The following is a 57,671-nucleotide window of genomic DNA, read 5'->3' on the forward strand; positions in this document are numbered from 1 at the left end:
ATTGGACATGCCCGGAATGTGGTGTTCATCAAGATCGGGACATCCATGCCGCCAAAAACATTCTGCAAGAAGGTTTAAGATTCATCGCCGTGGGGCCCACGGTTTGAGCTTGGTCTATTTCTCCCGGTTGCGGGAGATTACCCAAGAATCCCCTGCCTTTAGGCATGGGGAGCGGTCAAATCGGTCGAATCACGGTTATTCCCCTTTTTTCCAGCTCGCTCACGAAACGGGGATCTGTTTTGGCATCGGTGATGATCTCCGAAACCTGTTCGATGGGCGCAACGACGGATAAGGCCACTCTGCCGAATTTTGTATGATCGGCCACCACAATCGACCGTTTGGCCGACTGCATCATCGTGAGATCGGTGTACGCTTCCGACAGGTGGGTGGTGGTGAAACCGTGTTCGAGATCGATCCCGTCAACGCCGATAAAGGCGATGTCCGCTTTTAATTCCTTCAAGGTTCTCTCCGCAATATGTCCTACCATGGCATAGGATTTGGGGAGGACCGGCCCGCCGGCGATGACGAGCTGAATATGGGGCAACCCGGATAATTCGAATGCGATATTGATGCCGGTGGTTACGACGGTTAGCTCTTTTTTATCTTTCAATTCACGGGCAATATACATGGTCGTGCTGCCCGCGCTGAGCATGACCACCTGGCCGTCTTGCACGATCTCTTTGCATTTTTTGGCAATGCTCAATTTTTCTTCCTGTTGAAAGCGCTCTTTTTCCTGGAGCGAATTTTCCCCCGTCGGCTGGCGTAAAACGGCTCCTCCCGGAACTTTCGTCACCCATCCTTTGGCCTCCAGTTCGTCAAAATCCCTGCGGATCGTGATTTCACTGACTTGAAACTGTTTGCTGAGATCGGCAATCTTCAAAAAAGTCTCTGTTTTGAACATTTCCATGATCAATTCTTTGCGTTTTTGGTTGGATTTCATATGGATGCACCTATGGTCGGCTTAAGATTTTTTGTTGCGAGCCTTTCTTGATGACATCATCACTCATGAACTTCTCATAAAAAAGTCATGATGGTACTAATTATACACTTTTTTGGGTTGATAGGCTTGGATATGAAAATAAATGAACAAAAAAATGATCGAATGTGTGCATTTTTAGTGTATAAATCTTTACACTAAACAGAAAATATGATTAGATTAGATCAAAACCAGCATGAGAGGGGGAGGAAGAAATGGCCTTAGTGACAACCAGGGAGATGCTGGAGGATGCTTACCGGAATGGATATGCAGTCGGAGCGTTTGGCGTTCATCACTTAGAGGGAATCAGAGCGGTGATCGCCGGAGCAGAAGCGCTTGGTGCTCCGGTCATTCTGGCGACCACTCCGGGCACGATTCGCTATGTGGGCATCGAGTATCTGGCTTCGATGGCCAAATTGGCGGCGGAGCAGGCGAAAGTTCCGGTAGCCCTTCATCTGGATCACGGAAACAGCCTGGAAGTCGTGAAGCAATGTTTAAAAGCCGGTTATACGTCGATCATGATCGATGGTTCCCGGCTTCCGTTTGCCGAAAATGTGCGCTTGGTCCGGGAGGCGGTACAACTGGCGAAAGAATGTGGCGTGCCGGTCGAGGCGGAGCTCGGGACCATCGGCGGGACGGAAGACGATTTGCATGTGGAAGGTAGCAAGGCGATGTTTACCGATCCGGAGCTGGCCGCAGAATTTGTGAGGAAAACCGGAATTGATTTTTTGGCTCCGGCATTCGGAACAGCTCACGGCAAGTATAAAAAAGAGCCCAAATTGGATTTGCAACTCCTTGATGAAATTAACAGAAGAGTCGGAATCCCGCTGGTGATGCACGGCGCGTCCGGAGTTCCGGCAGAAAGCCTGCAAGCGTCTCTTTCATTCGGAATCAGCAAGGTCAACTTTTCGACAGAGCTCAAGGCCGCATTTGTGAAAGAATTGCGTAATTATCTCGTTCTTCACCCGGAGGAAGAAGACCCTCGGAAGTACTTTATCCCTGCGCGTCAAGCTGCAGAGCGGGTTGTGAAAGAAAAAATCAGCACCATTTCACGGAAAGGGGCAACGACCTGTTGATAACTACCGTGACACTCAATCCGGCCATCGATAAAACATACCGGATCAGAGAGCTGAAGTGCGGCCGGATCCACCGCGTTCAGCAGGTGACCGAGGCCCCGGGCGGCAAAGGGATTAACGTTGCCAAGGTGCTGCATCGCCTCGGGCAGCAGGTGGTAGCGACAGGATTGATCGGCGGCTATAACGGACAACGGATCTGTCACCTGTTGGATGAAATGCACATCAATCATGATTTCTGCCGGGTAAGCGGTGAATCACGCCTTTGCCTCAACATGATTGACGATCAAGGGGTCGGGACAGAAGTCCTTGAACCGGGTCCAGCCATTTCCCCTGCGGAGTGGAAGCGGATGAAAGACAAATGCGCGGACCTGGCCAAACAAAGTTCCTTTGTCGTTTTTTCGGGAAGTCTCCCCCTGGGGCTGGATCAGTCGGCTTATCAACAGCTGGTTCACCTCGTTCAGCAGTCCGGAGCCAAAGCGGTTTTGGATACGAGCGGGGCAGCCTTTCGGGCGGCGCTTGACGCATGCCCGTTCATGGTCAAACCCAATCTGGATGAAGTCAGGCAGATCCTGGGCGCAAACATGCTGACTCGGGAAGAAATCGGACAGGTGATCCAAGAGTGGCACCAACACGGAGTGGAGTGGATCGCTGTCTCTCTGGGAGCGGAAGGGGCGATCGTCTCCCGCCGGGATGCCGGAGCCTGGCTCGCGATCCCGCCGCAAATCGAAGCCGTCAATCCGGTGGGCAGCGGGGATTCCTTTGTGGCCGGCTTCGTGGCGGGGCTTGCGGAACATCGCAGCCTGGAAGAGTGTATACAATGGGCTGTTGCCTGCGGTGCGGCCAATGCGCTGGAAGAAAGAGCCGGGGAAATCGTTCCGGACCGGATTCGGGAATTTAACCCACAGGTGAAGTTGGTACGTCTGTCCATAACTTAATGAGGGAGAGTGAAGAGGTTGGTAGCAAGTCATACTTATGACGAAATCATCAGTCAGCCGGACGCACTGAAGCAAACCCTGCAAATGGTCAAGGAGCAGAGATTTCATGAAAAAGATCCTGATCTGACTGTCTTTTCCGGTTGCGGAACCTCCTATTATCTGGCTGTCTCGGCCGCCCGCTTTTTCCAGGAAGTGACCGGAAAGCCGGCACTGGCAGTTCCCGCTTCAGAAGTGATTCTCCATCCTGAACAAGTGTTTGCCAAAGGCCTGAAATACCAACTGGTGATCATCTCCCGGTCCGGAACCACCTCAGAAGCGGTTGCCGCATGTAAAACGATTGCCGGCCGCAAAGAGATCGGGGTGATGGCTGTCACTTGCCATGCCGGTTCTGCATTGGCCCGCCTGGCGGCGGAGAGCATCGTGCTGGATCATATCAAGGAAAAAAGTGTGGTGATGACCCAATCCTTCACCAATATGCTGTATGCGCTTCAGCTCTACTCGGCTAAAACAAGCCAAAACGATCGGATATGGAACGAGTTGACCCGATTGCCGGAGCAAATGGATCAAGTAATCGGCCAATTACCGCAAATTCGGGAGCTGGCGGAGAATTTACAATACCGCCGTTTCATTTTCCTCGGTTCCGGTGTATTAACCGGGATTGCCCGCGAAGCGACGCTAAAGCTGAAGGAAATGACACAAACCGAATGCGAAAGCTACTCCACTCTGGAATTCAGGCATGGACCGATTTCCATCGTCGATGACCGGACGGCGGTTATTCTCTTCACTTCTGAAAAAACGAAAGAATTGGATGCCCCGCTGATGGAGGAAATTCGCTCTTTCGGGGGGCATGCGGTTGCAGTTGGCCATTGCGCAGATCAGGTTTCAGCCGATACCGCATTGGTGATTGAGACCGATCTTTCCGGCTCTTGCCAGGCCATCCTGCTCCTTCCCCATTTTCAAATGCTGGCTTACTGCCGGGCTGTCAAGCTGGGCTTAAATCCGGATCAACCCAGGAATTTAAATCAAGTGGTGAAAATCTCCATCGGAGAGTGACGTCATGACAAACTATGCGCTGGCTTTAGACATTGGAGGAACGAAAATTGCCGGTGCGCTGGTCGACCGGTCAGGGAACTGTTCGTTTCGGAGCGAGTTGAAAAGTATCCCTCAGGAACGGGAAGCCATGTTTGGCCAAGTGGTTTCCTGCATTCGTCAAGTGCTGGCACAGGCGGACATCCAAGTGCAAGATATCGCCGGAATGGGTGTCGGAGTGCCGGGAAAGGTGGATCGGGAGAAAGGAATCGCGGTATATCAAAACAATCTTCCCTGGGACCATTTCCCTGTCGTGCGGAGGCTGCGGGAGATCTTTTCTGTTCCGGTGATTCTGGATAACGATGTTTGCATGGCCGCTTACGGTGAATGGTCCATGGCGGGGAAATCGGCAAACGAAACCTTTGTTTATCTCACTGTCAGCACCGGCATTGCCTGCAGTATCATTCATCAGGGATCTTTTGTGCGAGGTGCGGGTTTTGCCGGCGAATTGGGATTGCTCAAGATTCAGGAAGGTGCGGGTCTGGAAGGCAGCTTGGAAGCCATTGCGTCCGGTCCCGCGATTGAACGCCGGATGCAGGCGGAACAGGATCGGCAACCAGGATATACAACCCGGGAAGTGATCCGGGCTTACCGTCAAGGGCATCCTGTGGCAACTCAAGTGGTACGCGAGGCGGTCAGCTGCCTGGCACGGGGATTGCACACAGTCATCAGTCTGCTTGATCCCCATCGGATTGTGCTGGGCGGCGGCGTCATGCAAAATCACCCCGAACTCCTCACGGATTTAAAACGGGAGCTGCAGCCTCTCTTGATCCCGGAGCAACACGCAGCCCTGGACCGGATTCGGGTCACCACCCTCCGGGGAGATGCCGGTTTGATCGGTGCGGGACTTCGGGTGTTTTAGCTTGTCCGATTCATCACACCACGGAAATCGCTGGGATGAAGATCGGATTGAACTGACGGATCAGCCAGCATATTTGAAAAGCCATCGTTTGTGGATGTAAAGCAGGATGAACATTGTGGCCGCCTTTGAATTTCGGAAGCAGGCTTTTCTTGCCATGGAACGGGTTTGCCGGGGAATGACGCGGCGCACACGTTGCCGGTATCACGGGCAGTTCGGGTACGCATCGCTTTCCGTCAGGGGTTCTCAATCGCGACCGCCCCTGGTTTTAAAGTGAAATCAACCGGGTTAGGAATATTGGACGTTCCGGGTGAATACTCTACGGTACCACCATCGTGTCGGGGAGGTATCGTCTATGATACCCATGTATCCGTACTACGGTTTCCAAACGATTTGCAAACAAATTCCCTTGACCTTTCCGCCACAGCACCAGGAACAACAACCCGGTTTGGAATACTTGATGAACCCCCTGCCGATCTCTGACAATCCATATGTTAAAGGAAGTGGTAAATTAAAGGACAAGGTTGCGATTATCACCGGCGGTGATAGTGGCATCGGTCGGGCGGTTGCCATCGGATTTGCAAAGGAAGGTGCAGACGTGGCGATCGCTTATCTATATGAACATGAAGATGCGAACGAAACGAAGAGAATGGTTGAACATTACGGTCGCAGTTGTTTGATGATCCCGGGTGACCTGCGGGAAGAATCCGTTTGTTATAAAGTCGTAGCCAAGACCATCAAGTATTTTGGAAAATTGGATATCCTGGTGTTGAATCAGGCGGTACAGTTCCCGCAAAAGAGTATTTTAAACATTACGAGGGAGCAGTTGGAAAATACATTTCAAACGAATATTTATCCGCATTTTTTTCTTACCCGGGCGGCTTTGCCCTACCTGCGGAGGGGAAGTTCGATCATCAGTACGACCTCCGTGACAGCTTATGCCGGTCATCCTCTGCTCGTTGATTATTCGTCAACGAAAGGAGCCATTGTCTCATTTACCCGTTCGTTGTCATTCCAGTTGGTGAAAAAAGGGATTCGAGTAAATGCCGTGGCTCCGGGACCGATCTGGACTCCCTTAATTGTATCGAGCTTTTCGGCTGAATTTGTAAAAACTTTTGGAACAGAAACTCCCATGAAACGTGCCGGGCAACCGTTCGAACTGGCTCCGACATACGTTTATTTGGCATCCGATGATGCCTCCTATGTTACCGGACAAGTGTTGCATGTGAATGGGGGAGTGATCACCGAATCATAAGTCGTTCATACAGTTTCAGGAGAAAGTAGCAATGGTCTGGTCATCTCTTGATGCACGATCGAAAGTGACGATAAAATTAAATAAAAATAATAAGAAATATATGTAATCTCTCCTTGTTTTTATAGTATTATGAAATGGGGAGGGATTTTTATTGGATTGGATTTTAAATTCTATTCGGCGTATTCGTTCTTGGTGGGGCTCGGTTAAAAAGATATATCGGCGTATGCGCCGCAAGTACATTGAATTCAAACACTCGGCAAAGAAAAAGTTGCGAATTTTGCTATATCCATTTCTGGCGATCCGGTTCATCATTGAACAGATTGCGTGGAGGCATTTCCCGGTCCTGGATAAAAACATGTTTCTGACGGACAGCATCTTGGAACGTTGGTTATATTATGATATCCGGAGTGCATACAAGGGAAAGATCATCCCCCAGTATCCCATCGGCCCCTATTGGGCGGATTTTGCCCTCCCTGACTATAAACTGGTGATTGAGCTGGACGGCCGTAAGTATCATAAAGACCGAACAGAGCATGATCGGCGGCGCGATGCCTACATGCACCGGTTGGGGTGGAAAGTGATGCGTTTTTCGTACCAGGACGTGAAGAAGCGAAGAGCACAAACAATTGAGAAAATCCTGGATTACACATATAAACTGGATCAACAGCGAAAGAAAGAGGATCACTCCTGATTCGGAGACCCTCTTTCTTTTTGCGAAGGATTCAAATAGCTCCGAAATCGGATGCTCCTACTTGCCAAACGTGAACATAGACGGGATCCCAAGCACCAAATTCTAATTCAATTACAGAATGTCTTGATCAAGAAGGTATGGAATGGAAAAAAGAGCAAGATGGGAGTATCCATATTCATGAAAAAGATGGAGATAACGCGATGATGAAATGTGCTTAAACCCGCGTTGCGGGTGGAAAGCAGGACCTTGTCGCGCGAAACAGGTCACTGAAGGGATTCAGCGCTCTTGTTAAAAGGGCGTTTTTTGTTGAATGGTCAGAAGTAAAAATATCCAATCAACCCCTTGCTTTATGAATGTAACAATGTTACGATGATGGTAACGTAACATTGTTACATTCATAAGGATGTGGATGTAGATGAAAGAAGAATTGATTTCCAAAAAAGAACTGTTGGCACTGACAGGGATCTCCTATGGGCAACTGTACCGATGGAAGAGGCTGAAATTGATCCCGGAGTCCTGGTTTATTAAACAAGCGACGACGACCGGACAAGAGACCTTTTTTATAAAGGATAAGATTCTGAAAAGGGTCGCTTTTATCCTGGACAACAAGGATAAATATTCACTCGAAGAACTGGCCTCCATTTTGTCTCCGGTGTTTACCAACAAATTGTTTCGAAGCGGGGAGTTAAAGAAGAATCGCTGGCTGGACCCTTCGATCCTGCAGCAATGTGAAGAGTGCTTTTCCAAAAAAACATTTACTTTTACGGAAGTCCTTTTCATGACAATCATGAGCAAATGGAAAGAAGAATGGAAGCTGGAGGAAAGCGCGATCACTGAATGGATCTCCAGCGTGAAGAGCTGGTTGCCGCAGCTGAAAAACAACTCCTACCGGTTGATCATGTGCGAAAAAGGGGAGAAAAAGCTTTATCTGCTTACCGAGCAAGGCAAATCCTTTTTCCTGGATTCCGGGACCCGGCAACTGGAAGCAGCCGATTTGGAAGAGTGGGCCAAAGACTTGCATCGGCGTTTGTCGGAACATGATTATGTAAACTTGTTGGAGGGTGACCGCTGATGGAGGCTTTACACGACATGAATATTTCCGGATACAGCGAACAGAGCGGGGGGATATTTAATCAAGTGAAGATTACCGGCAAAGGGATCATCAACGGGGAAGTGAAAGCGAAGCAAATTCAAGTGGATGGGGCCGGAACCTTCCGCAGAGATGTAAATGCGGAAGAAATGAGCGTGAACGGAATCTGTTCGATTGACGGAACGGTACAATTCACCCGGTTTAGGGTACATGGCAGCTGCGATGTAAAGGGATCCGCGGTGTTGGAAGAATTGACGAATAAAGGAAAATGTTTGTTTGACGGAAATGTGAAGTCTGACAAGATTCATTCTGTGGGCAAACTCGTGGTGAACGGAGAACTGGAAGCTGAAGAATTTACCTCCAAGGGAGGGTTTGAAGTCAAAGGGCTGCTCAATGCGCAACTGATCGACATTCGAATCGGGTGGGATTGTTATGCGGAAGAAATCGGTGGTGAGGAAATCCGGGTCAAACACGAACCGCTCCATTTATTGACGAAGGCAAATGAGTGGGTGAACCAATTGCCGTTTGTCAAAAATTCAAGCAAAGATAAAATCTGGTTCGGAATCGGGGCCGGCATTTCACGCGATTGGAAATGGTTGAACAGCCATCTGTCCAAAACGCTGAAAGCCAAAACGATCGAGGGAACAACGGTAAATCTGGAATATACCCATGCGGACGTGGTGCGCGGAAATCACGTGGTCATCGGACCGGGATGCAAGATTGAAAAGGTGGAGTACATCGATTCATTAGAGGTTAGCCCTGAGGCGACGGTATTGGAGAAAATCAAACTATAAGAGAAAGCCCCTTCAGAGACGTATGCATCACTGAAGGGTCTTTTTTTGCGTACAAACGCCGCATCATCCCGATTTGATATAATGTTGAGTAGAGGTATACCACATGAACCAGGCTTGATTTCACGCCTGTTCTTAGCGGGTGAGCACATGAGAAGCGTCGGTTTTAACTATGGAACCTTAAAACTCCTCCCCGATGAGATCCATTGGGAGATACCTTTACGAAATGTGTTGGCTCGTACGCCGGAGGAGTTGGAACCCGTTTTTGAGCACCCGGACATTCATTTTCCCGTCACCATTGTGTTCTCGGAAGAGACAGAATCATTCATATACAAGGTTCAGTTGGACCCGAAATTTATTCCGTTCGAAAACATGCGCCGAAAGAAAACCGGGTTGATAGTTAAGCTGAATGCCACGGAGAACTTGGCCAAGATCGGCGAATTTTTTGAAGGTCACGACCAACTTGTGACGGTGTTTAAGCCTGTCAACTTCTTCGTCGATCCCGATGGTGGGGTAAAAGTGTTCTATTGTGGCGTCAAAGGGCTTCTTCCTGCAGAAGGTTACGAAGAAGAATCTCTCTTTGAGCAAGTGAAACGCTTAATTCTTCTGATATATTGCCGGGCGGGATTCGATGAATTGAAAGAATACGGATGCAGGTACGCGATTCGAAAAACACCCCGTAAATATCAATGGCTGGTCAGGCAACTCATCAAGGCCAAAACATACCGGGATCTATATTTCATCGTGCGGTCGGAAATTGAAGAACTGGTGGAACAGGAGGACTTGAAAAGACAGCGGCGACTTTATTCTGCAATCGTTCAAGGAAGTAAATGGGTAAAAACAGCCTGGCTCCTGGCCGCCATCAGTCTTGCAATTGCCGGAGGCGCTGTCTATCAGAAAATGACCGTTCCCCCGGCCCGTTCAGCAAAAGAAGTGAAAGAAAACGAACGACAGCGCAAGCCGGCCGCTTTAACCAGAGGACTCCATTATGCTTCCATGAAGCAATATGAAAAAGCCGCAAGAGAATTTGCACAGCTCGATTTTGACCAACTGGGGCCGGACGAGAAAAAAGAGGTGTTATATACGTACATGTACGCCGGTCAGGCAGAGAAAGCCATTGATCTGATGCCTGATTTTGCAGAAGTCGTAGTCGCTTATTACCTGTCCTCCCATAACATGGAGGGGATCAGGCGGTTAAAGTCCGACGAGCCGCCCGTCCGTTTTGAACAGGCCGTATTGACGAAAGATTTCGATGCGATCCTTCAGTTGCGCAATCAGGTGAAACTGGATCCCCGAAGACAAAAAATCATCGTGGACGCCTATATTCAAAAAAAGGACTACAAAGCAGCCAACACGTTTGCCCGGAGCACCGGAGACGCCGATTTGCTGCACTATTCCCTGATCAAGACGAATGAGGCTATAAGCAGGTAAGTTCAGGCTGTGAGGAGAAGTCAACGACCGGTTCATCCATCATCCTCTGGATGCCAATCAACAGATACAAGGAGTTGCTGGCTAAGCAGCTCTTTTTTATTTAAAATATATCCTATTATTAGAAAATAATAAATTATAATAGAGATAGAAATAAATAGCAGAAAGGACGATCGCATGGAAAACAAAAAGAATTTATTGTTGTACGGTATGATCGCATTGATCGGCTTGCTATTATTCTTTGGAATTTTTGTATTGCCCTATTTTCCGCAACTGATCAACAAAAATGCCAGCGAGGATCATATAGCCAATGTCATGACTTACATGAACTATTTTTTGACCATTTTAGCCACGCTGGGAACCATCAGCGGATTGGCTTTTACCATTTTTGGTTATTATCAGACGACAAAAGTTCCGCAAATGGTACAGGAAGAGATCGAGAAACGGATGCAGAAAATCATTCCCGAGCAAGAGTTGGCCAAGCAGCAAATTGAAGAGCTAAACCTGAAGACGAGCGACGCCATCAAATCCCTTCAACTTATGTTTGAGCCCAGTTTCCTCGGGGATCATGTGGATAACACGGAAAAAATGAAAAGCATCGAAAATGCAGTCAAGATCTATCCGGATCTGTGGCGTGCCAAATATTACAAGGCAAAAATCTATTGGAACGAGTATCAATTGCGCAAAAAAGTAAAATTCAGGGAAATGGCCCTGGATTTAATGAACCAACATGTAACCCGTCATCCGGAACATGATGAAGCATGGATTGAGCTGATCAACTGGCTGATGAAAGAGGATCAGCAGACCCGGGCCTTGACCAACCTGGAAAAGATGCTGGAACATAACCCCCATTTGGTAAAAGACGTCAATAGTCAGATTGATTGGGGCAATCTGAATACCGATGAACAGAAAAAATATAAGGACGATATTTTAAAGCAGTTTGAATTGAGGTTTAAAGGAGACGGAGAAGCCGGCAATAAGTTAATGAATTTATTTGAGCAAATATTTAACCGGAATAAAAAGGAGTAAATATTCCGCGACACCATCTCAGCATCATCGCCATATGAGGATCGATGGCAACTCAACAAACGGGAAGTAAATAAGTCTGACGGTAGGGCTTCCTGACTTTAATTCAACGAAATATAGGGCATCATCTGATGGAAGACTGTCTCCTGACGATAGATCCTGGCAAAAGCGGCATTATTCCTCGCTTCTGATCAATCCAAGTTTATGATGGGTTCGGCTTTCTATATCGACAGGGGAGTTACCTTTGGGAAAATGGCTTAGTTTTGGACAAAAGGGGAGAAACAGATGAAACTGCTTACCTATCGCTCAGAGGAGCAATTGCGGACAGGGCTCCTCACCGAAAAAGGAATTTTGCCGCTTCCTCATTCGATGGATGAAATCATACAGGGTGGAACATCGCTGCTTGATGAATTAAAACATATGGCCGCAAGCGGAACCATACAAGATCTGTTACAAGAACAAGAGATACGATTTGGCCCCTGTGTACCCCGGCCGGGCAAGATCATCTGTGTTGGCCTGAATTACCGGAAGCATGCGGAAGAGTCCAAGATGCCGATCCCTGAGTATCCGGTTTTGTTCAATAAGTTTGATAATACCGTTGCTGCCCATCAAGACGAGATTTTGCTGCCTGCCCACTCCAAACAAGTGGACTATGAAGCAGAATTGGCCATTGTGATCGGTAAAACCGCCAAAAATGTGGACAAAGAAGAGGCACTTGACTACGTTTTCGGCTATTGCGCCGCTAACGACCTGTCTGCCAGAGATCTTCAATTTCGCACAAATCAATGGTTGCTGGGGAAGTGCTGTGATGGATTTTGTCCATTGGGACCCTATCTGGTGACAGCGGATGAGGTAGGCAATCCCAATGAGCTGGGCATTCGTTCCTACGTGAACGGGGAACTGCGCCAAAATTCCAATACGGCCGATATGATCTTTGCCTGTGATGAGATCGTCAGCTATCTTTCTCAGCATATGACGTTACATCCGGGGGATGTGATTTTAACCGGCACGCCGGAGGGTGTGATTCTGGGATATCCCGAGGAAAAGCGCGTCTGGTTGAGAGAAGGGGATGAAGTAACGATTGAAATCGATCGGCTGGGACGGCTCTCCAACCGCATGAAACAAGAAATGTAAGAGAGCTGTGTCCGGCGGAGGAGCTTCAGCGGAGAATCGCTATCCCCGGATTTCATCCGATCCGTAAATGGATGGTATAAAAAAGAAACAAATCAAAGGGCTTGGAATCACCAAGTCCCTTTTTTATACATAAATGGCCAGACCCACATGATCATCCGTGGTGGTGGACATCAGGTCTGGGGTTCGCTGTGAAAGTGTGCTGGTTAAGGGTGTTTCTCTGGTTGTGCTTCCGGGCGGTCGTCCGTGTCGGTCTCCGTGCTCTTGAGGCTGGCAAGGATGCAAGAACTGGCCGCTCCGGCCCCTCTCTTCGGGCGCGGATCAAACTCGCTGTCGCTCAGACAGGTGATCCGCTTCCTCCCTTCGTTCGGGGCCTCCGCTGGGGACGGCCTCAAAGGCACTTCGTCCAATCACGCCCTCCCTGCACGAATTTATATTCATCTCTAGGTTACCATTCATGGATGATTTCGAGAAACTGGCTGAACGCTATGAGCGGAGGAATTTGTTTTCCGGCGGAGCGACTCTGCCACTGCAGCGGAGCGGAGACGGAAAACAAATTCCGGAGAGGGCTTTCTTCATGGGTTGTGTCAAGCTGTCATGGACTGCATTCTTTGCAACCTCCATAAACAGAACCAGCGGAGAAATCTGTTTGGCGACGAGTGACTCTGCCACTGCATCGGAACGGAGTCGCCAAACAGATTTCGGAGCGGAATCGAAACAGAGAGACTTCCATTCCCGGATCGTGAGAAGCTCATGTCTGATTTTATTGCTTCAGAGTAAGTTGTTCGGCTGCATGTGTGGGTTGAGAGAGAACGATGAGTTGATGAAATGATGCTTTTTATTTTTCTCTCTCGCAAAGATATAATGAAATAGAATGATAGAATCGCTTGTCATCCAACAGGTCAAGGTACCTTTTTCCAACAGGAGGCTTCCCATGTCGAAATATCTCCCCATTTCCATGCTGATCATGGTAATTGTGCTGATTGTGATTGCCAAGCTGATCAAAATTGGCATGCTGGCGGCCGGCTGTCTGATCATCCTGCTGATTGGATGGATGCTCTTCACGCGACGGCGCCGCCAAAGATGAACAGGGGGGGCTTTGAACTGTTCGTCTGCTGCCTGGAAAAACATAGAAACTATTAAATCACGCTAAAATAGATTTATACTTGAATATGAAAGCGCTTCCGAAACGGAAGGGAGAAGGTTGAGCGGAGATTGAAAAGATTAGCTTTAGCGATTCGGTCTGAAGATCTAATTGATTTTTATAGCGGAGGGATGGATCATGACGGAAAAAAAGCTGTTTAATAAAGAGAATCTTGTACCTGAACAAGAAATTTATACAGACTTTCAAAACAAAATGACTTATGGCGAGTATCTGCAGTTAGACCGGCTGCTCAACAGCCAGACTCTCCTGTCCGGCCATCATGATGAAATGCTTTTCATTATTATTCATCAAACCAGCGAGTTGTGGATGAAACTGATCCTGCACGAATTGAAAGCAGCCATCGCCCACATTCGGCAGGAGAAACTTTCTGCCGCTTTTAAGATGTTGGCGCGCGTCTCCAAGATTCAATCGCAAATCATCCAATCCTGGGATGTGCTTTCCACCTTGACTCCGTCAGAATATATGGAGTTTCGCGGCAAGCTGGGACAGGCTTCCGGCTTTCAATCGTACCAATATCGAATGATTGAATTTAGCTTGGGAAACAAGAGCAGGCATATATTGGAAATTTATAAAAAAGATCGGGAATTGCACGACTGTTTACAGAAAGCGCTCCATGAACCGAGTCTGTATGATGTATCGATTCAGGCGCTGGCGAAAGCCGGATTCCCCATTCATCCCGGTCAATTGGAGCGGGATTGGAGCCAGCCGTATCAGCCGCATCCCTCGGTGGAAGAGGCCTGGCTGTCTGTCTACCGGAATGTGGACAAATATTGGGATTTATACGAGCTGGCCGAAAAGCTGGTTGACCTGGAAGATTGGCTGCAGCAGTGGCGTTTCCGACACATGAAAACCGTTGAAAGGGTGATCGGCTTTAAGCGTGGGACCGGCGGCTCCTCAGGTGTTCCTTATTTGAAAAATGTGTTGGATCACCGTTTCTTCCCAGAATTGTGGGATATTCGCACGAAGTTGTAAAGACACAAACCAAAGGTTGAACGCCAAGGATGAATCTCACAAACTAAAAAACGTTCGGAGGTTGTATTCCATGTTGCAAGATTTTCAGCCGACTGAATCTTACGCCCGGCAATTGGACGGGCAGGATCCACTGTACGCTTTCCGTGAGGAATTTTACATCCCGGAAGGAACGATCTATCTGGATGGCAATTCGCTCGGATTATGTTCCCGACGGGCGGAGCAATCTCTCCTTTTGATGCTCGAATCCTGGAAACAGCATGCCATTGATGGCTGGACGGAAGGAAAGTACCCGTGGTTTTATTTGTCCGAAGAACTGGGGGCCAGGATGGCGGCCCTTGTGGGGGCGAAAAAGGAAGAAGTCGTTGTAACCGGGTCCACGACGGTCAACCTGCACCAACTGGTGTCCACCTTTTTTCGGCCTGAAGGAAAGCGAACGAAAATTGTCGCGGATGAATTGAATTTTCCGTCAGACATTTATGCTCTTCAGAGCCAGTTGCGACTTCACGGACTCAATCCCGCCGACCATCTGATCCGGGTAAGGAGCAGGGATGGAAGGCTCCTGGACGAAGACGATCTCATTCACGCGATGACGGAAGAAGTGCAGATGGTCATCCTGCCGACGGTCTTGTATCGCAGCGGGCAATTATTAGACATGGAGAGGCTGGTGAAAGCCGCCCATGAGCGCGGGATTTTGATCGGCTTTGACGCTTGCCACTCAATTGGAGCCATCCCCCACCGTTTCAGTGAATGGGGCGTCGATTTCGCCTTCTGGTGCACGTATAAGTATCTCAACAGCGGTCCGGGGGGAGTGGCAGCTCTTTATGTCAACGAAAAGCACCATGGACGGGTCCCCGGGCTTGCCGGTTGGTTCAGCTCCCGCAAGGATAAGCAGTTTGATATGAAACATGAGCTCGAACACGCAGAGAATGCAGGCGCTTTTCAGATCGGAACCCCGCATGTGTTCAGCACCGCGCCGTTAATCGGTTCGCTGGAAATATTTGCCGAGGCGGGTATCGATCGGATTCGCGAAAAATCCCTTCGCTTAACCCGGTATCTGATGTTGCTGATTGAGAGTGAACTGGCCGAATGGGGATTTTCCATCGGCAATCCGTTGGAAGATGATCGCCGCGGCGGGCATGTATGCCTGGAGCACGACGAAGCGGTACGCATCTGCAAAGCGTTGAAAGCGGAGAAAGTGGTGCCGGATTTCCGCGCCCCCCATGTAATCCGGCTGGCCCCGGTCGCTTTGTACACGTCTTACCATGAAGTCTGGGAAGCCGTCCAGCGATTGAAAACGATCATGGTGGAGAAGAAATACGAACAATATGAGAAAGTAAGAGGAGTGGTGGCCTGATGCGCTTGATTGACATCAGCCGTCCGCTATATGTCGGCATGCCTGTCTGGCCGGGAGATACCGAGTACCGGTTTCAGCTGGCCTGGACCAAGGAAGAAAGCGGATCGGTCAATGTGGGTCAAATCCTGCTCAGCACCCATACGGGAACCCATATTGATGCCCCTTACCATTTTGATGAGAACGGCAAAAAGGTGCACGAACTGGACTTATCTCTCTATGTGGGAACCGTCCGGGTGGTTCACTTGCCCCGTCGGGAGAGCATCGGAGCTTCTGATTTCCAGGGAATCGACCTGGAGGGGGTCAAGCGCTTGCTGATTCGTACCGATTCCTGGACGGACCCCGCACGGTTTCCGCAATCCGTCACTTTTTTGAGGGAAGACCTGGCTCCGTTTCTGGGGGAAAAAGGGGTAAAATTGCTCGGTTTGGACGTCCCTTCCGTCGACCGGCTCGACAGCAAAGAGCTGCCCGTCCACCATGCCTTGCACAAAGAGGGGATTCACATTTTGGAAGGGGCCTGTTTATCCGATGTGGAGGAAGGGGATTATGAACTGATCGCTTTGCCCCTCAAGCTGGAAGGAGCCGATGGCAGTCCGGTCCGGGCCGTGTTGCGACAGTGGTAGCAGAGAGCGCGAACGGTTGGACAGAAATTTTTTGTGTAAACGAAAGAAGCGCCCGCCTACCAGGCACTTCTTTCGTTTACAGTTGACTTTACTTTTTCCGCAAACCGGCCTGACCCGCCATCCATAACCCGCATTTTTCGATTAAGACATGATTTTGCGGAACCAGTCGGCAACGGGCTTGACTATTTCCTTGTACACCAGTTGAAGGACGGGGTAGATCATATTCAGCCAGATCCAGCGGACCGGGTAGTAAATCAGATGAAGAATGATCCAGCGGAGCGGATGCCAGATGATATGAAGCCAGACCCACCAGATGCCTTTCAGGATGAACTTGGCAATGATTTCGCACCAGCGCAGAACGAACAGGATCACTTCTTTATAAAGCCAGTACAACACGTATTTCCATACAAGGTATAAAGGATAGTAAATCAGATAATAGAGAACGGGATAAATGATCCACAACCATAAAAACTTGCAAAATGGAATCAACATGTAAATCGCGATGAACCGGAAGAAGGGGTACAGGATTTGCATCCACAGCCAACGGAATGGATGATAGATCAAATACATCCAAACGGGAACCGCGAAGTACTGCCAGATGAAGCGAAGAACCGGGGAAACCGCCTTTTCCCACACCCACGCGAGCGGCACAATAATCAAATAAGTGTAGAAAAGCTCAACGATCCGGAACAGCAAGTAGAATGGGAAATAAATGGCAAACCCGATTCCCCGAAACATATACTTGAGACCAGTTTCAAGCCAGTTCATTGACGCCACCTTATCTTATTGACATAGAAAAACACACAGCAAGATTGCCAACGGATTGCATGGGAATCACCACTCCCCTCTTCCCCGCCGGAGGGGAGTGGCATGTTTTCCTATTAAAAATTCTCATTCACCAGTGTCACTTTGCCAATGGCCTGTCCTGATTCCAGGCGTTTGTGGGCGAGAGACGCTTCGGAAAACTTGTAGGATTTGGAATCGAGCAAGGGACGCAATGTTCCTTCATCGACCCACTGAGCAATCTGCTTGAGAATCTGACCGTGATGGGATACATCCTCTCCCGTCAGGATTGGCAGGATCATAAAAACGGCATGCAGAGTGAGCCCCTTATTGTGCATCGGTGTCAAATCGTGGGTGGAGCGGGTGGCAATCGTAACCACCGTCCCTTTCACTTTGGCGGCTTCAAACGAACGGTCGATGTTGGCGCCTCCGACTGTATCGAACACGACGTCAAAACCCTGGCCGTCCGTATATTGATCCACGTATTCCCGGACAGACTGCCGGCGATAGTTGATCGCCACATCCGCACCGAGATCGCGGGCAATTTTTAGCTTTTCTTCAGAGGAAGCGGTGGTGTACACTTGCGCCCCTTTCGCTTTGGCGATCTGAATCGCCACGTGCCCCACTCCGCCTGCGGCCCCATGAATTAATACTTTTTGTCCCGGTTGAATCTGCGCGCGGTCAATCAGCGCTTCCCATGCCGTTATGGAGACGAGCGGCAGTGCAGCCGCTTCGCGGAATGAGAGGGATTTGGGCTTATGTGCCACTAATCGGGCGTCCGCCAGCATATAGTCGGCCAGCGCGCCGCCGGGAGTATTTTTAAAGCCGCCTGCACAGGCGTATACTTCATCACCGGGTTGAAACGATGTTACTCCTTCGCCGGTTTCTTCAATGACGCCGGCCACATCCCCGTGCAATACGGCAGGAAAAGCAGGGGCGAGCGCGGGAACAAATCCGCTGCGGATTTTCATGTCGATCGGGTTTACACTGGAAGCGGCGACACGGATTAAGACATGGCCGGGCAATACTTTCGGACGGTCTGTTTCCATGCTTTGAAACACTTCCGGGCCGCCGAATTGAGTGATGGCTTGAACTCGCAAATTTTCTCACTCCTTATAAAAATATGTATATCTGTATTTTATCATTTTGGAATGAAAAAAAGAGGCGAAGAATCGTCTCGCCTCTAAATGTGCAAAATGATCTGAGCGGTGGTAAAGTAAATCATCAAACCGGTCCCGTCGACCAGGGTTGTAATCAGTGGACCTGATACGACAGCCGGGTCGATCCTCAGCCGATGGAGTAAAAGCGGCAATACCGCGGAGATGAGGGAAGACCACAAAACGATAAAGAATGCGGACACCGCCACCACATACCCGATATTGATCTCGACGTCCATTAGATATGCGCGAAGGTAAGCGACCACGCCAAGCGACAAACCCAGAATCAACCCGGTAATAAGCTCTTTGCGGATCACGCGCAAGACATCGTTAAATTTAACTTCCCCGACGCCCAGGGCACGCACCAGTGTGCTGACGATCTGCGAACCCGTATTTCCGCCGGTTCCGATCAAGAGCGGGATAAAGAAGGAGAGGGCAACCACTTTATCGAGGGCTCCTTGGTAACTTTCCAGAACATTGGAGGTATAGGCTCCGCCGATGAAAAGGACGAGCAGCCAGATGATCCGCTTGCTGAACAGGTCCCAAATGGACGTCTTAAAGTAGGGTTCTGACAGCGGCTGGCTTCCTCCTAATTTTTGGAAGTCTTCCGTCGCCTCTTCCTGAATCACCTCGACGACATCATCATACGTGATGATCCCGATGAGCCGGTTTTGGCTGTCAACCACAGGCAAGGCGTAAAAGCTGTAGCGTGACAAGATGTTGGCCACTTCCTCCTGTTCCATTTCGGCAGGAACCGAGATGACATCGGTGGTGGCGATGTCGGCAAGGCGGGTGCCGGGGCTCGCCAATATCACTTCTTTCAGGGAAACGACTCCGACCAACTCCCCGCGTGTACTGGTTACATAGATATAGGAGATGATCTCCGCCTCATGTCCGACTTTGCGGATGTGCTGCAAGCTTTTTTCCCCGGACCAGTAGGACCGCGCCGAGATGTAGTCTACCGTCATCAGGCTTCCCGCTGTATATTCGGGGTAAGTCATTAAGTTGTTAATTTTATTCCGATAATCTTCCGGCAGTAACCGGAGCATTTTTTCTGCTTGCAAGGGATGAATCGCGAGCAACATGTCAACCACTGTGTCGCTGGACATCTGTTTCAACAGAGGGGAAGCGACAGAATCATGCAGATGGTGCAAGATCTGATACTGCACCTCCGGTTCGAGATATTCCAGCGCCTCAGCTGCATCGGTCAGCGGTAAGTTTGCAATCAGCTCCACTCGTTCTCGTTCGTCCATCCCTCGCAGAATTTCGGATAAGTCATAGGGTTGCAACTGCTGAAGAAGATCATACAGCTGATCGTTCTTGCTAGTGTCTGAAATTTTGAGTGCAGATTCAATTTGTTGTTGAACCAAAGCATAATTCATCCGTTTCCCCTCCTTTTTTTCTAAGCATTAAAAAAACCCACTCTGAAACAGAGAGGGATTCATAGCCAAATAAGCCCATATGATGGGCGCTGAACTATCCCCCTCGATTGAGCTTTGGCACTGAACGGCATAGGTCGACCGACCAGCTACATTAGAAAAGACCTTCCTTCCGATCTTTCCTGCTGACCCATTGGCGTCTCTCGACATTTTTGGGCAGTAGCGTCTCTCCGAACAGGAACCTCACCTAACAGAGATAGTAAAAAATATGGACTTTGGATAGGGCAAGTATAACCTCTGTGTAAGGTATTGTCAATTTAATTTTTTGTAAATGAGGGCGTAAAGATGTTGATCTGTTTGTATAATATGAATAAAACAAAAAAATGGATACAGTGGATGGAATCGTTGCGGGTCGATCTTGATGCCCGGGAGCAGGATGCCTGACCGGAGTGAGGGCTTGATTTTTGAAAGAAAATTCTGTATAATTATACTAACCCCTTTTTTCATTTTTGTATCTCCATGTGGAAAATATGCCGGTTCAATGGATGATCAGCACTTACTTTTTTTTGAAGCGATGCATTTAATAGTTGTATAGAAAGCATCATTGAAAAGAAGGGGGTCAAGCGATCGGAACGCTTGACGATCTAGTCCTTTCTGCTGCCTTGGGTGTCAACCATCCAGGTTCTCTGACACGGATCGGAAGAGTTTCACGCGCCAGCTTTCACCGACCTGAGACATCTCAAACCCAAGGGAAAAAAATTCCGGGCGAGGAAGGGATGTCAAATGAATAATGATGAATTAAAAGCGTTGGAACGCGCTATTGATGAAATAACGGAAGTCGCGAAGGGGTTTGGCCTCGATTTTTACCCGATGCGCTACGAGATCTGTCCGGCCGACATCATTTATACGTTTGGCGCCTACGGGATGCCGACACGCTTTTCGCATTGGAGTTTCGGGAAAGCCTTTCATAAAATGAAGCTGCAATATGATCTCAACCTGAGCAAAATCTATGAGCTGGTGATCAACTCCAATCCATGTTACGCCTTTCTGTTAAAAGGAAACAGTTTGATACAAAACAAATTGATTGTAGCCCATGTGTTGGCCCATTGCGACTTCTTTAAAAACAATGTGCGTTTTTCCAACACTTCACGCGACATGGTCGAGAGTATGGCGGCCAGTGCCGAAAGGATCCGGGGGTATGAAATCGAGTACGGAAAAGAGGTTGTCGAAACGTTTCTGGATCATGCGCTTGCGGTTCAGGAGCATATCAACCCCAGCCTGATTGATCTCAGAAATCGTTATAAATCCAAACCCGTTCCTGCCGTAAAAAAACGACGGGTAACTCCTTATGATGATTTGTGGAGCCTGGATGAACGCAAAGAAAAGGAAGAAGTACGGGAAAAGCCGGAGAGGCGCCGCTTCCCGGAAGAACCGGAAAAAGATTTGCTGTTGTTTATCATGCAGCACAGCCGGGTGCTCGACGATTGGCATCAGGACATTTTAACCATCATCCGCGACGAGATGCTCTATTTTTGGCCGCAGCTGGAAACGAAGATCATGAATGAGGGATGGGCTTCCTACTGGCATATCCGCATTATGAGGGAACTGGATTTGACGGATGCGGAAACCATTGAATTTGCCAAGCTGAATGCCTCCGTTCTTCAGCCGTCGACCACATCCATCAATCCTTATTATCTGGGATTAAAGATTTTTGAGGATATTGAACGCAGGTGGGATCATCCCACAGAACAAGAGATGAAAGAATTGGGACGTAAACCCGGTCAAGGCAGGCGGAAAATTTTTGAGGTGCGGGAAATGGACTCGGATATATCCTTTATTCGCAATTATTTGACCAAGGAATTGGTAGAAGAGATGGACATGTATGTTTTCGCCCGACAGGGGAATGATTGGACGATCACGGATAAGAGTTGGGAGCAGGTCCGGGACCAGCTGGTGGCAAGCAGGGTCAACGGGGGTCATCCGGTAATTCTGGTTAAAGATGGAGATTATCTGCAAAATGGAGAACTGTACCTGGTACACCAATTCGAGGGTGTGGAATTGGATCTGAAATACTTGGAAAGAACCCTCCCGCACGTGTACGCCTTGTGGGGACGATCGGTCTATTTGGAAACGGTGATTGAAAACCGTCCAGTCGTGTTTTGCTATAATGGAAAAAAATGTACACGAAGATTTCTATAGGTGAAAAAAAGGCTCCGGGAAAGTTAACCCGGAGCCTCTATCAATCCCACCAGTTCATCAGATCATCATGATTGGATTCATTTTTATTGGCAGTCCCGGGTTCCTCGCAGGAAGGGCCGGCTCCGGACTTCTCATGACGGTGGTCTGCCCTGGAGGAGCAGCACTCATTCAACTCTTCATCCTTTTTAATGTCAGAAGTCGCGATCCGGGATTCTGTCGGTTCTTCAGCTCGAACTGCCGGTTCATCCGGTTTCGTTTTGCCAGGGGATACGGAGTGGATATTGGCGACCTCTTTTTCCCCGGACTCCTCAGCAAATGCATCCATATGAGGGAACCCTGTCGTTAGCGGGAAGTTGGCGATCCAGAAAATGTTCCCTTGAACGGAATGGGTTGGTTGACCTGCTCTTTGCACCCTCAGGGTGAATCCGCTCTTTGACCGATTGACCAGGCTGGCAAAGCAGAAAGGCTGATCCGTCATGGCTACCACGACATAAGGGGACGTTGGGCTGTTGGGCAACGGAATTTCCAGCAATTGATTATTTTCTCCATCTTCTAAATGAAAGTCCTGCGCACCTGACAAGACCATTGGTTGGAGCGGAAGCGGATTGAAGTTCAGTTTCTCGATTCCGATCGAGCCGTCTGCGATTTTTTCTCCCGTAATGGAGTTGTCTCGCAGATGAAAATCATGGATCTGTTTTTCTTGAATATGGCGGGCTTCCACGGCCCCGTCGGCCAGTTTGGAAGCAACGACGGATTGGTCTGCCAAATGCCGCTCGGTGATTTGTTCTTCTTGAATATGGAAAGAAAGCACGGAATGTTTGGCCAGATGATCACTTTGAATGGATTTCTCCGCTAATTTTTTCGAGGTAACGGATCGGTCTTTCAAATGGCGTTCCTCGATTTGTTCATGTTGGATATGTTGCGAAAGAACGGCGTTACCGTCTAACTTAGCGGAGGACACGGCTTTGTCCGCGAGATGTTGTTCTTCGATCTGTTCATGTTGGATGTGACGGGCAAGCACGGCCTGATCGGCAAGATGCTCACTGTGAACGGCGTTACCTGCCAACTTGGCGGAGGACACGGCTTTGTCCGTGAGATGTTGTTCTCCGATCTGTTCATGTTGGATGTGACGGGCAAGCACGGCCTGATCGCCAAGATGTTCACTGTGAACGGCGTTACCTGCCAACTTGGCGGAGGACACGGCCTTGTCCGCGAGATGTTGTTCTTCGATCTGTTCATGCTGGATGTGACGGGCAAGCACAGCCTGGTCGGCAAGATGTTCAGAGTGAACGGCGTTACCTGCCAACTTGGCGGAGGACACGGCCTTGTCCGCGAGATGTTGTTCTTCGATCTGTTCATGCTGGATGTGACGGGCAAGCACAGCCTGGTCGGCAAGATGTTCAGAGTGAACGGCGTTACCTGCCAACTTGGCGGAGGACACGGCTTTGTCTGCGAGATGTTGTTCTTCGATCTGTTTATGCTGGATGTGACGGGCAAGCACGGCCTGATCGGCAAGATGCTCACTGTGAACGGATTGGATTGACAATTTGCCGGAGGTTACGGATTGATCCATGAGATGCCGGGTATCGACGGAATCATCGGCTAAATGGTGGAAGGTTACTGAACCGTCGGCCAAATGGCGTGCTTCAATTTGTTTGTCGGAGATGTGGCGGGACAGGATGACATCATCTTGGAGATGTTCGCTCTGAACAGACTCTTCAGCCAATTTGCCGGAAGTTACAGATCCGTCTGCCAGATGCCGGTGTTCGATTTGTTCATCCATGAGATGTCGGGAGCTGACAGACTGATCGGCGAGATGCCGGCCGTCAACGGCTTCGCTGGCCAACTGCTTGGAGGTTACGCAACCTTCAGCCAAATGCCAAGTCTGTATCTGTTCTGCGTCAATGTGTCTGGATGAGATGATTCCTTCATTGAGATGTTTATCCAGAACACTGTGAGGAGCTAATTTGCTTGAGGAGACGGACCCTTCAGCCAATTTGTCGGCAGTGATGGAATAATTAATGATCTTGTCGGTGGAGATGGATTCGGGTGAAAGTTTGGAAGTCGTGATGGAACGGTCCACCAGTTTGGAACCCGGGATGGAGTTGTTGGCGATGTGCTGCTCACAGATACTCTCATCCTGGATATGGAATTTGTTGATGCTTTGTTCTTGCAGATGCTGTTCTTGGATGGATCTGGGACTTAAGTGTTTGGCCTCTACGGCTTGATCCTGGATCATATCCGATTGGATGGACTGAGGGGCGATTTTCGATGCAGTCACAGAGCGATCAGAGATATGATCCTCTTGAATGATATTTTTCCCCAGATGCCTGTTTGAGATCGCGTATTCTTCTATATGTTCGCTTCCAACGGAATGCGGTGAAATCTTTTTGGAAGTGATGATCTCATCGGCCAAATGATGGGATTGGACGGCCTCCTCTGACAGATGGCAGGCACGGACCGAAGCAGGCGCGATTTTGTCCGGGGTGACGGCTTCCTTGGCCAATTTCTCCTGGGTAATCGACTCATTTTTTATTTTTTGGCCACTGATGGATTGATCGCGCAGATGTTCATTTGAGATGGAGTCCGAAGCGATTTTTTGAGCGGTGACAGAGCGGTCCGCCAGTTTGGAGCCCGGAACGGAATTGTCGGAAATATGCTCTTCACCGATACTTCCCTCTTGAATGTGCGACTTGCCCACAGATCTGTCATCAAGGTGGTTGCTTTGTATGATCTTGGACTGGAGATGATGGGTTTGGACCGTTTGATCCTTAATCATGATCGAATCAATGGATTGAGGTGCGATCTTTTCAGAGGTTACTGAATACGGAGCCAGTTGTTCTTCATGGATAATCTGTTTCCCCAGGTGTTTCGTTTGGATGGATGCTTCTTGAAGATGGCTGCTTCCCACCGATTGGGCGGCTAGTTTGCTTGAAGTGATGATGCCGTTTTGCAGGTGAAGGGTCTGGATCGCATCATTCGATATATGGCGGGATTGAATGGACTGGGGAGATAATTTTCCGCTCGTTACGGCTTCTTTGGACAGTTTTTCTTCGGTAACGGCCTCATCCTGAATCTTGGCTGTGGAGACGGATAAATCCGCCAGTTTCGCGTTGTTGATGACATGATTTGCCAGGTGGATGGTCTCGACGGAACTGCTTTTCAATTTGGCTCCGCTGATGGACTGATCCGCCAAGTGCTCGCCCTGAATATGGCCGACTCCCAAATGGTGGCCGAAAATCGTCCGTTCTTTGAGTTTGGTTCCGTCAATACTGTGATCCATCAACCGGTCACCGGGAATTCCGTTTTCTTTGATGTGCTTGCCCTGGATGGCTTCCCTTGCGATTTTCTCACCGGTGATACAATCTGCATCCAGATGGAATTCTTTAATGGAGCGGCGCGCAATTTTGGAAGATGTAACGGCTTCCCCCGCTAACTTGGATTCGCTGATGATTTCGTTTTCCAAATGATCTCTGGCGATTACGCCTTTTTTTATTTTTGAGCCATCCACAGCTTGATTGGCGAGTTTTTCTGTTGTAATAAGAGCGTCAGCCAAATCATCCGTATAGATGACAGGTTGGTTGGTGTTGCCTGGGTTGCGGACTTTTTTAACCGTCGCCAGCCGGTGTTCAGCCTCTTGTTTTGCCGGCTCTTTTTTCGCAGGCTGCTCAGACACGGCGCGCTTTATTTCCGAAGCAGACGGTGTGTCGGACGATGGGGCTTGCTTGGCTGCCTTTTTCTCCAGCTCTTTCTTTTCGAGTTCTTTCTTTTCCAGCTTGATTAACTCTTCTAAGATGATCTCGTCCTGCATATGACTGTAAGATCTTTTTTTGCGAGAAGAGTGGGATCTGCTTTTCTTCACGAAGCCTCATCCTTTCTCGGCGTACTCATTTATATTTAGGTATATTCATCAAAGGCAAACGTGGAAACCATCTATGCAAAAATTGGATGGATGCCCGGTGATCGGGTCAGCTAGGAGCCGTGGGGGATGCTCTCCATCTCCATTTACAAAAAACCAAACCCTTTGCTTGACTAGGCAAAGGGTTTGGTTTTCTTTGCTGCGGGAACGACCTCTTCGGGATTCCATTCTCCGCCGCCCAACCATAAAGTCGGCTTGCCGGTAGGTCCTTTGATCAGCCGAAATGCGGCCAGCCCGCAGGTGAAACAGAGCTTGAGACTGGCAATATTATCACAAGCGACGCGCGTATACACTTTTTTTAACTTCTCTATGGAGTATCTTAATAGAGCTTCCCCCACTCCTTGCTTACGATAGGCGGGATGAACGGCGACAAATGATTCGTCTAATCCGAAATTTCCAAATACGATGACTCCCGTCACTTTCTTTCCGTCCAATGCAGCTGCCACCAATGTCCCTTCTTTGCATCCTTCCGGTTTCAGGCGTTGAAACCACCGGATGGCATGATGAGTTATCCGGCCATCTCCGTATTTGCGCATAAACCGGACGATCGCAGGACGAACGCGCTCCAATTCGGCAGGCGAAATGCTTCGGATGTTCATGAGCTGACTCCCCTCAGCACCGGCTTGTATCCGCTGAGATAAAGGCTGTATTCGATCAGCTTGCGCAGTGAACGGGCGCGAATCTCCGGCTCATCAAATTTCATCGGTTTGGCGTTCGCTTCAAAGAACCACATCTTCCCGTTCGGTTCCACCCCGAGGTCGATGGACATTTCACCCAGTTGGGAGGGTTGTTTTGATTCGATAAACTTGGCGATCCGCAGTCCGATCTCTTCGATTCGCCGGTAAACCGCTTCTTGATTCATGCCGAATACCGCTTTCAATACAGTATGAATATTTTCGATTCTCCCGCCCATGGGAACATGCGTGGAAATCGCGGTGTCTCCCGCAACCCGGACACCCGCTCCGGTTAAGCCCCAACGCCCGGTTCCGTCCTTCTGCAGCAGCATGCGAACGTCAAACGGCCTGCCGTGGTAAGTGGCGAGCGGAATGCCTTGTTGCAGGACATACGGCCGTTTTTGACACAATTTTTGAATGATCGACCACAGTGAGTCCGGTGACGAGGGGAAATATTTTTTCTTGCTGCGCATGGATTGATGGATGATCTCATATCTTTGTTGTTGAGCCGATATCCGCATGATTCCGATCCCCGCTTTGCCGTCAACCGGTTTGAGATAAAGAAAGGGATACCGGGCGAGCATCTGTTTCAACGCCTTCGGGGATTGGAACCGGACCGATTCAGGAACAAATGATTTCAACTCTTCCGACTCAAGCAGATGTTGATACAGCGTCCATTTGTTAAAAAAGCCGGGATTGAAAAAGTGCACCCTGAGATGGTGTTTCAACTTGTGAATGGCTGCCTGCACGGTTTTTGACTGTTCCGATTTCCGGCTGGGAATCCGGTTGTAGACAACATCAGGAATAGGGAGTCTGGCGGGCAACCAACGGATATTGCCGGAACGGTGGTCCAGCAGATAGCCGGGGATCGTGGATTCATTGGACTGAAGGCTTTTGGGTGTCAGAACAAAAACGGTGACACCCATGGTTCTGCCCATTCGTATAAGATCGGCAAAATTATTGTGATTTCCGCCAAACGGCTTCCCCTCATCCGTGGTTAAAATTCCGATGAAAGGTCCTATCTGATATTTCTTTTCTGCCACTTGCTTGACCCTGGCCGGCGTGTACAGCGGTGAATCGTTGTTGAATGGCGAATGCCGGACGGCGATCTGAGCCGGGGTCCGGCTTCCGAGAATCACAGGGAGCATATCGGGATACGTACGATTTTGATAGCGCTTCAGAGGAACGAAAACAAGGGGTTGTTGGTTGTGGCCGAGAGATAACCAGCCCGCTTCGGGTATTTTCACTTGAATGCCCCCTTTAAATAAAATTGGCTAATTTTAAGCTGTAATCGGTAATGAATTTGGCCGATTGCCAACCTGCTTCCCTCAGGCTGGGATGCAAAAAGATGTGGCGGCCCGGTTTGGAATTGATTTCGAACAGCCAAACGCGTCCGTTTCGGTCGACTCCCATATCCATTCCCAGTTCCCCGAGCGGAGCGTTTACCTGCTGTTCCAAAACTTGGGCGATGAGAATAGCCGTATTTTTGATGGATGCTTCAACCTCTTTTGCCGATTTCTTAAACACCCGATGTAACAGATCATCAGTGGAGAGGACAGATCCTCCCGTCCGGATATGGGTCGTAACGGAGCCCGGTCCTGCGGCCTTGGAGCCGATGGCAACGACCCGCCACTGGCCGGTTCTGTCTTTATGCATATGCACGCGAAAATCCACGGGGCGGTTCTGATATTTGATCAGCCGAATTCCTTGTTGTACGAGATACTTTTTAAATCGTCCCGATCTGCTGCTGCCAAAATAGTGCTGGATCAGTTTTTCCAATGAATGGAAGCGATGGAGCACATTTTTCTCTCCCTGGTGGAAGCGGCAGAAGTAACCTTCCTTGGGATGGCGGGTGATGCGAAAAATACCGAGTCCCAAACTTCCGCCGCTGGGTTTGAGATACACCATCTGGTGTTTTTCCAACATGTTATGCAGGGTTTGGATGGAAGGGGATAAATAGGTTTCCGGTATAAATTCGGCCGTGCTCGGATGATTGTTGAGCCATACGTGGATCGACCATTTATTGAAGAAACCCTGGTTAAAAATTTTACATTGCCCTGACTCCTTCAGTCTGATCAAGCAAGATTGAACATGGGGCAGGGATTCTGCTTTCCGGTTGGGAACGCGTTCATAAATCACATCCGGAAAGGGAGAGGTTCGCTGAACCCAGCGCATGTTTCCTTTGGAATCTTTGATGAAATACCACCCGGAAATCGTTCTATTTTGCCAATCCACCATTTGTGGGGTAAACACATAGATAAATGGCCTCTCACTCATTCCGGCCTGAATAAAGCTGCGAAACAGCAGGGAGCGGGCACCGAACGGTTGAGCTGGATTTCCCGTGTAACCCGTGGTCAAAATTCCGATGACGGGGCCCAATTTCAAACGCTTATTGAAAAAAGTGGCTCTGGTCAGTCCGGTATAGGGGAGATAGAGCTGACGGGTAACATTCGGAGATAAGATGATTTTATTTCCTGTGCTCTTCATCCTCGCTACGCGTGCAATCATTGACTTATTGCCGATTTCTACTTTGATGGACTGTCCGTTCGCGCAACCCCATTCATCCATGAGAGATTGACTGAGAACGATCGCTTTAGACGGAGTTTGAGTGTGTAGAAGTGTTTGACATATGATTGAACTCATACTTACCCTCCTAGGTGCCCATGAGCAGGGATCTTGCATACAAGATTGGAAGCCGGACCGCACGACGGCGGATTTCCAGTTCTCCTGTTTTCAAAAAAACGGATCGTCCTGGTTTTGAATTTACTTCCAGCAGCCATACATGACCTTGTCGATCAATTCCCAGATCCAATCCCAGTTCGACCAAGGGCCCGTGGTGTTTTTCTATATAAGGAGGCACAACCGAACTTACCGTTTCGATTTTTTTCAAAATGTCGGGAACCAGATTCCTCGGATAATTTTGATCCAAAAAAGGACGAAGAGAAGCGGCTTGGCCTCCTCCGTGCAGATTGGATGTAATCGAGTCTACCCTACCGATCCGCAGCGCCATTCCGGTGGTTTCCCATTCTTTGCGCTCATTTTTTTGCACCAGAATCCGAAGGTCAAACGGGCGTTGGTCGGGAGTGTGAAGCTTCAGGAAAGGCTGGATAATATAGCGGGTGTCTTGGATGAATGTTTGAACCCAGTGCTTCAACTGATCCTCATTTTTGATTACAACCTGAAACGCTTGATTGGATTTCGAACGTCCGCGCACTTCGAATCCGCGGGCCAGTCGGGTAATGGCCACCACCCCCCGTCCGTGGCTCCCCCCATTCGGTTTGATCAGCACAGAGGAATGTTCATGTAAAAAGCGAATCACATCTTGCGGCGATTGATAGCGGATGGTCACGGGCAAGAAGGGTTGAATCTCCGCGCTTTTTTTGAGAATTTCATAGGTTTGGTGCTTCCCCCCCAGCGCCCTTCCCAAGAGGCGGATCCGGGGATCTTGGATAATGCGCTGGACATAAGGTTTATAGGAAAGGTAAACGCGGCTGTCCAGATAATAACAACGATCATAAATGAGGGAGGGAAGAGGCTGAACACTGCGATGCCACCGGCCGTCGGCCCCTATAGACCAGCCGGGTACCGTGCGTGTTTTCCAGTTGATCTCTTTGGGACTGAAAACGGATACGGAGATTCCGAATGGTTTTCCTTCTTCGGTTAACTGCCTGAAATAAGATGCTTCCGGAAAGGGGGGGGTTTTGGTTTTTTGTGTGTAGCAGACAATGATTCCCAATGCTTTGTTCATCGTTTATTTCCTCCTTCGGGTGGGTCGTGATTTAACTGGTGGCGAAGGAGGAGAATGATTTTTCTTTTGCTGTAGACCTGTCAGAAAGAAAATATAATCGATCAGCCTGGTAACTGAAGGCCGTGTGGGAAGGGTCGGGTTGGTGACGGTGTCATCCGATTTGGAAGGTTTGGAATTGATCTCGATCAGCCAGACCTTTCCATTTTGGTCAATGGCGAGATCAATCCCGAGTTCGGCAAAATGTCCGTCAGCCAATCTCTCAAAGGTATTGCATATTTCCAGTGCGATGTTGCGAAGTCCGGTCACAGTGGGTTTATTGGGAATACGGCCCAGATCGGCCAGCACATCGGCAGCTTTGAGCAATGTGCCCCCCCGGGCCACATTGGACACGATGTGCTGGTTATTGGCAATCCGCCCGACAATGGATGTAATCTGCCATTGGCCAAGTCTGTTCTTTTGCGCAAGAACCCGGAAATCCACTTGCCGGCTTCCCAATTTGACCAGGGTTAAGCCTTGTTGGACCAGGTAAGGCTGGCGGCCGATACGCCTGGTCAGGATCTTCGTCATTTCTGTCAATGTATTGGTCGTGCGCGTGAGCGTTCCGTTGGGCGTGGCGGACTGGTAAATCCATTTTCCGTCTCCTTTCAGGACGCGGATGATCCCGGAACCCAGGCTGCCGTTGTTCGGTTTTAAGTATAATACCGGATGCCTCCTGAACATCTCTCTCAGCCGGTTGGCATGAAAGGGGTAGGTTTCCGGCAGCATTTGACAGATCTGAGGATCACGTATGAGAATCTGATGCACTTGATATTTATTGAGGAATTTTTCATTAAAAATCGGAATCCGGTAATGGTTTCTCAAGCGCTCGAGCTTTTGCTGCAATTTTTCTTGCTGTTCCACTCTTCTTGAGGTGATTCGGTTATATATCACATCTGGGAAAGGTAAATGGGTATGGAGCCATTTCCCCTTTTCCCGGATCCATCCATGGATCGTTTTACTATCCATCTGGATTTGTTCGGGAGCAAAAACTGCCACCCGGAGCCCCCGTGATTGCCCGGCGATTGCGCATTCATCCAAAAATTTGGTGATGACGCCAAAGACTTGCTCTTGATTTACTTGCGGATGGGCATTGATCAGGATCCCAAGCAAAGGACCAAATCGCAAGCGGAGAGAATGGGGGTCAAATTGGGCATTGATCAAAGATTGATTGGTCATCCGCAACTCTGACGCCAGCCTGGAGCTCATCCGGATGAGATTGCTGTTGGTCGAGTTCAATGCGATCGATCCGGTACCGGCAGCCGAACCAAAGGTTACCCAGAACGGTTGCGTGTGAATTTCCAGTTTTTTTGCTAAAACCCGACTCATAACCATGTTGATGTTTCTAGGAAATTGGCTTTCGGGTATAACTTGAATTTGTACTCTTGAAAGCCCCATGACAATCCCCTTCCGCCTTAAATAACTAATGTATGGTATGTAGGCATGTATATTAGGGTGAAAAAAAAAGGCTTGGCATCACTTCATCCGTTGGCAGAGGAACGGAGTTTATGATAATTAAAAAGATGGGGGATGGTTAGGGAGGTGAAACGATGGTAAATCCTTATGACCGAGCCCATGAACTGGCCCGCAGCATCCGTGCATCGGATGTTTACCAGGAGTTGAAGAAGGCAAAAGAAGAAGTGAACAGCAATCCCAAATTCGCGGAGATGCTGGAAACATTCCGGAAAAAGCAACAGGAAGTGCAGCTTCTTCATATGCAGGGAAAGCAACCGTCACCTGAACTGAACGATGAGCTGAACATGCTGGTGACAGCCATTCAAGGTGTCCCCGCTTTGACCAGCTATTTACAGGCGGAAGAAAGGTTTGCCATTCTGCTGAGCGATCTCCAGAAAATCATCATGGAGCCGGTGGAAGAATTGCTCGGCAAGCCTGAAAAGACATCTACATAAGAGGGAGGAAAATCTCTTGAAGATCACGTTTCACGGCCATTCCTGCTTTGAAATCGAGCACGAAAAGCACCGTTTGATCATCGATCCGTTCCTCACCGGCAACCCGGTCGCCAAAGCGAAGCCGGAGGATATCCGGGCAGACTATATTTTGCTCACCCACGGACATGGAGACCATGTGGGGGATACGGTAACCATCGCCAAAAATAACAATGCCACGGTGATTGCTCCGTTTGAGTTGGCAACCTGGCTCGGCTGGCAAGGGGTAAACACACACGGAATGCAGCACGGAGGCGGCTTCAATTTTGAGTTTGGCCGCGTGAAGATGACCCTGGCCTTCCACGGCAGTGCATATATCACTGAGAATAAAGAGATCATCTATCTGGGCAATCCGGCCGGCTTCCTTTTGACGCTTGGAGGCAAAACGATTTACCATGCCGGGGATACCAGTCTCTTCTCCGACATGAAGCTGATCGGCATGAACAAAAAGATCGATCTGGCCATGCTTCCGATCGGGGACAATTTCACCATGGGTCCGGAAGATGCTTTGATCGCCGCCGAGTGGGTCAACGCCGAACATGTCATTCCGATGCATTACAATACCTGGCCGCCGATTGAACAAGACGGCGAGGCTTTTGTCAAAGCGCTTGAGAAAAAAGGGATCAAAGGAACGGCATTAGCGGTGGGAGAGAGCATTTCGATATAAGATATGTATTTGTAAATTTTCTGTAACCCGATTGTAATGTACATCCTCTAAAATATAACCAGGATGAAAACCCCCTTTGGTAGAGACGGCCCCGGAAAACCGTCTCTTTTTTTTGTGTGTGAAAGCATGATAACCTTAGAGGTTTTACGGAAAAGGAACTAAAAAAGCTATTCAGCGATATAGACACGCGCTCATATAGCGGTTAACGAGACAAAGTTATTATGCTGTTAATGTTAGATACCGGAGAATAAAAGAAGTAGCTAACATTTAAATACAGCATCTTGACCAGAAACGAATAGTAATTTCCGCTCCGGCAGAAATCACAAAGAATCGTAGTAAAAAAGACGGTAACGCGTGGTACGTTACCGTCTTCTGTGTTATACGTAATTAAATGTAACTTCCGCCGGTTGTATCATCGTCGCCCATTTTAGCAATAATGAAGGTCATAAAGCTCATCCTCACTTTGCAGATTTAATTCCTCTGTTATTAAGCGTAATTTCCCTACTCGGTAGTATCATCGTCGCCCATTTTAGCAATTACGAAGGTCATAAAGTTCATCCTCACTTTGCAGATTTAGTTCCCGTTGAATGTTAAGAAGTTTTCTCATAGACATTTCAAAATCGCTTTTTAATGCCATCTTATCAAAACAGTACGCCAACTGCAATAAAGCGGAATATTGCCTCTGTTTGTACCCGCTTTTTTCAGTGAGTTGCACAGCTTCCTGATAATAAATCACCGCTTCTTTATATTTCTCTTGCTCCGCAAAGATGTTCCCGCATACAATCAACGCTTTGGACAATCGGAAATGTTGTGAAACGTCCCGGGCGATTTCCAACGCACTTCTTATGTTTTCTTCCGCTTCTGTCCAGTTGTTTTCATACGTTTCAGTAATTGCCAAGTAAGTTAAGGCATCAATTCGGCTTCGGGGAAAGTTACCCTGAGAATCGTATCTAAGTACGAGTTTAAATAGTCGTTTAGCCTTCTCAATCTGCTTTTGATATAAATAAATACTTCCTAAGACGGTAACCAAGTCTAAATAACGGTTTTGAATGCGGTTACGGCGGGCAATATCAATCCCTTCTTTACATACGTCAATGGCATCAGCGTAACGTTTCATTTTCCGCAATATGATTGATTTAAAACGGTAAAGGTTAAGTACAATTCCTATATTGTCTATTTGCGAAATTGACGACCAAGCTTCATCTAACACCTGTTTAGCGGGTTCGTATTGCGATAAGTTGATTAAATACAAAATTTTATTTCCAATCAAATGATATTTGATATCCTTTCCGCCTTTGTCTTCGTCAAATTCTGATAGTCCTTCATCAGTATAGTATAGCGCTTCTTCTAAGTTATTTTGTCTGTAATTAAGAATGCCCAACCCGTTGTAACACGTGGCGGCAATGTTATGCCTGTAACACAGATTGTACTGCTTATGCAATCGGATTGCGAGCTTGTAACTTTGTTCAGCTTTATTAAAATAATTCTTTTCTCTGTAAAACCGTCCTTCTAAATAAGTGTAATAGGGAGCCAACGGGTGATAACGATCCAGCTGAATTTCTTTTAACATTTTTTCCGCTTCTTCAAGTTTATTGTTGTCCAGCATGGATTCGACGGTTTCCAGATAAATGGTTACATCGTTGATTCTTTCTTTCTCTATGTTAACTAACTGTTTTAACCTTTTTTCAGTGAGCCCTAACTTGCCTAAATACTTGTAGATGGTTTGCTCGTCAACATGCCCGACACCACGTTCAATATTGCTTATTGTTCCATAGGACATGTTTTTGTCTGATAAATCATCCTGCCTTAATTTCTTTTCCTTTCTAATCTTTCGGACAACATACCGTGTAATGCTAGGGTCTAGTCCGAAAATCATCGGTTTTCACCTCGTTCAGCGATTTGATATTATTTCATTCTCGTTGTATTGATATTTCATTTATACACAATAGTCCGAACAGAGGGTACAAAAGATCTATTTTGTACTTTTAAGTTATGAATAACTCCATCGAAATAGATAAGCTTTGGCGTAGAAGATGTATAACAAATACAAGTAATAGATATTAAATTAAATTTGTATTGTGTAACTATATGGAATTATATTACAATTTATTTGTCAAATCCAGTCTTGACAAAAGTTTTACCAACTTTAACAGAAGGAGGAATTTTTATGCTAACCGTTTTGGTAGGTGGGAAAACGAACAATGTCAAGCCGTTTATTGTCGATTTAAAACAACGCCCGCAAAATGAAGTCATTGAAACAGAAACTTTTCAAAACGAGGACGGAACGGTTTGGGTTAAATGCAACGTCAATTACCATCCGTCGCGCAGACTTTCATATGTTCACCTGGTGGACGTTCATGGTGAGGTGCTCTCCATTCCCATGCTTGACTTGATTTATGTGGAGATTGAGAAAGGAACAAAGATTCTAACAGGACGCACTCAAGACATTTTCGCCTAAAAAGAAAAAAGAGCCATACAATATGGCTCCAGAAAAAATATTTTGACGCAACTTTATTATAGCAATTCAGAAAGTCAAATGAAAATGTGATTGGATGGGAGTGGAACGCTTAAAAACCAGTTCCGATTCAACAGGAGTGAATAATAATGGAACAAAGGGAAGTCTTAATCAAGTGTTTACGTCATTTACCGGGGAAAAGGCTACACGATAGAGGAAGTCAACGGGGATGAAATTGTACTTGAAAACAATTTTGACTATAAATGTGTGAGTTTAAGCGAAATAAAGCGGGCGAATTCCGGTTCCGCCCGCGATGAGGAATAAATAACGTCAGTAACGTCCTGTCTATTGCCGTGCGCTTTAGGCGGGACGTTTTAGGTGAATAAACCTAAAGTGAAGAGATTATTTTTTCTTTAAACCCCCTGTAAAAGTACCCTAAATGCATATGCAAGGCAGAACAGGATTTTTCTTCAGAGAGTTAAACCCGGAATAGGCGCAACGCTAACCTTCGAATACGTAATCATACCGAACCATAACACGAAACGATTTTGCTTAGATCTCTGGAGGTTATTCATAGGTGTTTTAAGTGAGCGGAGGAATTTGTTTTCAGGTGGAGCGACTCTGACGTTGCATATTGGAGCGGAAACGAAACACAAAATCAGGAGCGGGCTTTCATCCAGGGATGTGACTTTGCGTCCTGAGATCACATCTGAAAAAAACCAGCCCAATCGGTCGCATAGGCTGGCCATTCTCTGGATGGGATCACAGGTGTTTTAAAAAATGACAAATCCGACAAAGAAACCAAATGGAAAGAAGATGAACGGAACGAACAATTTAGACCGAACCTCACTAGCCGGAATAAATATAATGCCATTGCTGCGTATTTCTTTTATCGTTCCATAAAGTACTTTCCCGTTCTTTAAAAGAAGCTTTGTAGGTTTTCCTAAATGTTTTGCGCTTAATTGTTGTGGAGGAAGATATTTGGTTTTGCTCATGGTAGGCCTCCTTTCTAACATTCACTATCAATCTATGCATGGGAATATTGAGCTGGAAGAGTCAATTGTACTAAAAATAAATAAATGGACGTTGTTCACTTAGATCAAGCGATCGGTATTCATAGACGAAAGAATTTAATTCGTTCAGGGTGCTCATCGGTTCCATGAAGTGATAGTCGTTCCAAAATTTTTTATGTTTGTTGTACAGGAGCATAATGTGAGAGCAGCACCATATTGAAATGAGTGAAATGACTCAAATCAGCACCCAAAGAATGATACTTTTTCTATTTGAACTAAAATCATTGGCAAGTGCTTTTTTTGATGTTGATATCCCGATCGGACCCGGTCTGTCGCAGACAATCAACGGAAAATACAAAAAAAGTCCCGCCCAAAGCAATTGAGCCGTCGGGGGGACGTCTGACAGAAGAATTTTTTTGGCAAGTCATGATTTTCATAAAGCATCCGGGCCGTGTGCGCCAACATCGAGGGCTTCTTCCGTTTGTAATCTGACCATTCCAAACGCTTCGATACAGTCTTCGCATGCCGGCATATCAATGTTCCTGGAAAGACATGCTAACATAGGTTGTCATTCCATCGGGCTACAGCTATCTTTATATTGGGAATATATCGGACAATAAACCACTTGGTCCCTGCTGTTATGCCTTTTCCAACCGGATGGGCAAGCTTTTCAGCGACTGGCCCGTCGCAGAATCGGTCAAATGTCCGGTAACCTCGAACCCCTCGACAGGCTGAATATCGGCAAACCGTTTCACAAAGGCGGTCAAAGCAATGTTTGCTTCCATGCGGGCCAGCGGAGCACCCAGACAGAAATGCGGACCCGATCCAAAAGTCAGGTGCTGTTGGTTGTTGCGGCGATGGATATCAAAGTCTTCTGCATGGGCAAACTGGGATTCATCACGGTTCGCTGCACCCACCCATGCAATAACCATTTGCCCTTTCTTCATCTTGTGACCGAAGACGGTGGTATCCTGAGCGACCTTGCGGTCCATGGCAACCGGAAAACGGAAGCGCAACACTTCTTCAACCAGCTTGGGAACCGATGTCAAATCGGTCCGCAACTCCTGATAAATGCCCGGTTGGTCGAACAACATGGAGTAAAACATGTTGGAGATAAGCATCGTCGTGGTTTCATTTCCTGCACCCAACAATCCGATCCCGGATCTGACCACTTCTTCATCCGTTAATCGTTCACCCTCAAGCTCGGCTTTGGTTAAGTCGGAGAGGATGTCATCTTGAGGATGTTTCCGTTTCTCCAGCACGATGGGATACAAGTATTCATAAAACTCCTTCATGGCCCGCTCTTTTTGCTCGGCGATGTCATCATACGTTTCTTTCGCATACGGGTAAAAGAGAATATCTGACCAGTACTTAATCTGCTCCCGGTCTTTGGAAGGGACACCCAGCAACTCCGCAATGACCGTAACCGGCAGGGAAACGGCCAGCTTTTGCACAATATCGACGGTCGTCTCGCTGTCGATGTCACTGATCAATTCGTCTACAATGGCTTGGATTCGGGGTTTCCACTCCTCAAGACTTCGAGGGGTGAACGCGTGGGCAAGAATGGCCCGTCGTTTTCTGTGCTCCGGCGGATCGCAAAAATTGACATTGCTTCGGTTATCGACTCTGGGAACGGGAATAAGGCTCCGCTCTTTTTTGTTGGAGAATAACTGGTGATCAAAAAGCACACGCTTGACATGGTCATATAAAAACACATTCCAGGCATCCTGCTCGTCATCATAAAATACGGGGCTGTTTTCCCTCATCTCTTTATACCAGGCAAAAGGTTCCCATTGCGCCTGCTTCGATTTGAGCTTCGAAATTTCGTGCAAAAGGATGGTTTGATTCATGGAACTCATCCCAACCTCTCCTTAGTTATAATAACATATGTTAAAATAACATATGTTATATATGTTATTTTAACATATATAAGCAGGTGGCGAAAATGTTTTCACAAAAATTTCGACAACGGTGATGCCTATGTATGCGGAGATTTTAATATTGGGGCAACTCCTGTCAGGTCCCAAACACGGTTATGAAATAAAGAAAAACATTCAAGAGGCGCTCGGAGAGGAATTTGAAATCAATAATAACCTGTTGTACCCTGCTTTGCGCCGTTTCCTGGAGATGGGCGCCATCTCGAAGGAAGTCGTCAAGTCTGAAGGCAAACCCGCCCGGCACGTCTACCTGTTGACGGATACAGGGGAAGAGATATTTCATGACATGATTCGCGATTTCCCGAGCAAATTGGCCGCCAACCAATCTGAATTTCTGGTACGGGTGGCATTGTTTGACCGATTGGAACCCGACATGCGGCGGGAGATTCTGCAAAAGAGGCAGGAAGTGTTGCAAGAAAAACTGAAATTTTACCGCCGGATTGAGAACACCCATGCTCAAAATCCTTTTGTGGTCGAGGTTATTCGTTTTCAAAAGGCGCAGGTTGAACATGAATTGGCTTGGATTGAGGATTTGAAACAAAAAATGACTTGAGGCCAAGTGGTCAAAATCCAGCAGCTGACCATTGAAGAACAGGAATATTCGGTTGCCGGTGTTTCAGGAGTTTTTGTTGGCATGAAAATGGCCTGCGATCGAGGAGCAGATTTGTTTTTTTAGGTCTTGGAAATTGAACGAAACGGTTTGTAATGAGTTGATTTCCTTGTTGAAATTCGATCCGGCAGTTGGATTGGGGACAAGCTGGAAAAGTTTCCGGACGGAACTAGATTGAAGTTTGTGGTGAAATGAGGAAAAGAAAAAAGCTGAGTTTCCTTTTTTAAGGAAGTTCAGCTTATCTTGTTCGAATCAAAATAGACTTGTGCGTAGTTACTCTTTTGGCTTATCTTGCTCACTTTGATCTTTTTTTCGCAGGTATGTATCGTATATTCGTTTCCGTTCTTTCTCAAGTTCTTCGGGTAAATCCCAATTATCGATAGCGAGTTCGATCTCCTCAAATGCATCGGGAAATTTTTTTAATAAGGTTTCAAGCGTATGAATCGCCCGGTAATCTTCATTCATGTCATTATACCAATCAATCAACCGGATCCATGCCTCTTTGTGATCAGGATATTTATCTAAATGTTTTTCCATATAGGTGATGGCGTATCTTCTTGTATTTTCAGAAACCCCTTCATACCAATAAATCAGAGCCCTTAAATAATCACCGCGTATTCCCGGGTAGATTTTCTCTGCCATCGAAATTTGTTTCAGTTTACGACCGACAAAATCTCCATTGGTAATCGCGACACTGTGTTCAGTCAGTATTTGTATCGCTTCAATGGCTTTATTGACCGTCTTCTGCATTTCTTCTTTTTGTTGTTCAAATCTTTCATCCATCTCGGATTTCATTTTTTGGAACTGATCATCAACTTTTTTCTTGTAGAGATCGAGACCCTCTTCTATTCCTTCCTTGACCTGTTTTCTGACGGTGTTTACTTGAAAATAGTTGTAAAGGGTGAAAGCAATCCCTGAGAGCGTGGCAAGAAGTCCAAAAACGGCAAGAAGAAAGTTCATATAAGACATTTCATTTGCGATTGAATCTTCTCTGACTTCGTTTACCTCTGTTTCTACATTACTCCTTATTTTATCAGATATATTCTCATCTATTTCTTCATTCACTTTTTTATCAATGTATTGCAGGATTTCGTTATCTTTTGGAGGTTGATTATTCTTAGGTTCGGGAGTTCCACCGACGTTGTTCCCATTTAGATCTGAAATAAATTGAATGAGTGGCTCCCCGAGAAAAGTGATAACAGCAGTGACGACAACTGGAATGGCGATCAAAAAAATGATCTGCCTAAGAATTTCATTAGGACTTTTCTTATCTTTACCATTTTTCATCTGATTGCTTACTCCCCTCACTTTCTTTTTGAACGTTATCCTTTTATTTCTAAAACACGAAAGGACGCCAATCCGGTTCCTTCTAAACATATCAATCTCTTGAACGGAAGAAAATATGAAATCCAGTTCTTTTGCAAATATTTATTCAACTACTAAGTCGTCCTTTAGATTTGGACCCGGTTTTTTTATGAAGAATGGACGAAGTATAAAAAAAGAACCTGGCGAAATACACGACGCTCACCTGTCAGAGCTACCTGTGAGCCCGTACATTTCCTCGTATGGATACCTGAAACCGATGGAGGGGAGCGTCCGGAGAATTCTCCGCTTATATGGCTTGACCTCTCCCGCGATCAGAAGGTTGCATTCCTCTTTTTTTGCATGAACCCTGCAGCTTGTACGTAGGTATAGAAGTAGACACATCCAAAGGGGAGAAAGATATGCGGAGGAATAAACATAAGTTTCGGGTGTTGTGCGGGCTGGGCCTTTTAGTTGTAGCATTTCCGCAACTTCCGGTCGAGCTGAGCGGGGAGCTTGATTCCGTCTTCTCATTTTCCTGGCTCACCCTGGCCCTGCTTGCCATTGCTGCGAATTGGAGCCGGATGCAACAAACGGAGCTGCTTCGCCGTTACCGGGAAGAGGCTCGCCGGCGGGAACAGTGGCTGGAAGCGGAACGCCGCTGGCGACATACGCATGGCAGGACCAAACGCGGCCAGTCGAGGATCCATCAATCTGTTTAAATAAAAAATGAATATCTGTTCATAAAGAAAAAGAGGAAGCTTTATCGAAAAAAGCGTCCTCTTATTTTTTCTGTATCCCATTTTGAGGTATAATGTTATATAACAGGAGCTGCAAGAAAGAAGGTGAGAGGATTGACGACCAAACATGAGCAGATTCTCCAATATATCGAGCAATTGGAAGTGGGGCAAAAAATCTCGGTGCGAAGGATCGCCAAAGAGTTGGGGGTTAGTGACGGGACGGCTTACCGGGCGATCAAGGATGCGGAAGTGCAAGGGCTGGTCAATACCGTTGAACGGGTGGGGACTGTCCGCATCGAAAAAAAGCAGCGCTCCGATATTGAACGGCTCACCTTTGCAGAAGTGGTCAACATTGTAGACGGAAACGTATTAGGCGGAAGAGGAGGCCTTTATAAAACGCTCAACCGCTTTGTGATCGGCGCGATGAAATTGGAGGCGATGATGCGCTATGTGGAACCGAGCATCCTGCTCATTGTCGGCAACCGGGACAAGGTCCACCAGATTGCTTTGGAGCGGGGGGCGGCGGTGCTGATCACCGGAGGGTTTGACGCGACGGACAAGGTAAAACAGCTGGCGGATGAGCTGGACCTTCCCGTTATTTCCAGCAGTTATGACACTTTCACCGTCGCTTCGATGATCAACCGGGCCATCTATGACCGGCTGATCAAAAAGGAAATTCTGCTGGTGGAAGATGTCTTGGCTAAGGATCACAAACCCACCTATTTGCATGTGGACGATACGGTGGCCCGATTCCATGATCTGGTTCGCGAAACCGCGCACAGCCGTTATCCGGTGATTGATGAATCGGAACGGGTTGTCGGGATGGTAACGGCGAAAGATGTGATGGGATTCAGCCCGGACGAGCGCGTGGAGAAAGCGATGACGAAAAATCCCATCGTCGTGACGCCGAAAACCTCTCTGGCCGCGGCCGCTCATGAAATGGTTTGGGAAGGGATCGAACTGTTGCCGGTTGTCAGCGATCAGCGCCGTCTGCTCGGAGTGATCAGCCGGCAGGATGTGATCAAATCCCTGCAGTATATGCAAAAACAGCCTCAAGTGGGGGAAACCATCCAGGAACTCAGCTTTCGGGGGTTTGAGGAAACGAAGGACCGCCAGGGGCAAATGGTCTTTCGCGGACGAATTACCCCGCAAATGACGGATTCGCTCGGCATGCTGAGTACGGGGGTATTAACCTCCTTAATGACGGAGGCCGCCCTTCGCATGTTGCGACGCTTGCGCAGAGGAGATCTGACGGTACAAAACTTTGCTCTCTATGCCTTAAAACCGATCCAGTTGGAAAGCACAGTGGAGATTACTCCCCGCATGCTGGACATGGGACGCAAACAAGCCAAAATGGATATCGAGGTAACCCTGGACAATCAAGTGGTGGCCAAAGCTCTCGTCACCGCCCATACGATTGACAGGTGACCACCCATTCAAAAACAGGAAGCCGATGATGTTGCGCTTCCTGTTTTTGAATATCAGAAGATCGTTTTTTCTCTCCATAAAATGAAATAAAATAGAATGAACTTTCTTCTTGATTCATCGGCATCCGCTGTATTTGAGCAGGCGATGATGAGACGGGTAATCATGGCTCATGCCCCTATGAATACTTTACCGGTTGGCTGGGCAGATAAACATTGAATACACACAAAAAGGGCTGTGGAAAGGAACAAACCTGATGGGATCGGGAAAGAAACGGATCGAAAAAAGAAAATCGGAACATATCAAAATCGCATTGAGCCGGGATGTGGCGGGAAGGGAAATCACCACGGGATTGGAAAAATACCGGTTTCTGCATCAAGCACTTCCCGAGATCAATTTCTCAGACATCTCTCTCTCTGTTTCCTTCCTGGGAAAGCCCCTTTCTGCACCGTTTCTCATCAGTTCGATGACCGGTGGAACCGAAGAAGCGTTTAACATCAACAAGAACCTGGCTCTGGCTGCCCAGGAGCGGGGTTGGGCGATGGGGCTGGGATCGGTGCGGGCCGCCATTGAGAACCCGGCAACTGCGTATACCTTTCACATCCGTACATACGCCCCGGACATTCCCATTTTGGCCAACCTGGGAGCAGTCCAATTGAACTACGGTTACGGCGCGGACCACTGCCGCCGTGCCGTTGAGCTTACCGAAGCCGATGCGCTCGTCTTCCACCTGAACAGTATGCAGGAAGCTTTCCAGCCGGGGGGAGATACACGCTTCAAAGGGCTGCTGCGCCGTATGGAAGAGATTTGCCGGGTACTGGAGGTTCCGGTCGGGGTGAAGGAAGTCGGGTGGGGGATTGACGGTTCGCTTGCCCGCCGGCTTTTTGATATTGGAGTCGCTTTTGTCGACGTGGCAGGGGCAGGAGGGACTTCCTGGATCCAGGTGGAGAAACATCGCACCGAAGACAGTGTGATGAAAGCTGCAGCAGAAGCGTTTGCCGACTGGGGAATCCCGACATCGGAATGTATTGTGGAGGCCCGGAGGGAAATACCTGGCGGATTTCTCATTGCCAGCGGGGGATTGAAAAACGGGGTGGATGCGGCCAAAGCGATTGCCCTGGGCGCTGATCTGGCCGGGTTTGGCCGGTCTCTCCTTCCGGCCGCCGTCTCTTCCGCGGAAGAGATTGCCCGCCGATTGAAGCAAATCGAGTTGGAGATGAAAATCGCCATGTTCGGAATTGGAACGGTTAACGTTCGAGAGTTGAAGGGGACGGATCGAATCTGCAACATCGGGGAGCGGCCCTTTTGAGAAAGCCGGTGATGATACCACTTTTCCGCTGTGCAGGGAGTGTTCTGTGATAGCGCTTCCGGGGCGGTCGCGCTTTCATGCGGATGCGACATTTGTCGTCGCTTTACAGTTGCCCGAAATCCTAACGGTTTCAATTAATTTGCATCTGCTTTCGATTGTTCAGTTATCGGATCGATAAATGGAAAGATAGGCCCCTTGTTCCGCTGTTCTCTGGAAAAGTCTCTTGTATGATCTGAAAATAAAAGCCGATCTCCCAAAGGGCAGGGGATCGGCTTCATGATTTTCGATCGTTGATTAAGTTTGCTGTGTAACCTCATCCTGAGTTTCCACCAATTGCCTGAAATAACGCCGGTGTTTGACTCCGTAGTACAAGTTGATCAAGCCAACGGCAAAGATCAAGAAAATAAATGTATATCGCAGCCAGGAAGAACCCGGGATGGTCAGCTGAAGGATGGCGATGGAGAGAAACATCAAACCCATGTGAATATTCATGCGCGCCTGGTAAATCCGTCTGGTGACTCCTTCTGCGCGGCGCGACATGATGCTGTGGAAAAAAGTGCCGAAAATGGTGATGCATATGATGGATACCAGTACAATGCCAATGGCTTCCATAAAAATCCTCCTAAAAGGCTTGAGCGCCATCATCCGGAGATGAGGCGCAAAAAGATTAAGATTGGCTATGCTCCGTGATCAGCTTTTCGGGGATAAACCAACATCCAAGGGATGTACGATCAATATGGACCGCCATGTTTAAATCTGCGATTTCCTTCTCTACGAGCTGTGCCACTTCTTCTGAGTCCGTAAAGGCAGAGTAACCGTTTTTCAATTTTTCCACTTTTTCCCTGGCAAGGGCTTTTCGGTTAATGATCATGGTGGTTCCCCTCCTTTTACCATCTTACCTTAAAAAAATCGCCAATGCGACTACTTCGGAGAATCTGACACACCTTCGTCAGAAATTTCTTCAACCTGGACCCAGATTCGAAGGGTTGAATGAAAAAAGGAAAGGTATTTGACGGAGAGCTGAAATTTTTGTTCCTGGTCGATGGCGACAGGCTGTTTTAGCACCAGTGCCACCATATCGGGGTTTTTTATCACCCAATCCATCGGTTTTTCGATGAAGGGCTTCATCATTTCTTCTACTTTACTTTTGATGTCCGACTCCGGGCCGATGGGTTCTTCGCTGTCGATTTCTACTTCGATCTTCTTGATGGTTTCTTCGTAATTTTTCTGGTAAGCTCCTTTTCTCGCAAGTTCAGCCAATTCCTCTTTTAATTTCATGATTTCTTTATACTTCTGGTTATTGGCGTAATAAATCGCATCCCGTTCGCGGTACAATCCGTCCAATTTTTGGGCGTGCAAGATGAGAAAGAATGCGGCTCCCGTACAGACTCCCAGGAGAAACATCACAAACGCCCGTCCGTTGTTTTTGATTCCCCGGATCACTCCGCGCGCCATCTCAGATAACCCCTTGGATCATCCACCGGACCAGGACAGTACCCGTATGAGCCCCGATGAATGCACTCATGATAAAGATTAATTGTTGGAAAGCGAGATCGAGCTGTCCGCCCAAAATATTGACCTCAAATGCTTTAATGGTGTCAAACGTTCCGCCGATGGCGGCCACCATGGCCCAGATTTTCAGTTTGTCAGCCAGGTGCAGCATCCGGTGCATCGGATACTCATCTGTAATGAATGCGCCCAGTCCTCCCAGGATCACCCCGCCGAGCACAACCCCCAGGGCAATTAAAAAGTCTAAAATCGTGGTTGCCCAAAATTCATGTTGCATCGGTCAAACCCGCCTTTTTATCACCGTATGTTCTATATCTTTATGACCACCTGCCCGGAAATATGTGGACAGGTTGCATGCGGGGAAGACATGTTCGCTTTCGCGGGCTTTCGTTATAATAGAAGGGAGAAGACGGGAGGTGGATGGACTGTGGAGAATGATTCGTTTGTGCATCTCCATGTACATACGGAGTATAGCCTGCTGGACGGAGCCGCCCGCATCGGAGAGCTGGTGCGCAAGGCCAAAGCGCATGGCATGAAGGCGCTGGCGATCACGGACCATGGAGCCATGTACGGGGTGGTTCCCTTCTATAAAGCGTGTATCGATGAGGGGATCAAGCCGATCATCGGTTGTGAAGTTTACTTGACAAACGGCGATTATCGCGATAAGCCGCCGCTTCGGGAACAAAAGATCTACCATCTGCTCCTGTTGGCCGAGACGGAAGAAGGCTACCGGAACTTAATGCGCCTCAGCACAGAAGCCCACTTGCACGGCTTTCACTACAAGCCCCGCATCGACAAAAAACTGCTCCGTAAATACTCTGCGGGGCTGATCGCCACCAGCTCCTGTCTGGCCGGAGAAATCCCGCAAGCGATTTTGCATGACCAAATCAGCTTGGCCAGGCAGCTGGTCGATGAGTATGTGGACATCTTCGGCCGGGATCATTTCTTTTTCGAATTGCAGGATCACCAGATGCCGGAACAGCAAAAAGTGAACCGCCAGCTGATCTCCTGGTCCAAAGAGATGGGGATTCCGCTGCTCGCCACCAATGATGTCCATTACACCGAACGGGATGATCACGAAGTGCATGATTGTTTGCTGTGTATCGGAACGGGCCGAAAATTGGCGGATGAGGACCGGATGCGTTTTCCGTCCGACCAGTTTTACCTGAAATCGGCGGAAGAGATGAGACGGTTGTTTGCCTATGTGCCGGAAGCGCTCGCCAACACAGTGAAAGTGGCAGAGCGCTGCAATGTCCGGATTCCGCTCGGAAGGCGCCTGTTGCCGAAATTTCCCCTCCCGCCTGGAACGACCGCCGGAGATTATTTGCGCCAAAAGTGTTATGAAGGGGCGAAACAACGATACGGAACGATTTCCGAAGAGGTGCGGAAGCGGCTGGAGTATGAGTTGTCCATTATCGACCGCATGGGCTTTAACGATTATTTTCTCGTTGTATGGGATTTTGTGCGCTTTGCCCATGAACGGGGAATCGCGGTCGGGCCGGGCAGGGGATCGGCGGCCGGAAGCCTGGTTTCCTATGTGCTTCGGATCACCGATGTCGATCCGCTCCGTTACAATTTATTGTTTGAGCGCTTTTTAAATCCGGAGAGGGTCAGTATGCCCGATATTGATATCGATTTTAACTATGAACGGCGGGACGAAGTGATTCAATATGTGATGGAGAAGTACGGAAAAGACCGTGTCGCGCAAATCATCACGTTTGGAACGATGGCTCCGAGAGCGGCCGTGCGGGATGTGGGGCGCGTGATGGGACTTCCGTACAAAGAGGTGGATCAGGCGGCCAAGATGATTCCCGCCAGTCCGGGTATGACGCTGTCACGCGCTTTCCGGGCGGAGCCCCGTTTGAAGGAACTGGCCAAAAAACCGCAGTTGGCGGAATTGCTTCACACTGTAAAAAAAGTGGAAGGTATGCCGCGCCATGCCTCCACGCACGCGGCTGGTGTCGTGATATCCCAGGAACCACTGACCAAACATGTCCCGTTGCAGGAAGGAAGCGGCGGAGTTGCCCTTACCCAATATCCGATGGAAGTACTGGAGGAGATCGGCCTTCTGAAAGCCGATTTTCTGGGACTGCGCAATCTGACCGTCATTGAGCGCTCCATCCGGTTGATCCGTGAGCATGACGGAGTAAGCGTATCTTTTGCCAGTGACCGCTATGATGATCCGGCCACCTACCAGCTGTTGTCGGCGGGCGAGACGACGGGCGTGTTTCAAATGGAATCGGCCGGGATGCGCAAGGTGCTCAGGGAGCTGAACCCTTCCTCATTTGAAGATATTATCGCCGTGCTTGCCTTGTACCGGCCGGGACCGATGGAACAAATTCCGCGCTTTATCCGGGCCAAGCACGGTTTGGAAAAAGTCACCTTCCCGCATCCGGATCTGGAAGATATTCTTAAAAATACGTACGGAATCATTGTGTATCAGGAGCAGATTATGCAGATCGCCGCTAAAATGGCCGGTTTCAGCCTGGGACAGGCGGACCTTTTGCGTCGCGCCGTAGCCAAAAAGAAGCGGGAGCTGTTGGTCGAACAGCGGTCCGCCTTTGTGGAAGGTTGCCTGCGAAACGGTTATGATGAACAGACCGGTCACCAGGTTTATGATCTCATCGTCCGTTTTGCCGACTATGGATTTAACCGCAGCCACTCGGCCGCTTATGGGGTGTTGGCTTATCAGACGGCATATTTAAAAGCCAATTATCCGCTGGCGTTTATGGCTGCGCTCTTAACCACGGTGACGGGCAGTCAGACCAAGATGGCGGAATACATCGAGGAAGCGCGCCGGATGGGTATCAAGGTTCTTCCTCCGGATGTTCAGAAGAGCGGCGCTGCCTTTACCGTGGAGACGGGGGCGATTCGTTTCGGTTTATCCGCTGTAAAAAATGTGGGCACACTGGCCATCCAGTCGATCCTTCGCGCACGGGAAAAAGGGCCGTTTAAAGACCTGCCGGATCTGTGCAGGCGGATTGATCTCAGGGTCTGTAACCGGCGGGTGTTGGAATCGCTGATTCAATGCGGGGCTTTGGATGCTCTTCCCGGCCACCGCGCCCAGCTGCTGGCTGTCCTCGATGATTTGATGGAAAAGGCATCCCGGGAGCAGCGGAACCGTTCTGAAAACCAGATGAGTTTATTTGTGGATGAGGCCGGGGGAGAATCGGAAAACGATATCCTTCAGATCGATATTCCGCCCTATACGCAAAAAGAAAAGCTGGAGTATGAACGGGAACTGCTGGGCCTTTATTTATCCGGCCATCCTCTGGATGATTACCGCGAGCGGATCGAACAAGAGGTTACCCACCGGATCAGCCAGCTGCGGGATTGCACAGATCACGAGCCGGTGACCATCGCCGGTCTGGTCACCGATGTCAAGATGATTCAAACCAAAAAAGGAGAGCCGATGGCTTTTGTGATGGTGGAAGACCAGACTGCTCAGTTGGAAGTGGTCGTTTTTCCCCGCCTGTACGCGCAGGTGCGAACGTTTTTAGAGGCAGATCGCCCGTTCAGGATTCAAGGGTCCGTCCATCTTCATGAAGAGGGAGCCAAGCTGGTCGCCGATTCAATTCAGGACTTGTCCCTTCTCCCGAAGTCCTCTCCTCCGCCTGACACTATGACCGGAGCCGGTCATGTGAAACGCGAAGAGGCGTATCTGCGGATTTCAGCTCAGCACGAAAGGCCGGAAATTCTTCATGCCCTCAAACAAGTGTTGCTGTCTTACCGCGGCTCCACACCGGTTTATTTGTTTTACGAGCGCACAAAAAAGCTGCTGGCACTGCCTGTGGGGAAATACGGGATTACTCCTTCCGAAGAATGTATTCGCCAGATTGAGGCAATCTTAGGATATCAGGCTTTTCGCTTGAAAAGTTAAATGACACTTCTCGGGGGTATTTGCATATACTCAGAGAAATGGGCTTTCTTAGAAGGGGAGATACCGTGTTTTACCGACACTCTATGGAACTCTTAAAGCAAAGGGGAGTGTCCATCGATGACATTGCCCGGATCGTTTACGAGTTGCAGGCACCTTATAATAAAGACTTAAATCTGGACATCTGCCGGGAAAATGTGCAGGCGGTTTTAAGGAAAAGAGAAGTTCAACACGCGATTATCACTGGTGTATCTCTGGATATGCTGGCAGAGAAAAAGCTGCTTCCCGAGCCGTTTCAGACCATTATGGAAGTGGATGAACCTTTGTACGGTATTGATGAGATTCTGGCCTTGAGCATCATCAACGTGTACGGAACGATCGGGCTGACCAGCTTTGGCTATTTGGATAAAAAGAAAATTGGCATCATGAACGCGCTGAATAATCACGAAAAACAGATTCATGTTTTTTTGGATGACTTGGTCGGAGGAATTGCGGCGGCTGCTTCGGCGCGAATCGCGCATCAAAACCCGGATTTGGACCGCTATGCAGCAGACGGGGTACTGGATGATCCCAACAGCTTCATCGGTCATTCACCTTGCAACCCTTAATGGAAAGCTTGCGAAGCCGCGCAGGCTTTCATTTTTTTTGCCTGTCATTTGTCCCAACCCTTTCATTCTCCGATTCTTGATGTATACTCTCTAATAGCAGATGATTTGCGGTGAATTACGAATTTATTATTTATTTATTGAAATGGAGATGGTCAGATGAAACAGTTTTTAACCTTGTTGGCAAAGAATTGCGGCAGCCGGGAGATATATGATCCTCTTCATGAAGAGAAATATGTGGTCAGCGGGGAAGAGAATCACATCCTCATTACGAAAAAGGAACCGGATCAAGAAATCGTTGTTCTGCGCACATCCGAATCGGATCAAGCGAAAGAGAAGCTGGAACAGCTGTTTGAGCGGTTCAGAACCAACATTTTCGCTTACTTGGATAAGGTAAAAGAAGATGAAGGTACATACTGGCGCTTCTTCGATGTCTCCTTTGGGGTGGATATTAAGGTCTGTTTTTCTCAGGAAGAAAACGGTTGGCAGGTTTGGATGGGGGGAGACTTGAGTTTGCAAACGAAAGATCCTGTAGAAATTCAATTATATATCCGGGGATTGATTACGGAATTTGAGAGCTGGTGGATGAACGAATTCCGCAAGTTTCATCAGAAAATCAAAGAACATCTCTATGATCAATCATAAAAGTTTTCGAAAGCTCCTCTTTTTTCCTCATAAAAAGGGGCTTTTGTTTTCGGGAAGATGAAAAAGGCAGTCAAAGGGGGTGACCGGCCGCGGAAAAATAAGCAATTTGCACTGTGACAAATATGTGGGCAAACAATCAACCCTCTCAATATTTAGACTGTTTCGATATAATAGTTTATAATGATTTCACAAGGACGCAAAATCGTCGTGAGTCGGGTCAGAATCCTTCATGTATCGGGGCTGGAAGGTAATGCAAATGCAGGAGGATGGTGATGAGGGGATTTCCCGGAGTCCTCTAAATGAAATTGCACGTTCTCTTGCGTTTACTGTGAACCGTTTTAACCGACGCTTAACGGAAGATTCCTTCCTTCTCTTTAACTCATTTGATATAATGAATTCTATTAGTGGTCAGACCACTTGGCAAAGGAGCGATTTTTCTTGTCCAGTTTGCGTGAAGAAGCTTTGAAGTTGCATCGGGAACACCGGGGGAAATTATCGGTGCAGTCAAAAGTGGCCGTGAGCAATGCCCGTGATCTGAGCCTGGCTTATTCACCCGGCGTGGCCGAACCTTGCCGGGAGATCCATGCAGATCCGGGAACGGTTTATGACTATACGATGAAAGGAAATCTGGTTGCGGTTGTGTCTGACGGCACGGCTGTGCTGGGACTCGGGAATATCGGCCCGCACGCGGCCATGCCGGTCATGGAGGGGAAAGCGGTTTTGTTCAAGTCCTTCGCCGGAGTGGACGCTTTTCCGATCTGTTTAAATACAACCGAAATCGATAAGATCGTGGAAACGGTGAAATTGCTCTCCCCCACTTTTGGCGGGGTCAATTTGGAAGATATTGCTGCTCCCAATTGCTTTATCATCGAAGAGCGGCTGAAAAAGGAGCTGGACATTCCCGTTTTTCACGATGATCAGCACGGAACAGCCATCGTGACGCTGGCCGGTCTGATCAACGCCCTGAAAGTCGTCGGCAAAAAGATGAGTGAAATCCGTGTCGTGGCCAACGGAGCCGGAGCAGCCGGAATTGCCATTATTAAATTGCTCCTTCGCATGGGTGTGCGTGACGTGATCATGTGCGACAGCCGCGGGGCGATCTTTGAAGGGAGGCCGTACGGCATGAACCCGATCAAAGAAGAGATTGCCCGGGTGACAAATCGTGACAAAAAGCAAGGGGATTTGGCGGAAGTGATCAAAGGGGCTGACGTGTTTGTCGGTGTATCGGTGGCAGGTGCGGTCACACCGGAGATGGTTCGGTCCATGAATGAAGATCCGATCATCTTTGCCATGGCCAATCCGGTTCCGGAAATTATGCCGGAAGAAGCGCTGGATGCCGGAGCCAGGGTAGTGGGAACGGGACGGTCCGATTATCCCAACCAGGTGAACAATGTGCTGGCGTTTCCGGGCATCTTCCGGGGAGCACTGGATGTTCACGCCCGCGGCATTAACGAGCAGATGAAAATTGCCGCCGCTTATGCCATTGCCAACCTGATTGAAGATCATGAATTGCGTCCGGACTATGTCATTCCCGCTCCGTTTGATCCAAGGGTAGCCCCCAATGTTGCCGCAGAAGTTGCCAGAGCTGCCATGGAGACCGGTGAGGCCCGGATTCATGTAAGTCCTCAAGAGGTGTACGAAAAAACGATGCAACTCTCCGCTGTTTACACACGTTAATCGTTTTGGAAAAGGTGGAACAATTGTCGTCATGACTTCGGAAGCTGGTTTAAGTAAATTTCAATCGATTTTAAAAGGAATCCATCAGTTGATCGAACAGGATGAGCTGCGCCCCGGAGATCGGCTTCCCTCCGAACGGGAATTATCCGAACGGCTGCAAGCAGGTCGTTCGTCGGTCCGCGAAGTGTTGCGCTCCTTGGAACTGCTGGGACTGATCAGCACGAAAAGGGGCGAAGGGACTTATTTGGAACCTCATCATTCTCATCATCTGGTCGATCTTTTAGCGGGATATATCCTGCGGGATGTAAAATCGCGACAAGATCTGCTTGAAGTGCTTGTACTTCTGGAAGCGGGAGCCGTCCGGCTGGCAGTGAGAAGAGCTGGACCAGCGGATATCGAGAGTCTGGAAAGTTGGGTCAACCGCATGAAAGAGCTGATGGAACACGGGGGAAATCTGGCAAAGGCAATGAAAGGCTTCCATGAACAGATCATCCGTTTGGCGGATAACTATTTGCTGGAGCGGATCTGGCACCCTGTCGTGCAGTACAGCGAAACTCTGTGGACGGAAGAGGAGATCCGGGACCGGCAAGCGAAGGAAAAGCTGCTTCACTGGTACCGGGAACTGGTCAAATCCTTGAAATATAAGAATGAACATCAAGCGGTGTCGGTGATGGAGACGATTTTGGAACATTTCACGCTGAAACGGACAGACGAAAACCATTTTGTTCCATTTCGTTGCGATGAATCATCAAGATAAGCTATAATGACTGCGAGCTGATAAATAAAAATCCCTTGGGATTCGCTTGCATTCATTACATAGATATCTTTTTTGATTTGGATTTGACAGATTGAAGTCTAGACTCGGATGAGGTGTTATTGTTGCTAAAGGACTTGTTTCGCAAACAGCGCAAATACGCAACGATTCCTTCTCCGGAAGCCAAAAAAGAAATTCCGGAAGGAATCATGCAAAAATGTCCCAGATGCGGGACGATCATGATCACCAAGGAGTTAGAAAAGAATTTAAAGGTATGTAAATCTTGCGGCTATCATTATTCCATGACTGCGCCCGAAAGAATCCGGTCGATTGTGGACGAGGGACGCTTTTTTGAATATGATGAAGACATGGTGTCTGAAGATCCGCTTGGATTTCCGGAGTATAAGAAAAAAATCAAGGCGGATATGGACAAATCCGGGCTGAAAGAAGCCGTCATCACCGGGGAAGGAACCATCGGGGGTTATCCGACCGTCATTGGTGTGATGGATTCCCGCTTCCGGATGGGCAGCATGGGTTCCGTTGTAGGCGAAAAAATTGCCCGTGCAGCCGGACGGGCGGTAGACAAGCAATATCCGTTTATCCTTTTCTCTGCTTCCGGAGGCGCCCGGATGCAGGAAGGGGTTCTTTCCTTGATGCAGATGGCCAAAACAAGTGCTGCTTTGGAAAAAATGCATCGCAATGGTCTTTTATTCGTTTCTGTCTTGACGAATCCGACCACGGGCGGGGTTTCTGCCAGCTTTTCTTCGCTCGGGGACATTAATCTGGCCGAGCCCGGGGCGCTCATCGGCTTTGCCGGAAGACGCGTCATCGAGCAGACCGTTCGCCAAAAACTTCCCGATGACTTTCAGACAGCGGAATTCTTGTTAAAACACGGCCAGTTGGACCGTGTGGTGCCGCGACATGAATTGCGTGACACTTTGATCAAGATCTTGGAGTTTCACGCGTACGGGAGGGAAACCCAATGAAGAACGGTTATTTGCCCTTTGAAAAGCCGTTGGCGGAGCTCAGGGATAAAATTACGGAGCTAAAGAAATTTACGCAGGAAAAATCGATCGATATGTCGGATGAGATCGCCACGTTGGAAGCGAAAGCCGCCCGATTGGAAGAGGAGATCTACGGCAATCTGACCGCGTGGCAAAAAGTGCAGATCGCCCGTCATGCCAGCCGCCCGACCACGCTTCACTACATCCGCACGATTTTTACCGATTTTATGGAATTGCACGGGGACCGGTTGTATGGGGATGATCCTGCCATTGTCGGGGGGATTGCCAAGTTGGACGGCCGTCCCGTAACGGTGATCGGACATGAGCGGGGAACCGATACAAAAGATAAAATTGCCCGCAACTTTGGATTGCCCCATCCGGAAGGATACCGGAAAGCCCTCCGGTTGATGCAGCAAGCAGATAAGTTCGGACGTCCGATCATCTGTTTTATTGATACGCAGGGAGCTCATCCGGGTGTGGAAGCAGAGGAGCGCGGCCAAAGTGAGGCGATCGCCCGCAACTTGAGAGAAATGGCAGGCTTTAAAGTGCCCATCATCTGTATCGTCACGGGTGAAGGGGGCAGTGGAGGAGCCTTGGCGATTGGTGTGGGAAACCGCCTGCTCATGCTGGAGCACGCCTATTACTCCGTCATTTCACCGGAAGGTGCGGCGGCCATCTTATGGAGAGATGCAGGCAAGGCACAGGAAGCAGCGGAAGCCTTAAAAATCACTTCTGCCGATCTCAAAGCGTTGGGCGTGGTCGATCAGGTCATTCCTGAACCCAAAGGAGGCGCCCACCGGGATCCGATGCAGCAATCCGCTTACATCAAAGAGGCTATTTTGGAAAACCTGCAGCCGCTGCTCAACATGACTCCCGAAGAGCTCGTCGAAGACAGGCACCGGAAATTTGCCGAGATCGGTCGATATACCACAATTGTACCCACCTAGAAACCGCTCGACGGTTTCTCTTTTTGTCCCGATTGGACGTTTTTTGTCCCTATGGGATAGGCTATTCTTAGTTTAGAGGTGATACGGATGAAACGGATTGCGGTTTTAACGAGCGGCGGTGACGCCCCGGGAATGAATGCGGCCATTCGTGCCGTGGTGAGAAGCGGTGTCTATCACGGTCTGGAAGTATATGGGGTTTATCGGGGATACAGTGGCTTGATTCAAGGGGATATCAAAAAATTAGAGCTCGGTTCGGTCGGCGATATTATCCATCGCGGGGGAACGGTGTTATACAGTGCCCGCTGTGAAGAATTCAAGACAGAGGAAGGGCGTCAAAAAGCGGTTGAACAATTGCGCAAACATCAAATTGACGGGTTGATCGTCATCGGCGGGGACGGAAGCTTCCGGGGGGCGCAAAAACTGACGGCTCTCGGGTTTCCCACCATCGGCGTTCCCGGTACCATTGATAATGATATTCCGGGAACCGACTTCACCATCGGTTTTGATACCGCGATTAATACAGTGATTGAATGTATTGATAAGATCCGCGATACGGCCACATCCCATGAACGGACCTATGTCGTTGAAGTGATGGGAAGAGATGCCGGTGACATCGCCCTTTGGGCAGGTTTGGCTGACGGGGCCGAGTCGATCCTGATACCTGAAGCTCCCTATCAGCTGGATGAGATTGTGGAACGGCTGAAGAGGGGAGGAGAGCGCGGGAAAAAGCACAGCATTATCATCGTAGCCGAGGGCGTCGGAAGCGGCGTGGAAATCGGGGAGAAAATCAAACAAGCGACTGGCTGGGAAACCAGGGTAACGGTGCTCGGCCATGTGCAGCGCGGAGGATCACCGACCGCATTCGACCGCGTATTGGCCAGCCGGATGGGGGCCAAAGCCGTGGAGCTTCTTTTAGCCGGGGAGCGTGATAAAATGGTAGCGATCCGGGATAATGAAGTTGTGGGTGTGGATTTTGATGTAGCGTTTTCCCAGAAACACCAACCGAATATGTCTCTTTATGAGTTAGCCAAGATCTTGTCCATCTAATTTTGAAGGGATGAGAGAAACATGCTGCGTAAAACGAAAATTGTTTGTACGATCGGCCCGGCAAGTGAAGATGTGGAAACACTCAGGAAGTTGATTGCGAACGGGATGAACGTTGCCCGGTTAAATTTCTCCCATGGCTCCCATGAAGAGCACGGGAGAAGAATTCAGAATATCAGAAGGGCTGCCAGAGAGGAAGGCAAAACCATTGCCATTCTCCTGGATACGAAGGGGCCTGAAATACGGACAGGCGACTTGAAGGAACCGTCGGTGGAACTGGTGGCCGGAAGAAAAATGATCCTGACCCCGGAGCCGGTTCTCGGTGACGAAAACCGCATTTCCGTTTCTTATTCGGGTTTGCCCAGGGATGTTCATCCCGGCTCTACCATTTTGATCGACGACGGTTTGATCGGTTTAACGGTTGACAAGATTGAGGGGACGGAAATTCACTGTACCATTGAAAACGGGGGAACGCTAAAAAGCCGCAAAGGCGTCAACATTCCCGGTGTCAAAATCAATTTGCCTGGAATTACGGAAAAAGATGCAGCGGATATTGTCTTCGGGATCGAACAAGGAGTCGATTTTATTGCCGCCTCTTTTGTCCGGAAACCCCAAGACGTGTTGGAGATTCGAAGAATTTTGGAAGAGCACGGGGCTGACATCCAAATTATCTCAAAAATTGAAAATCAAGAAGGAATTGACAACCTGGACAGCATCTTGGAGGTTTCAGACGGACTGATGGTGGCACGCGGAGATCTGGGGGTGGAAATCCCCGCAGAGGAAGTTCCGCTGGTGCAAAAAGAGATGATCCGGAAATGTAACCGCTTGGGCAAACCTGTGATCACGGCTACGCAGATGCTGGACTCCATGCAACGCAACCCGCGTCCGACCCGGGCGGAAGCCAGCGATGTGGCCAATGCCATTCTGGACGGAACAGATGCCATCATGTTATCGGGTGAAACAGCCGCAGGGAAATATCCGGTTGAATCGGTCCATACAATGGCGCGCATTGCCATCCGCACGGAGACCGCCCTCGGGTATCAGGAGCTGCTCAGGCAACGCGTGCGTGAAATTGACACCAGCATCACCGATTCCATCAGCCAGGCGGTTGTACATACCTCTCACAATTTGGATTGTTCAGCGATCATCACGGCTACGGAAACCGGCTATACCGCCCGCATGGTCTCCAAATACCGCCCGAAGGCACCGATCATTGCGGTCACACCAAGAGAAGATGTCTTGCGCAGATTGATGCTGGTGTGGGGAGTTCATCCGGTTCTGGGTGAACATGCCGTGACGACGGATGAAATGTTCCAAACCGCCATCTCTTCGTCATTGAAGAGCAAGTATGTCAACCAGGGCGATCTGGTCATTATCACCGCCGGTGTCCCTGTCGGGAAATCGGGCACGACCAATTTGATGAAAGTACATGTGATCGGGGGAGTATTGGCCCAGGGGCAAGGAATCGGAAAACAGGTGGTTACCGGGCCCGTCGTGGTGGGAATCACGGCGGAAGAGATCAGGGAGAAAATGGTGGACGGGGCCATCATTGTCACCCGCAGCACCGACAAGGATATGATGGATTCCTTCGAACGGGCGGGAGCGGTCATTACCGAAGAAGCGGGACTCACCTCCCATGCGGCCGTCGTCGGTGTCAGCCTCGGCATACCGGTCGTTGTCGGAGTGGAAAACGCGACAGAGGTATTGGCGGGTGAAACTGAGGTTACGGTAGACGCGGACCGCGGACACATTTACTCCGGACGGGCCAGCGTATTATAAACGAAAAACAGAAAACCCAGACGAACCATACGGCGGATCGTCTGGGTTTTTGTGTTTATCATTTATCCGTCCA

At 48.6% G+C, this 57,671-nt stretch carries 53 protein-coding genes, 1 pseudogene and 1 riboswitch; of the genes and pseudogenes, 36 read left to right on the plus strand and 18 right to left on the minus strand.

The annotated features are described in order from the left end of the window. Window positions 1–107 (plus strand): zinc ribbon domain-containing protein (locus BMW55_RS05190; protein WP_139179446.1); only part of this gene is annotated, 107 nt, incomplete at its 5' end. Between the two features lie 68 nt (window positions 108–175). Here the strand turns inward: BMW55_RS05190 and BMW55_RS05195 are convergent. Beyond that, window positions 176–940, minus strand: coding sequence for a DeoR/GlpR family DNA-binding transcription regulator (locus BMW55_RS05195; RefSeq protein WP_089966050.1), 765 nt, complete (start codon window positions 938–940; stop codon window positions 176–178). Window positions 941–1,191: 251 nt separating this feature from the next. Between BMW55_RS05195 and BMW55_RS05200 the strand changes: the two genes are divergently transcribed. From BMW55_RS05200 to kynB, 18 genes and pseudogenes are all read left to right on the plus strand, one after another. Continuing rightward, window positions 1,192–2,052 (plus strand): class II fructose-bisphosphate aldolase, encoded by an 861-nt coding sequence (locus tag BMW55_RS05200; protein ID WP_089966052.1) that lies wholly within the window; start codon window positions 1,192–1,194, stop codon window positions 2,050–2,052. After that, window positions 2,049–2,987, plus strand: a complete 939-nt coding sequence (gene pfkB, locus BMW55_RS05205; protein ID WP_170839752.1) for a 1-phosphofructokinase — start codon at window positions 2,049–2,051, stop codon at window positions 2,985–2,987. The genes BMW55_RS05200 and pfkB overlap by 4 nt, the downstream gene beginning before the upstream one ends. Before the next feature lie 18 nt (window positions 2,988–3,005). Further along, window positions 3,006–4,040, plus strand: coding sequence for an SIS domain-containing protein (locus BMW55_RS05210; protein WP_244527452.1), 1,035 nt, complete (start codon window positions 3,006–3,008; stop codon window positions 4,038–4,040). 4 nt (window positions 4,041–4,044) lie between these two features. Next, window positions 4,045–4,938, plus strand: a complete 894-nt coding sequence (locus BMW55_RS05215) for an ROK family protein (RefSeq protein ID WP_089966056.1) — start codon at window positions 4,045–4,047, stop codon at window positions 4,936–4,938. Window positions 4,939–5,290: 352 nt separating this feature from the next. Further along, window positions 5,291–6,190, plus strand: a complete 900-nt coding sequence (locus tag BMW55_RS05225; RefSeq protein ID WP_089966061.1) for an SDR family oxidoreductase — start codon at window positions 5,291–5,293, stop codon at window positions 6,188–6,190. 223 nt (window positions 6,191–6,413) lie between these two features. Then, on the plus strand, window positions 6,414–6,881 hold the full coding sequence (locus BMW55_RS05230) for an endonuclease domain-containing protein (protein ID WP_139179447.1): 468 nt from the start codon (window positions 6,414–6,416) through the stop codon (window positions 6,879–6,881). 415 nt (window positions 6,882–7,296) lie between these two features. Continuing rightward, window positions 7,297–7,953, plus strand: a complete 657-nt coding sequence (locus tag BMW55_RS05235) for a DUF4004 family protein (RefSeq protein WP_089966065.1) — start codon at window positions 7,297–7,299, stop codon at window positions 7,951–7,953. Between the two features lie 17 nt (window positions 7,954–7,970). Next, window positions 7,971–8,765 carry a polymer-forming cytoskeletal protein gene (locus tag BMW55_RS05240; RefSeq protein WP_170839753.1) on the plus strand — a complete coding sequence of 265 codons (795 nt, stop codon included), beginning with the start codon at window positions 7,971–7,973 and terminating at the stop codon, window positions 8,763–8,765. A 147-nt stretch (window positions 8,766–8,912) separates the two neighbouring features. After that, on the plus strand, window positions 8,913–10,193 hold the full coding sequence (locus BMW55_RS05245) for a type VII secretion protein EssB/YukC (protein ID WP_170839754.1): 1,281 nt from the start codon (window positions 8,913–8,915) through the stop codon (window positions 10,191–10,193). Window positions 10,194–10,367: 174 nt separating this feature from the next. Next, window positions 10,368–11,219, plus strand: coding sequence for a tetratricopeptide repeat protein (locus tag BMW55_RS05250; protein WP_089966071.1), 852 nt, complete (start codon window positions 10,368–10,370; stop codon window positions 11,217–11,219). A 156-nt stretch (window positions 11,220–11,375) separates the two neighbouring features. Next, window positions 11,376–11,477 (plus strand): annotated as a pseudogene (locus tag BMW55_RS19640) (short-chain dehydrogenase); the annotation flags it as partial. A 24-nt stretch (window positions 11,478–11,501) separates the two neighbouring features. After that, window positions 11,502–12,350: a fumarylacetoacetate hydrolase family protein gene (locus BMW55_RS05255; RefSeq protein WP_089966073.1), complete on the plus strand. Its 849-nt coding sequence runs from the start codon at window positions 11,502–11,504 to the stop codon at window positions 12,348–12,350. A gap of 243 nt (window positions 12,351–12,593) precedes the next feature. After that, complete coding sequence (locus BMW55_RS18965) at window positions 12,594–12,794, plus strand: hypothetical protein (RefSeq protein ID WP_139179449.1); 201 nt, start codon at window positions 12,594–12,596, stop codon at window positions 12,792–12,794. Window positions 12,795–12,804: 10 nt separating this feature from the next. Then, the gene (locus tag BMW55_RS05265) at window positions 12,805–13,179 is read left to right on the plus strand and encodes a hypothetical protein (RefSeq protein ID WP_089966077.1); all 375 of its coding nucleotides are present in this window, start codon (window positions 12,805–12,807) and stop codon (window positions 13,177–13,179) included. Window positions 13,180–13,281: 102 nt separating this feature from the next. Continuing rightward, complete coding sequence (locus BMW55_RS19250) at window positions 13,282–13,434, plus strand: hypothetical protein (RefSeq protein ID WP_170839755.1); 153 nt, start codon at window positions 13,282–13,284, stop codon at window positions 13,432–13,434. A gap of 195 nt (window positions 13,435–13,629) precedes the next feature. Continuing rightward, the gene (gene kynA, locus BMW55_RS05270) at window positions 13,630–14,484 is read left to right on the plus strand and encodes a tryptophan 2,3-dioxygenase (RefSeq protein ID WP_425283820.1); all 855 of its coding nucleotides are present in this window, start codon (window positions 13,630–13,632) and stop codon (window positions 14,482–14,484) included. Window positions 14,485–14,554: 70 nt separating this feature from the next. Further along, on the plus strand, window positions 14,555–15,838 hold the full coding sequence (kynU, locus tag BMW55_RS05275) for a kynureninase (RefSeq protein WP_089966079.1): 1,284 nt from the start codon (window positions 14,555–14,557) through the stop codon (window positions 15,836–15,838). After that, the gene (gene kynB, locus BMW55_RS05280; RefSeq protein ID WP_089966081.1) at window positions 15,838–16,458 is read left to right on the plus strand and encodes an arylformamidase; all 621 of its coding nucleotides are present in this window, start codon (window positions 15,838–15,840) and stop codon (window positions 16,456–16,458) included. Before kynU ends, kynB begins: the two co-directional genes overlap by 1 nt. A gap of 141 nt (window positions 16,459–16,599) precedes the next feature. Here kynB and BMW55_RS05285 read toward each other — a convergent pair whose 3' ends face one another. From BMW55_RS05285 to mgtE, 3 genes are all read right to left on the minus strand, one after another. Beyond that, window positions 16,600–17,226 carry a hypothetical protein gene (locus BMW55_RS05285; protein ID WP_089966083.1) on the minus strand — a complete coding sequence of 209 codons (627 nt, stop codon included), beginning with the start codon at window positions 17,224–17,226 and terminating at the stop codon, window positions 16,600–16,602. A gap of 113 nt (window positions 17,227–17,339) precedes the next feature. Then, window positions 17,340–18,341, minus strand: coding sequence for a zinc-dependent alcohol dehydrogenase family protein (locus tag BMW55_RS05290; RefSeq protein WP_425283821.1), 1,002 nt, complete (start codon window positions 18,339–18,341; stop codon window positions 17,340–17,342). Window positions 18,342–18,424: 83 nt separating this feature from the next. Continuing rightward, window positions 18,425–19,753 (minus strand): magnesium transporter, encoded by a 1,329-nt coding sequence (gene mgtE, locus BMW55_RS05295; protein WP_425283823.1) that lies wholly within the window; start codon window positions 19,751–19,753, stop codon window positions 18,425–18,427. A 119-nt stretch (window positions 19,754–19,872) separates the two neighbouring features. After that, a riboswitch (M-box (ykoK) riboswitch) is annotated at window positions 19,873–20,039 on the minus strand. 521 nt (window positions 20,040–20,560) lie between these two features. Here mgtE and BMW55_RS05300 point away from each other — a divergent pair. Next, window positions 20,561–21,976, plus strand: a complete 1,416-nt coding sequence (locus BMW55_RS05300) for a SpoVR family protein (RefSeq protein ID WP_089966087.1) — start codon at window positions 20,561–20,563, stop codon at window positions 21,974–21,976. 40 nt (window positions 21,977–22,016) lie between these two features. On the opposite strand, the gene BMW55_RS05305 is transcribed toward BMW55_RS05300, so the two are convergent. The 6 genes from BMW55_RS05305 to BMW55_RS05330 all read right to left on the minus strand — a co-directional run bounded on the left by BMW55_RS05305 (window position 22,017) and on the right by BMW55_RS05330 (window position 31,688). After that, window positions 22,017–25,838: a WIAG-tail domain gene (locus BMW55_RS05305; protein WP_089966089.1), complete on the minus strand. Its 3,822-nt coding sequence runs from the start codon at window positions 25,836–25,838 to the stop codon at window positions 22,017–22,019. A 170-nt stretch (window positions 25,839–26,008) separates the two neighbouring features. After that, on the minus strand, window positions 26,009–26,494 hold the full coding sequence (locus BMW55_RS05310; RefSeq protein WP_089966091.1) for a GNAT family N-acetyltransferase: 486 nt from the start codon (window positions 26,492–26,494) through the stop codon (window positions 26,009–26,011). Then, on the minus strand, window positions 26,491–27,816 hold the full coding sequence (locus BMW55_RS05315) for a YheC/YheD family endospore coat-associated protein (protein WP_089966093.1): 1,326 nt from the start codon (window positions 27,814–27,816) through the stop codon (window positions 26,491–26,493). Before BMW55_RS05315 ends, BMW55_RS05310 begins: the two co-directional genes overlap by 4 nt. Before the next feature lie 13 nt (window positions 27,817–27,829). Then, complete coding sequence (locus BMW55_RS05320) at window positions 27,830–29,212, minus strand: YheC/YheD family endospore coat-associated protein (RefSeq protein ID WP_170839756.1); 1,383 nt, start codon at window positions 29,210–29,212, stop codon at window positions 27,830–27,832. A 10-nt stretch (window positions 29,213–29,222) separates the two neighbouring features. Next, window positions 29,223–30,317 (minus strand): YheC/YheD family endospore coat-associated protein, encoded by a 1,095-nt coding sequence (locus BMW55_RS05325; protein WP_089966097.1) that lies wholly within the window; start codon window positions 30,315–30,317, stop codon window positions 29,223–29,225. A gap of 3 nt (window positions 30,318–30,320) precedes the next feature. After that, a complete protein-coding gene (locus tag BMW55_RS05330; protein ID WP_170839757.1) occupies window positions 30,321–31,688 on the minus strand; it encodes a YheC/YheD family endospore coat-associated protein in 1,368 nt (455 codons plus the stop codon). 215 nt (window positions 31,689–31,903) lie between these two features. Here BMW55_RS05330 and BMW55_RS05335 point away from each other — a divergent pair, with 215 nt between their 5' ends. Both BMW55_RS05335 and BMW55_RS05340 read left to right on the plus strand, forming a co-directional pair. Then, window positions 31,904–32,263, plus strand: coding sequence for a YlbF family regulator (locus tag BMW55_RS05335; RefSeq protein WP_089966101.1), 360 nt, complete (start codon window positions 31,904–31,906; stop codon window positions 32,261–32,263). A gap of 16 nt (window positions 32,264–32,279) precedes the next feature. Continuing rightward, window positions 32,280–32,966: a metal-dependent hydrolase gene (locus BMW55_RS05340; protein ID WP_089966103.1), complete on the plus strand. Its 687-nt coding sequence runs from the start codon at window positions 32,280–32,282 to the stop codon at window positions 32,964–32,966. 529 nt (window positions 32,967–33,495) lie between these two features. Here the strand turns inward: BMW55_RS05340 and BMW55_RS05345 are convergent. Beyond that, entirely contained in the window at window positions 33,496–34,842 is a 1,347-nt protein-coding gene (locus BMW55_RS05345) for a helix-turn-helix transcriptional regulator (protein ID WP_089966105.1), read from the minus strand. Between the two features lie 291 nt (window positions 34,843–35,133). Here BMW55_RS05345 and BMW55_RS05350 point away from each other — a divergent pair, with 291 nt between their 5' ends. Then, window positions 35,134–35,424, plus strand: a complete 291-nt coding sequence (locus BMW55_RS05350; RefSeq protein ID WP_089966107.1) for a hypothetical protein — start codon at window positions 35,134–35,136, stop codon at window positions 35,422–35,424. 770 nt (window positions 35,425–36,194) lie between these two features. Here BMW55_RS05350 and BMW55_RS05355 read toward each other — a convergent pair. Together BMW55_RS05355 and BMW55_RS05360 are read right to left on the minus strand one after the other, a co-directional pair. Continuing rightward, on the minus strand, window positions 36,195–36,416 hold the full coding sequence (locus BMW55_RS05355) for a hypothetical protein (protein WP_089966109.1): 222 nt from the start codon (window positions 36,414–36,416) through the stop codon (window positions 36,195–36,197). A 656-nt stretch (window positions 36,417–37,072) separates the two neighbouring features. After that, window positions 37,073–38,293, minus strand: a complete 1,221-nt coding sequence (locus tag BMW55_RS05360; RefSeq protein ID WP_089966111.1) for a cytochrome P450 — start codon at window positions 38,291–38,293, stop codon at window positions 37,073–37,075. 121 nt (window positions 38,294–38,414) lie between these two features. Here BMW55_RS05360 and BMW55_RS05365 point away from each other — a divergent pair, with 121 nt between their 5' ends. Further along, a complete protein-coding gene (locus tag BMW55_RS05365; RefSeq protein WP_089966113.1) occupies window positions 38,415–38,924 on the plus strand; it encodes a PadR family transcriptional regulator in 510 nt (169 codons plus the stop codon). 330 nt (window positions 38,925–39,254) lie between these two features. On the opposite strand, the gene BMW55_RS05370 is transcribed toward BMW55_RS05365, so the two are convergent. Next, window positions 39,255–40,268, minus strand: a complete 1,014-nt coding sequence (locus BMW55_RS05370; protein WP_139179450.1) for a tetratricopeptide repeat protein — start codon at window positions 40,266–40,268, stop codon at window positions 39,255–39,257. 437 nt (window positions 40,269–40,705) lie between these two features. On the opposite strand from BMW55_RS05370, the gene BMW55_RS05375 reads away from it, so the two are divergent. The 3 genes from BMW55_RS05375 to fni all read left to right on the plus strand — a co-directional run bounded on the left by BMW55_RS05375 (window position 40,706) and on the right by fni (window position 43,757). Further along, a complete protein-coding gene (locus BMW55_RS05375; protein ID WP_089966117.1) occupies window positions 40,706–41,005 on the plus strand; it encodes a hypothetical protein in 300 nt (99 codons plus the stop codon). Window positions 41,006–41,137: 132 nt separating this feature from the next. Beyond that, the gene (locus BMW55_RS05380) at window positions 41,138–42,451 is read left to right on the plus strand and encodes a DRTGG domain-containing protein (RefSeq protein WP_089966120.1); all 1,314 of its coding nucleotides are present in this window, start codon (window positions 41,138–41,140) and stop codon (window positions 42,449–42,451) included. Window positions 42,452–42,704: 253 nt separating this feature from the next. Continuing rightward, a complete protein-coding gene (gene fni / locus BMW55_RS05385; protein WP_089966122.1) occupies window positions 42,705–43,757 on the plus strand; it encodes a type 2 isopentenyl-diphosphate Delta-isomerase in 1,053 nt (350 codons plus the stop codon). A gap of 294 nt (window positions 43,758–44,051) precedes the next feature. Here fni and BMW55_RS05390 read toward each other — a convergent pair whose 3' ends face one another. The 4 genes from BMW55_RS05390 to BMW55_RS05405 are packed head-to-tail and all read right to left on the minus strand — an operon-like array spanning window position 44,052 to window position 45,543. Beyond that, on the minus strand, window positions 44,052–44,369 hold the full coding sequence (locus BMW55_RS05390) for a YtpI family protein (protein WP_170839758.1): 318 nt from the start codon (window positions 44,367–44,369) through the stop codon (window positions 44,052–44,054). Window positions 44,370–44,424: 55 nt separating this feature from the next. Then, window positions 44,425–44,628: a YtzJ family protein gene (locus tag BMW55_RS05395; protein WP_089966126.1), complete on the minus strand. Its 204-nt coding sequence runs from the start codon at window positions 44,626–44,628 to the stop codon at window positions 44,425–44,427. A 50-nt stretch (window positions 44,629–44,678) separates the two neighbouring features. After that, window positions 44,679–45,212, minus strand: a complete 534-nt coding sequence (locus BMW55_RS05400) for a sporulation membrane protein YtrI (RefSeq protein WP_089966128.1) — start codon at window positions 45,210–45,212, stop codon at window positions 44,679–44,681. A 1-nt stretch (window position 45,213) separates the two neighbouring features. After that, complete coding sequence (locus tag BMW55_RS05405; RefSeq protein ID WP_089966130.1) at window positions 45,214–45,543, minus strand: YtrH family sporulation protein; 330 nt, start codon at window positions 45,541–45,543, stop codon at window positions 45,214–45,216. A gap of 150 nt (window positions 45,544–45,693) precedes the next feature. Here BMW55_RS05405 and BMW55_RS05410 point away from each other — a divergent pair, with 150 nt between their 5' ends. From BMW55_RS05410 to pyk, 9 genes are all read left to right on the plus strand, one after another. Next, entirely contained in the window at window positions 45,694–49,146 is a 3,453-nt protein-coding gene (locus BMW55_RS05410) for a DNA polymerase III subunit alpha (RefSeq protein ID WP_244527453.1), read from the plus strand. A 65-nt stretch (window positions 49,147–49,211) separates the two neighbouring features. Beyond that, window positions 49,212–49,751, plus strand: coding sequence for a phosphatidylglycerophosphatase A family protein (locus BMW55_RS05415; protein WP_244527454.1), 540 nt, complete (start codon window positions 49,212–49,214; stop codon window positions 49,749–49,751). A 156-nt stretch (window positions 49,752–49,907) separates the two neighbouring features. Further along, entirely contained in the window at window positions 49,908–50,393 is a 486-nt protein-coding gene (locus BMW55_RS05420) for a hypothetical protein (protein WP_089966136.1), read from the plus strand. A gap of 438 nt (window positions 50,394–50,831) precedes the next feature. Next, on the plus strand, window positions 50,832–52,070 hold the full coding sequence (ystJ, locus tag BMW55_RS05425) for an NADP-dependent malic enzyme (protein ID WP_089966138.1): 1,239 nt from the start codon (window positions 50,832–50,834) through the stop codon (window positions 52,068–52,070). Between the two features lie 31 nt (window positions 52,071–52,101). Further along, window positions 52,102–52,827, plus strand: coding sequence for a FadR/GntR family transcriptional regulator (locus tag BMW55_RS05430; protein WP_089966140.1), 726 nt, complete (start codon window positions 52,102–52,104; stop codon window positions 52,825–52,827). Window positions 52,828–52,949: 122 nt separating this feature from the next. After that, window positions 52,950–53,810, plus strand: coding sequence for an acetyl-CoA carboxylase, carboxyltransferase subunit beta (accD, locus tag BMW55_RS05435; RefSeq protein WP_089966142.1), 861 nt, complete (start codon window positions 52,950–52,952; stop codon window positions 53,808–53,810). Next, a complete protein-coding gene (locus BMW55_RS05440; protein ID WP_089966144.1) occupies window positions 53,807–54,775 on the plus strand; it encodes an acetyl-CoA carboxylase carboxyltransferase subunit alpha in 969 nt (322 codons plus the stop codon). Before accD ends, BMW55_RS05440 begins: the two co-directional genes overlap by 4 nt. A gap of 87 nt (window positions 54,776–54,862) precedes the next feature. Beyond that, window positions 54,863–55,822, plus strand: a complete 960-nt coding sequence (pfkA, locus tag BMW55_RS05445) for a 6-phosphofructokinase (protein WP_089966146.1) — start codon at window positions 54,863–54,865, stop codon at window positions 55,820–55,822. Window positions 55,823–55,843: 21 nt separating this feature from the next. Further along, window positions 55,844–57,598: a pyruvate kinase gene (gene pyk / locus BMW55_RS05450; RefSeq protein ID WP_089966148.1), complete on the plus strand. Its 1,755-nt coding sequence runs from the start codon at window positions 55,844–55,846 to the stop codon at window positions 57,596–57,598. Window positions 57,599–57,671 lie beyond the last annotated feature (73 nt).

It is taken from the genome of Lihuaxuella thermophila, from assembly GCF_900110165.1.
GTDB classification, from domain to species: Bacteria; Bacillota; Bacilli; order Thermoactinomycetales; family Thermoactinomycetaceae; genus Lihuaxuella; species Lihuaxuella thermophila.

Bases quoted from the DNA above. Each gene is read 5' to 3' on its own strand.
- BMW55_RS05195 (WP_089966050.1), bottom strand. From the start codon at position 940: ATGAAATCCAACCAAAAACGCAAAGAATTGATCATGGAAATGTTCAAA.
- BMW55_RS05200 (WP_089966052.1), top strand. From the start codon at position 1,192: ATGGCCTTAGTGACAACCAGGGAGATGCTGGAGGATGCTTACCGGAAT.
- BMW55_RS05215 (WP_089966056.1), top strand. From the start codon at position 4,045: ATGACAAACTATGCGCTGGCTTTAGACATTGGAGGAACGAAAATTGCC.
- BMW55_RS05225 (WP_089966061.1), top strand. From the start codon at position 5,291: ATGATACCCATGTATCCGTACTACGGTTTCCAAACGATTTGCAAACAA.
- BMW55_RS05230 (WP_139179447.1), top strand. From the start codon at position 6,414: ATGCGCCGCAAGTACATTGAATTCAAACACTCGGCAAAGAAAAAGTTG.
- BMW55_RS05235 (WP_089966065.1), top strand. From the start codon at position 7,297: ATGAAAGAAGAATTGATTTCCAAAAAAGAACTGTTGGCACTGACAGGG.
- BMW55_RS05240 (WP_170839753.1), top strand. From the start codon at position 7,971: ATGAATATTTCCGGATACAGCGAACAGAGCGGGGGGATATTTAATCAA.
- BMW55_RS05245 (WP_170839754.1), top strand. From the start codon at position 8,913: ATGAGAAGCGTCGGTTTTAACTATGGAACCTTAAAACTCCTCCCCGAT.
- BMW55_RS05250 (WP_089966071.1), top strand. From the start codon at position 10,368: ATGGAAAACAAAAAGAATTTATTGTTGTACGGTATGATCGCATTGATC.
- BMW55_RS05255 (WP_089966073.1), top strand. From the start codon at position 11,502: ATGAAACTGCTTACCTATCGCTCAGAGGAGCAATTGCGGACAGGGCTC.
- BMW55_RS05265 (WP_089966077.1), top strand. From the start codon at position 12,805: ATGGATGATTTCGAGAAACTGGCTGAACGCTATGAGCGGAGGAATTTG.
- BMW55_RS19250 (WP_170839755.1), top strand. From the start codon at position 13,282: ATGTCGAAATATCTCCCCATTTCCATGCTGATCATGGTAATTGTGCTG.
- kynA (WP_425283820.1), top strand. From the start codon at position 13,630: ATGACGGAAAAAAAGCTGTTTAATAAAGAGAATCTTGTACCTGAACAA.
- kynU (WP_089966079.1), top strand. From the start codon at position 14,555: ATGTTGCAAGATTTTCAGCCGACTGAATCTTACGCCCGGCAATTGGAC.
- kynB (WP_089966081.1), top strand. From the start codon at position 15,838: ATGCGCTTGATTGACATCAGCCGTCCGCTATATGTCGGCATGCCTGTC.
- BMW55_RS05285 (WP_089966083.1), bottom strand. From the start codon at position 17,226: ATGAACTGGCTTGAAACTGGTCTCAAGTATATGTTTCGGGGAATCGGG.
- BMW55_RS05300 (WP_089966087.1), top strand. From the start codon at position 20,561: ATGAATAATGATGAATTAAAAGCGTTGGAACGCGCTATTGATGAAATA.
- BMW55_RS05310 (WP_089966091.1), bottom strand. From the start codon at position 26,494: ATGAACATCCGAAGCATTTCGCCTGCCGAATTGGAGCGCGTTCGTCCT.
- BMW55_RS05320 (WP_170839756.1), bottom strand. From the start codon at position 29,212: ATGAGTTCAATCATATGTCAAACACTTCTACACACTCAAACTCCGTCT.
- BMW55_RS05325 (WP_089966097.1), bottom strand. From the start codon at position 30,317: ATGAACAAAGCATTGGGAATCATTGTCTGCTACACACAAAAAACCAAA.
- BMW55_RS05330 (WP_170839757.1), bottom strand. From the start codon at position 31,688: ATGGTTATGAGTCGGGTTTTAGCAAAAAAACTGGAAATTCACACGCAA.
- BMW55_RS05335 (WP_089966101.1), top strand. From the start codon at position 31,904: ATGGTAAATCCTTATGACCGAGCCCATGAACTGGCCCGCAGCATCCGT.
- BMW55_RS05345 (WP_089966105.1), bottom strand. From the start codon at position 34,842: ATGATTTTCGGACTAGACCCTAGCATTACACGGTATGTTGTCCGAAAG.
- BMW55_RS05350 (WP_089966107.1), top strand. From the start codon at position 35,134: ATGCTAACCGTTTTGGTAGGTGGGAAAACGAACAATGTCAAGCCGTTT.
- BMW55_RS05355 (WP_089966109.1), bottom strand. From the start codon at position 36,416: ATGAGCAAAACCAAATATCTTCCTCCACAACAATTAAGCGCAAAACAT.
- BMW55_RS05360 (WP_089966111.1), bottom strand. From the start codon at position 38,293: ATGAGTTCCATGAATCAAACCATCCTTTTGCACGAAATTTCGAAGCTC.
- BMW55_RS05365 (WP_089966113.1), top strand. From the start codon at position 38,415: ATGTATGCGGAGATTTTAATATTGGGGCAACTCCTGTCAGGTCCCAAA.
- BMW55_RS05370 (WP_139179450.1), bottom strand. From the start codon at position 40,268: ATGAAAAATGGTAAAGATAAGAAAAGTCCTAATGAAATTCTTAGGCAG.
- BMW55_RS05375 (WP_089966117.1), top strand. From the start codon at position 40,706: ATGCGGAGGAATAAACATAAGTTTCGGGTGTTGTGCGGGCTGGGCCTT.
- fni (WP_089966122.1), top strand. From the start codon at position 42,705: ATGGGATCGGGAAAGAAACGGATCGAAAAAAGAAAATCGGAACATATC.
- BMW55_RS05390 (WP_170839758.1), bottom strand. From the start codon at position 44,369: ATGGAAGCCATTGGCATTGTACTGGTATCCATCATATGCATCACCATT.
- BMW55_RS05395 (WP_089966126.1), bottom strand. From the start codon at position 44,628: ATGATCATTAACCGAAAAGCCCTTGCCAGGGAAAAAGTGGAAAAATTG.
- BMW55_RS05400 (WP_089966128.1), bottom strand. From the start codon at position 45,212: ATGGCGCGCGGAGTGATCCGGGGAATCAAAAACAACGGACGGGCGTTT.
- BMW55_RS05405 (WP_089966130.1), bottom strand. From the start codon at position 45,543: ATGCAACATGAATTTTGGGCAACCACGATTTTAGACTTTTTAATTGCC.
- BMW55_RS05420 (WP_089966136.1), top strand. From the start codon at position 49,908: ATGAAACAGTTTTTAACCTTGTTGGCAAAGAATTGCGGCAGCCGGGAG.
- BMW55_RS05430 (WP_089966140.1), top strand. From the start codon at position 52,102: ATGACTTCGGAAGCTGGTTTAAGTAAATTTCAATCGATTTTAAAAGGA.
- BMW55_RS05440 (WP_089966144.1), top strand. From the start codon at position 53,807: ATGAAGAACGGTTATTTGCCCTTTGAAAAGCCGTTGGCGGAGCTCAGG.
- pfkA (WP_089966146.1), top strand. From the start codon at position 54,863: ATGAAACGGATTGCGGTTTTAACGAGCGGCGGTGACGCCCCGGGAATG.
- pyk (WP_089966148.1), top strand. From the start codon at position 55,844: ATGCTGCGTAAAACGAAAATTGTTTGTACGATCGGCCCGGCAAGTGAA.